The sequence below is a fragment of the Paenibacillus sp. MMO-177 genome (assembly GCF_037147795.1).
Lineage (GTDB): Bacteria > Bacillota > Bacilli > Paenibacillales > Paenibacillaceae > Pristimantibacillus.
Window position 1 is genome coordinate 1 of record NZ_JBBCUR010000005.1, and the last position, 56,677, is coordinate 56,677.

A 56,677-nucleotide genomic window follows, 5' to 3' on the forward strand; every position below is an offset into this window, starting at 1 on the left:
TTCAGATTCCGCCTCACGGCGGACACCCTTGCTCTTGGCTAACGGTAGGCGTTCGCCAGCCCCCGTTCGGGACTTTCACCCTAGAGATGACGCCCATGCTGGGCGTACACAGACAACAGGGCTGTCCCGCTTCGGGACAGCCCTGTATCTTTTCAACTATTACGTACCAGAACATCAAGCAAGCTTTTGGGCTTGTAAGTTTTTCCGGTAAGACGAGTAATACCAGCCTAACATCGCAATCGCAATGATCGGGCATACGAACAGCAGCTGATAAACATGGCTATAAGCATGCTCCAGCGTAATGCCGCTCATCTTATGGAGCAATAATCCGCAAAGCGCCACCGACAAGGAACCTCCGAAAAATTGAATAAGCTGCATCATCCCCATGCCGGAGCCAATCAAATGCCGCGGCAAAATGCTGGAGGTCTGGTTATTAAGCGAAGCCAGCGTTGCCGAAAATGCCGGCGAGAACAGCAGATAACCGCACATGATGACAAAAGGCGAGCTTCCGAGAGCCGTCATAAATAATGCCATTACGGCCGTCAAGACCGCCGTACCGATAAACAGGAACCGGACATTGCCGTACCGGTCCAGCCAGCGGCCGACGAATGGCGTGAGCATAGCCGAAAGTATCGCACCCGGAGCAATCAGAAAGCCAATCAGCATCTCCGATTTATGGAAAAGATTCGCAAGGACAAGCGGCATCAGGAACAGGTTGCCCAGGTTAATGATAAGCAGGCAGAAGCCTACCACAAGCAGCCGTATATAACCGGGCTGTCGGAATACTTCCGGATTCACGAAGGTTCCGCTGCCCTTCGCCTTCCGGATATGGAGCACATGAATCACGACCGTAATGATGCTTGCCAGAAGCCAGATGACGGACTGCTGCGTGACCGCAATCAGCAAGGAAGTCGCATTTATTACGGTCCAGGCGGCACCCCAATAGTCAAAACTGCCCGGCTGCGGATTTTCCTTGGGCAGCAGCTTCAGCAAGACAGGCAAAATAACCAGCACCAGGCAAGTGACTACAAACAAGCCGTTCCACCCAAAATATTCGCTAATGACGCCGCCTACAATCGGCCCCAGGCCAAACGCCATAGCGCTGCCGGCCGCAATCATCGAGATAGCCCGGCCTCTTCGTTCAACCGGGATATAGCGGCTGGCTAAAACAAGCCCTAGTCCGGCCATCGTACCCGCTCCTGCCGATTGAAGAATCCGCGCGGTGAGCAGAAGAGCGAAATTATGAGCGAAGATTCCAAGCACCGAAGAAAGGCCTAATATAAGCAGCCCTATCGCTACCAGCCTGCGTATTGGAGCAATGTCCGATAACCGGCTGTAAATCACCGTTGATAAGGCATATCCAATCGAATAGCTGGATACGATCCATGAGCCAAGATCCGAAGTGATTCCCAGATCATTAATAATACTTGGTACCGAGACGTTAAACATGGTCGTATTCATGACCACGACAAACAAGCCCAGCATCCACACGGGCATTACAATTCTGTCATTCAAGCTGTCCACCTTGTTTCCCTACGAAGTTACTTTACTTTGTTCAGTATAACACAAAAAAAGGCGTCGCAAGGTTTCTCCCCCTTCGGGCAAATAAACAATGAACACGATATCGCTATAAAGCTAAAGCATTAGGCATAGCCATTTCCCCATTTACAATTTATAGTTAAAATAAAATGTAATCGATTCCATATAGCGATGAGGAGGAGTGCTATGCCAAAGCCGTTCCTTGCGGAAAAGGAAGAATTCATTCACCATACATCTGCTGTACAACTCAATGGATTACCGTTTGAAGAAATGAAGCATTTGTTTGATCATCTTACGAATTGCCTCTCAGAAGCCATAGAAGAAGTGAAGAATTTGGAGAAGCAGTACCTTAACATAATCGCCAGCGTTACCTTCGGACCTTCAAAGCCAAATGTACATCAGCTGTATTTCTCTTATAAGGAAGCGTTAAAGGCTTTGGAAGAGCAATTTAACCAGGGTTCTAAATTGTATCGGAAACTAAGCTTAAACCCGCAGCGTACGACAAAGCGGAAGGTTCAGCAAGCATTGGAAGCAATCGAAGCCTCCTATGCCGATCATGGAATGACTTTGGCGGGAGTCGCCAAGGCTTTGTTCGTCTCCAGCACCTATCTCTCCACGTTATTCAAACAGGAGCTTGGTGTTAATTTCCTTGACTATGTCCATCAATACCGGATCGAGAAAGCCAAAGCTTTGCTGCAGGCGGGCGATATGAAAATCCATTCCATTGCCAAGGAAGTCGGCTATTACGACGAGGCCCATTTTACGAGAACGTTCAAGAAATGGACCGGCATGCTGCCTTCGCAATACAAAAAAGACTTTTAGAAGAGACAGGGCTGCCCCGGAAGCCGTTGAATCGACTTTCGAGACAGCCCTATTATTCTTATACGTTCGTTAACTGATGGCTCTGGCGATAAGCGAGCGGTGTCATCCCCATCTTCTTCTTGAATACCTGGAACAGGTAGTTCGTATTCGTAAAGCCATGGTTGACCGCAATGGACTCTACCGTATTCGAGGTCTCAACCAGCTCTTCGCAAATTCGCTGCAGCCGGAAATCTTCCAAATAGCTGCTGAAGGAGCTGACCCCGTACCGGTGAAAGACGCGCTGAAGCTGCCTTGTGCTGATCTGGATCCGATCCGCAACCTCCTGCAGAGTTAACGGTCTTGCGTAATTATCGTAAATGTATTGCTGAGCCATCTCGAAGCGATGCGCCTGAATATCCCGCGATGGAAGCATCTGCTGGCCATCCCGGTCAACGGTCGCTTTGGCGGCGCGCAGCAAAATTTGAATCAAAGACTGACGGATCGTCGTATAAGCCCCAAGTTCGCCGGACCGCCAGGCCATATAAGCCTGGAGGAAGCATGACATGGCATCATGCTGATCCATAAACGGGCGAAGCGGAAAATCGGTCAGCGCCTGCATGCAGGCTTCCGACTCTTTATTTTCCCATTCCGAGCCCCATTCTTCCCGATCCTCTTCGTCCGGAAGACGCGTGATATCCACATGCAGACACAGCTCTTCCATGCCTGACCTGTTGTCCGCCGTTTGCTGGTGCACAACGCCCGGACCTGTCAAATAAAACATGCCGCTGTTCAGCTTGTAAATATGGTCAATCAGGGTGACCGTGCCTTTGCCGCGCGGCACGAAATGGAATTCAAACTCCGAATGCTTGTGGAATTTGATCAAATGCCCGGGTTTAAAGGTGGTCAAATGCCATTTGAGCACCCTGATCCCGTAACGTCCCCATCTGAAATGCAAATCAAGCCGTTCGAGCGCATCCATCTTTTCTTTCATAATGGCATAAGGATACGGTCTTGCGCTTACCTTGCTGTCGGGCTCCACCATCTGCTCCCGTTCATCCATGCCAGTCATCGTGTTAGCGGATTTCTTCAATACGTACAGCCCGCTTTTCTGCAACCGAGCGGTTAGATGCTTCCATGAGCGCCGTCAGATCCTGCGCCATGCGGATGTTTTCTGCTGCAACGGTATTATTTTGGATATGGTCAGCCCATTGCTCGAATGCCTTAATGCGGCCGCTTGCCTTATCCGCTTCAGTCCATTCCGATTCCCCGTTCTTATTGCTGCGTACAAGAACGCGGTCATTCGGCGTGCCGTAGAGCAGCGAGCCTTCGGTGCCGTGAATCTCGATCGTGAATGGCGAATGGGCATTTACAAAGCCCGCTTCCACGATACCGATAGCGCCGCCGGCCGTCGTCAGAATGGATACCGCGTTATCCTCCACGTCTTTGCCGGTTACGTAACCGTACGAAGCTTGAACCTGAACCGGCATTTCGCCAAGGAACAGTCTAGTCAGATACATCGGATGGCAGCCCAGGTCGATCAGAGCGCCGCCGCCGCATTGCTCGAGGTTGTAGAAATGCTCCGGAAGCCAGTTCGCGGTTGCGCCGTTATGGGACAAGCGGACGCGCGTCAAGGTAACTTGGCCCAGAATGCCGGATTCCAGCACGTTCTGAATGGAAGCCGTATACCAGTCGTTTAGTCTTGGCAGCGATACGGTCAATTTAACGCCCGCTTCTTCCACTGCCGCCAGAATCTCGTTCACTTCTTTCGTTGTAAGCGCCAACACTTTTTCCGTGAAAATATGCTTGCCGGCTTGCGCGGCTTTCACCATAACCTCGCGGTGAATATTGGAAGGCGCGTCCACGATTACTCCGTCAATATCCTCGCGTGCAAGAAGTTCATCCAGATTAGCGAAGAAAGGAACGCCCAGCTTGGAAGCCGCTTCTTCGCCTCTAGCCGGAATTTCATCCCATACCGCTACGATTTCCGTATCCGGATGCGCTTGCGCCTCTCTCGTGTAATCCCATGCGTGAACATGCCAATAGCTTAACATTGCGACTCTAATCATATAACTTCCACTCCTCAGACCGATTATTTGGAATAACTTCATATTTACGACTTATTTCTAAGTTAGCATACCATTTACCAAAGTAAAACTAGAACATAAAGACATTCTGACTATAATTATACGACACGGATAAGAACTTTTTTATAGCCTTATTGACTCTAAATATCGGTCAAACCTATAGTAAGGGCATAAACAACTTTTTATATAAATCCATTTAAACGGAGGCTGGACATGAGTAAATTACTGAAGGTTGGTATCATCGGCTGCGGCGGTATCGCGAATGGCAAGCATCTTCCTGCACTCAGCAAGAACAAGAATGTTGAAATCGTTGCCTTTTGCGACGTTGTCGTAGAACGAGCTGAAGAAGCGGCTCAAAAATACGGTGCTGAAGGGTCGAAAGTATATGCGGATTACCGCGAGCTGATTGCCGATCCGTCGATCGACGTTGTACATGTATTAACGCCTAATGACTCGCACTCCTATATTACGATAGATTCCCTTGAAGCCGGCAAGCATGTTATGTGCGAGAAGCCGATGGCTAAGACAGCTGCGGAAGCAAGAGCTATGCTGGATGCCGCGAAACGCACGGGCAAAAAGCTGACCATCGGCTACAACAACCGTTTCCGTCCGGACAGCCAAGTCCTCAAAAAGATTTGCGAGCAAGGCGAGCTGGGCGAAATCTACTACGCGCGCGCACATGCAATCCGCCGCCGCGCGGTTCCGACATGGGGCGTATTCCTCGACGAAGAGAAACAAGGCGGCGGACCGCTTATCGATATCGGCACTCACGCGCTTGACCTGACGCTGTGGATGATGGACAACTACAAGCCGGTTTCCGTAACAGGCTCCGTATTCCATAAGCTCGGCTCGAAAGAAAATGCCGCTAACGCTTGGGGCCCTTGGGATCCTGCGAAATTTACGGTAGAAGATTCCGCCGTAGGCTTCATCAAGATGGAGAACGGCGCAACGATCACGCTTGAAGCTAGCTGGGCGCTGAATACGCTGGACATCGACGAAGCAAAATGTACGCTTTGCGGTACGGAAGGCGGAGCGGACATGAAGAACGGCCTTCGAATCAACGGCGAAGAGAACAGCCGCTTGTTCGTCAAGGAAATCGACCTTTCCGCTGGCGGCGTAGCGTTCTATGACGGCGCTTCTGAGCGCGATATCGACGTGGAATGCGCGGCTTGGATCAACGCGATCCAAAACGATACGGATCTGGTTGTTAAAGCAGAGCAAGCTCTGGTTGTAACCGAGATTTTGGAAGCGATTTACGAATCTGCCCGCACTGGCGAGACGGTATACCTCAATCGCGAAAAAGTAGCGAAATAAAATAAAAGCGGCTGTGTCTGGTTTATCCAGCACAGCCGCTTTTGTTTATTTCGCTTCTTCATGCGGCAATTAGATCCGCTTAAGCTTATCCGGGTTGCGGACGATAAATATCCGGTGAAGAAGGCCGTCGCGCTGCTCAAGAAACACGACCGAATCGACGACTCCTTCGTGCCGGAATACGAAGGCAGGCTCCCCGTTTAACAGCTGCAGTTCTACCGTCATCTGGCTTGTAAACTGGGACTTGCGGAATATGCCCAGCAGGAACTGCGCCACGCGCTCTCTTGTTTCGATTGGCCGGACAGCAGCCGACGCTTTGCCTCCTCCGTCGGATACAAGCACGGCATCTTCCGCCAGCATGGACAGCACAGTGTCCACCTCGCCTTCCGATAAAGCCGCTACAAACCGGTTTATCCACGTCTGCTCGATCATGCCGCCAAACTGCAGCTCTTCTTCCGTTATTCCCATCTTTGCTCTGGACCGGCTCATCAGCTTGCGGCAGTTTTGCTCGCTTTTCCCTGTCAATTCGGCAATAGCGGGATAATCGAACCCAAGCGCTTCCCGCAGAACAAATACGGCCCGTTCGGAAGGCGACAGCCTTTCGAGCAGCGCCATCATGGCGTAGGACAGCAGGTCATGCCGGACCACTTCCTCCAGACCGTCATCGCAATATTGTGCAATCGGCTCAGGCAGCCACGGACCGACATATTGCTCCCGGCGTACCCTTGCCGAACGAAGATGATCCAGGCAGCGATTCGTTATCATTTTGCACAAATACGCTTTGGGCTCGTGCAGCTTCGCCGGGTTTATATTCTGCACCTTGAGGAACACGTCCTGAACCGCATCCTCCGCATCGGCCGCAGAGCCGGTTAACTGATAAGCAAGGCTGAACAACAAGCCTTTATAACGTTCATACAGCTCAATCATATGACGTCTCCTTATGATTTCAGCATACTCGCGTGATCCCAGACGTAACGTTTGATTTTATAAGATAAACTTCCCGAAATGATTATATCAAGCCCCCATTTACGCGTCCATGTTATTCCCCGTCCGGGACCAAGTCCTATCGCAAAGCCTTCCATTACCTGCTTGTGGCGGGGAGCCTGACTGCCGTTTTTATCCGCCGCAATGATCTTGCCTATTCGCTGTGCCTGCGGAATCGCCTCTTTGCAGGTCATTCGGGCGGCTTCTCCATTATCAGGATCGATGATATACGCGCAGTCCCCGATGGCGTATACGCCCCCGGCATCCTTGACGCGATAGCATTCGTCCACGATAAGCCTGCCGTCATTCGTTACCGGCAGCCCGAAGCTGCGGATGGCCGGATTCGGAACAAGACCCAGCGTCCATACCGTAAGGCCAACCGGCAGAGCCCTGCCGCTTGAGAGCAATAGACTGCCGTTCTCCTCGCGTACCGCCTTGCTGCGATGATGCACGGATACGCCGCATTTCGCCAGCTCCTCCTCCAGCTTGCGGCTTGCCTTCACTGACCCTTCCTGAAACAAACGGTCCTGGGCATTCAGCAGATGGACCTGGATTTCATCGGGGTTAAGCCCCTGCCTGGCTGCTTCTTCTCTCATCGCATACGCTAATTCCGATGCCGTCTCAATGCCGGTAATTCCAGCTCCGGCCACGGCTGCCGTGAGCAGGCGACGGCGTTCCTCCGCGTTGTTTTCCACCCTTGCAGCCTGCATATTATAGCCCCACGCTTCCCTGATTCGGACAGCCGACTCTATTCCCGTAAGAGCAATGCCTCCAATTGCGGATTCCGTCCCGCGTGCTACGCTGCCAACCGCGACAACAAGCGTGTCGTACGCAAGCCTCACGAATTCGCCTTCCGCATCCTCATATTCGAGTACCTTTGCTGCCGCGTCTACATGCCTTGCTTTTCCCTGCACGTGTTCGGCCGTTTCCGGCAAAATTTGCCGCCACGGCACCGTGATCGGGTCAGCCCCCACAGCCGGCTTGAACAAGAGCACCTTGCGCAGATGATGGGGATTCGGATCCAGTAAAAGAAGACGAAGCTTACGTCCTTCCACGTGGACTCCATACTGCTTCCAGACCGCTTTTACCGCATGAATTCCCGCATACCCGCCGCCAACGACAACAACCGTCCATTCTGTCATAGCTGATCTCTCCTCTTTATGCTTTTGCAAATAGAACGGGGAGAGGATTTAATTTGTGACATCCGTAATTACAATTTTCAAAAATAGTTGGAGCAAGCTGAACCGATTTTAGCCGGGTGGCTTGTTTTTTTGCCCGATTGGAAACATTATAGAGATAAGCAAACTTTGGAAAGGAGGTCACCTCTTGAAAAAAATCGTCCTGATCCGCCATGGGCAAAGCGTATGGAATGTCGAGAACCGGTTCACGGGCTGGACTGATGTAGACCTGTCAACGCAAGGTCTGGATGAAGCCCGGGAAGCCGGAGAAATCCTGAAAAAACACGGCTACGTCTTCGATGCCGCCTATACCTCCGTCTTGAAACGCGCTATCCGAACCTTATGGATTATCCTTCACGAGATGGATCTCTTATGGATACCGGAGCAGAAAAGCTGGATGCTGAACGAACGGCATTACGGCGCCCTGCAAGGGCTGAACAAGGCGGAAACCGCCGAAAAGTACGGAGAGGAGCAGGTGCATCTATGGCGCAGATCGGTTGATGTCCGTCCTCCGGCACTCGACACCACCGATCCGCGATACTCAGCTGCCGACCCTCGTTACATCGGACTCAAGGAAGGCGAGTTTCCGTTAACGGAAAACCTGGAAGACACCGAGGCAAGGGTTCTGAAATATTGGAATGCCGAAATCGCTCCCGCTGTTTCCTCCGGAAAACAGGTTATTATAGCCGCCCACGGGAACACGCTGCGGGCATTGGTAAAATATTTGGACCAAATTCCGCCGGACGGCATCGCGGACTTGAACATTCCGACAGGCATTCCGCTTGTCTATGAGCTGGATGATGAGCTGAAGCCGATCCGCCACTACTATCTCGGCTGGGAAGGCCCGTATCCGAACGGCCAGATTCCAACTCATATAATGCGTGTGACAAAATAAAGCGTTGCATTCCCGTTGTGCATCTTCTACAATAGAATCCAATATTGCGTATAACCTCGGCAATACGGGCCGGGGGTTTCTACCGGGAACCGTAAACTCCCGATTACCAGCATGCTTATTTCAGCATCGGCGGTAATCGGGAGTTTTTTATTTTTAACAAAGAAGGAGAGAATAGCTGGCATGAATACAAAAGACAAACTCGCCAAACGAATCGACGCGGCAGCCAAACGCGCTGCGGCAGATCTTATTATCCGGAACGGAAAAATCGTAAATGTGTTTACGGGCAACATCATTTCCGGCGATATCGCAATCACGGACGGAGTTATCGCGGGGATCGGCCAGTATACGGAGGGCCTGGAGGTGATTGATGCCAATGGGCAATGGATCGTTCCCGGCCTGATTGATGGCCATGTGCATATCGAGAGCTCGATGCTGACGCCGCGCGAGTTCGCGAAGGTTGTTCTGCAGCATGGGGTTACCGCCGTTGTGACCGACCCGCATGAAATGGCCAATGTAATGGGCAGCAAAGGAATTCAATATATGCTTGACCAATCCGAAGGACTTCCCCTCGACATTTACGTCAATCTGCCGTCCTGCGTACCCTCTACCCCGTTCGAAACAAGCGGCGCAACGCTAGAAGCGGAAGAGCTTCGCCCGTTCTACGCGCATCCCAAAGTACTTGGCCTTGCTGAGGTGATGGACTTCCCCGCCCTTGCCGCAGGCAATCCCGGCATGATCAGCAAACTTGCTGATGCCAATGAGCTTGGTGCGCATATCGACGGCCACGCCGCCGGCATTAACCGGGAACAGCTCAACCTCTATATGGCCGCGGGCATCCGCACGGATCATGAAGCTATTGATGCGGAAGAAGCAAAGCACCGTCTTGAGCTTGGCATGTATCTGATGATCCGCGAAGGTACCGTCGCCAAGGACCTGGAAGCGCTGCTGCCTGCCGTTAACGCCATGAACAGCCGGAGATGCCTGTTTGTGACCGACGATAAACTTATTGACGATCTGCTGAAGGAAGGAAGCGTCGACCACAGTATCCGTCTTGCCGTGAGCAAAGGGCTTGACCCGGTTACCGCCATCCAGATGGCGACCCTCAACGCCGCGGAATGCTTTGGTCTGCGCCGGCAGGGCGCGATTGCTCCCGGCTATAAGGCCGATCTTGTGATCGTTGATGATCTGGAGAAGCTCGCGATCCGGCAGGTATTTAAGGAAGGCGCATGCGTATTTCGAAACGGGGAGCTCAGGGAGGAAGTTTTTTCCTCGAGTGCGCAAGCTTCGCCGGAAGTTATGCGTTCCTCCGACATAACAACCGGAATGAAGCCGCTTAAGCCGGATGCTCTTGAGTTTTCGCTCAAGTCCGATATCTGCAATGTTATCGGGATCATTCCGAACTCTCTTGTGACCCGGCATTTGAAGGAACAGGTTTCAATAGATCGGGAGCTGCGGTTCCTTCCTTCTGCCGAACGCGACCAGCTTAAGCTTGCCGTCGTTGAACGTCATCACCGGACCGGCAACATCGGGCTGGCTGTTGTCAAAGGCTTCGGCTTCCGCAAAGGCGCGATCGTATCTTCGGTAGCCCATGATTCGCACAATATTATCTGCGCCGGAGTAACCGACGAAGACATGCTGCTTGCTATCCGTCATGTGGCTGCGATGAACGGCGGGCTGGCTGTCGTCGCGGACGGTGAAGTTCTTGCTTCCTTATCCCTGCCTGTCGGCGGCCTTTTGTCCGAACAAAGCTATAACGAAGTGAATCAACAAATGCTCGGCCTCTATGCGGCGCTTCGAACGATTGGCGCACCGGATACCTTCAACCCGTTTCTGACGTTATCCTTTCTGGCACTTCCGGTCATCCCGGAGCTCAAAATAACGGACAAAGGCTTGTTCGAATTCGCGTCAAACCGTCATATCGGAGTTGAAGCCGGATAGCGACACGTCTCCTCTGCTTGCTATAATAAGGTAAGGCTACTAGCCTGCAGCACAGTCCTTATTTGTGAATATTCATTTTAAGAGGAGCGAAAATAGATGACTCGTTGGGTAGATCAATATATCCGGAATGAACAAGAACAAGCCCGGGTAATGCAAGTAGATAAATTGGCGGCTAGCTTCGCGGAAAGAGCATCCCGGCACGACCGTGAAGGTTCGTTTCCTTTTGATAATTTTGCGGATTTGCGCGAGGCGGGCTATTTGAAGCTTACGGTTCCCAAAGTATACGGCGGAGAAGAAATCTCCCTCTATGAGATGGTGATGCTGCAGGAAAGACTGGCATACGGCGACGGTTCTACCGCGCTTGCGGTTGGCTGGCATATGGGACAGATGCTGCACCTGCGCACGTCCCGAAAATGGCAGGAGCCTGTCTTCGCCGACTTATGCGCGGCCGTTGTCAAAGACGGGGCGATGATCAACACCTTCGCCAGCGAAGCAGCCTCCGGCAGTCCAAGCCGGGGCGGCAAGCCTGAAACAACCGCAACCGCCATACCGGGAGGATGGCTTATATCCGGGCGCAAAACCTTTAGTACGTTGTCCCCCATCCTCGACCGGTTTGTAGTAACCGCTTATATTCCGGCCGAGGACAGCGTTAGCGATTTCATGGTGAGCCGGGGCGAACAGGTCTCCATTATCGAAACGTGGGATACGCTTGGGATGCGCGCAACCGGAAGCCACGATGTTGTGCTTGATCAAGTCTTTGTTCCCGAAGGCCACCGGCTTACCGGGAAAGGGACGGATGACGGAGGCGGCTGGCTGCTGCATATTCCGGCCTGCTATCTTGGCATTGCGCTTGCCGCAAGAGATTATGCCCTGTCGTTCGCTAATTCCTACAAGCCCGGCCAGATGGATAAGCCGATCTCGACTATTCCTTCCGTCCAGCATTCGATCGGCCAGATGGAGCTTGAGCTTCGCACCGCCCATACGATGCTCTATTCGATCGCGGAACGCTGGGACCGGGAGACGGAAAACAGGCCAGCTTTGAAAGCTGACCTTGGTCTCGCGAAATACGTGGCAACCAATAATGCCATCAAAATTGTTGATCTGGCCATGCGAATCGTTGGCGGCACCAGCTTATCCCGCCAGCAGCCGCTCGAGCGTTATTACCGCGATGTCCGCGCCGGACTGCATAATCCGCCGATGGACAATGTGGTCATTCAAAATCTGGCTGCGACGGCTTTAAGCGAATTTGAATAAGATTCCCCAAGAGGCGCTAGAACAAATCGGCTTTGCCGTGTTTGAGCGCCTCTTTGTTTCCTTTGATGAAATATTCATGATCCCCGAAACGGCTCATCGCCTGCCGGTCAGGCAGCCATACCCATTCATCGATTTCCGTCTGGCACCGGTGCGCGCGGAACGCCGCAAGCTTCTCTTTTTTATAGCGGCTTACGTCAATCCGGGCAATCTCCTCTTTGGTATAACCGTAAGCTTCCGGATAGGCCAGCGAATCCCCGAACGAAATGAAATACAAGGCTTTCGCAAGTTCAGTGCGGGCAAGCGCTTCAATCGTAGCTTTGCCAATCGCGCAATGATCCGGATGACCGCCCCATTTCTCGTGAAAGTTAAGAATAACATCGGGATCAACCTCTCTTATTAATCCGGCAATACGGTCAGCCAATTGATCCGGCTCGGCGAACTCCACCGTTTTATCGCGAATACCGAAGAAATGCAGATGCTTGATCCCCAGGCATTCGCACGCTTCCCGGAGCTCCTGCTCGCGCGCCGCGGCCATCGTCTCGCGGTTCAAATAAGGCGGATTACCCATTCGCCTGCCCATCTCGCCTCTTGTTGCGCTGACTAGCGTAATCTCCACGCCGCTGTCGGCATACTTCGCTAACGTACCGCCGCAAATAAAAGACTCGTCATCCGGATGGGCAAATACGGCGAGAAGCTTTCTTGGTTCTGTACTCATTCCGCAAACGGCTCCCTTCCGAGATGCAGCGCAACATTCATTCGTCCTCTGTCATCGTAGCCGGCCAGCAGCAGCCGTCCCTCTGCATCAAACTCGTAATGCGTGAGCGCTTCCATTCGCAGCCAGCCGATTTGATCAAAGCGCAAAGCGATCCGGAACGGCCCCTCTCCGGCTGCAAAAGCCTGCGTCAGCTTCATCTTGAAGTTCCGCACAAAAACGTAGGATGTTGCTTCGCTATGGACGTAAATCTCTTCCCCGGTAAACGTTCGCAGCAAATCCTCTACTTCTAATGGATATATCGGATTCATGATTGCATCTCCTCGGACTCTTCCTTCGATTCCCGCTTCAGCCTTTCCAGACAAGCTTGGCATACGCAGGCTTTTCCCATTAATTCAGAAGGAATCTGTTCAAACACCTTTTGCGGAAAAACCTCTTTGCTGCACCAGCATTCCCCGGCCGGCAGTCCTTGCAAATTTCCGCACTGATTGTTCCTTTTGCAGATCGGACATTCGTTTGCCATCATTTTGTTTCCCTCTCCTTATGAGAAAACCTCTATCGCAAAAAGACTATCCGCACGTCACTCCCCTAGACGGAGCTGCGGATAGTCGGGATTCCCATCATTAGCCTTGCGGCTTCGGCTCCGTGCTGATCTGCCATTTGATGCCGAATTTGTCTTCTACCCGGCCAAACAGCGTACCCCAAAACTGCTTCTCCAGCGGCATGATCACCCGTCCGCCTTCCGACAGATTGGCGAAGGCTTGCTGCGCTTCATCGTCCGTTTTGAATTCGAGGTTCAGGTCAAAGCTCGCACTGCGTCCAGGAGGCTCGTGCATCGTATCGGCAATATAGAAGGTAACGCCTGCAGCTTGAAAAACCATATGTATGATCTTATCCTTCATCGATTCGTCCGTCCCCGGAGCTTGCCCGTACGTCATTTGATCGATGATTTCACCGCCAAGGGCCTGCACGTAAAATCCGGCTTGCGCTTTCGCGTCCTCGGAGTAAAAATACGGTGTCAGCTTTGCCATTTGACTATACACGTCCTTTGTCGTAAATGATCTTGCCCACTTATTCTAACCCACAAATAATTGTTTTTCGAGCAGGTATTACTGAAAAACGTCAAAAACCGCGCAGGCTCTAGACCTGCACGGTTTTTGGACATTTCCATTCGTTTTTTACAACGCCCTCACGGGCTCCTTCTCGCTAAGGGTTCTGAGATAGTTGGCGATAACCCTGGCCAGCTGCTCCGGAGCTTCGACCAGACTCATATGCGCGACGCCTTCGAACGTATTCTCCTGAATATGCGGATATTCATAGGTTGTTTTAGGCGTTTCTTTTTCATTGACGGAGAAGGTATCATCCGGAGATACAACCTCATCCTCCGCGCCCGCTACCAGCAGAATCGGGTAACAGGCTTCATGCAGCATGGCACTGCGGTCCGGCCTCATCATCATGCCTTCAAGCGTATGAATAGCTCCCTTTGCAGACATTTTGAGTCCGGCCTCTTTAACCTTTTCCACCTCATCAGGCATATCTTGCCTCTTGGATTCCTTGAACAGCTTCGGAATCAGCTCGTGTACGTAAGGCTCGATCCCTTCCTTCTGAATAAAGGCGATATCCTGGTACCTTTTCCTCTTCACTTCTTCCGTATCCGGAAGAGCGGTGGAATGAATCAGTCCGAAACCGGCCAGCTTGTCAGGGTATTTATCGGCAAGGGCGAGCGTAACATAGCCGCCGAGAGAATGACCGAATACAACGGTTTTATCAATTCCAAGCTTTTCGAGCAATGCATTTATATCATCGGCCATCACTTCCATCGTATACACATTGTCTGGTGCGGATGTCTCGCCATGGCCCCGCAGCTGCGGCATAATGACACGGTAGTGATCGGTCAGCAGCGGACAAACATTATGCCAATAATGGGACGATCCGCAGAAACCGTGAAGCAGAATAATCGCTTTCTCGTTTTCCTGGCCACATTCTTCATATACCATATCGATGCCATTGACATGTACCTTATGCTTATCCATCGATCCCACATCCTTTTCGATTTGAAATGCTATCATGTCATTACTTAACCAGCTATCGTTTCGTTGAAACAATATTATCAGATAATTCTGAACTTATTTTTTCCGCAAATAAAAAACAGCTCTGGGAGTATCGCTCCCAGAGCTGTTCTTGGCATTGTTATTTCGATACCGTCTTGTTGTACGTATCGATTTTTTCCGTAATTTGCTTTGCTGCATTATCAAGCGCAGCCTTTGCATCCTTCTTGCCCGTGAGCACTTCCTCAATCGCACCTTCCACGGTCTGACGCGCATCAGGGAATACGCCCATTACGGCGCCTTGGCTTGCGGTGCTTGGCTTAGAAGCATGGAGCTGGTCAACGGCCGTCTGGAACTGCGGATACTTCGCCAGGTTATCCTTTACGATCTGCTCGTCATAAGCTTTTGTCGTAATCGGGAAGTAACCGGTGTTGATATGCCATTCCGCTTGAACGGCCGGCTCTGCCAGGTACTTGATGAATTCCCAAGCGGCCTTCTGCTCTTCAGCCGGCTTGTTGTTCAGAATCCAGTTGCTTGCGCCGCCGATCACAACGCCGCCTTCGGAGGAAGCATCAGGCTTCGGCAGAAACGCCGTGCCCACTTCGAACTTGCCAGCCGCGCTGTCAACAATGCCGCGCAGCGAAGCCGTCGAATCCAGCGTCATCGCGATTTGGCCGGCTAAGAACGCTTTTTTCGTGTCGTCGGTTTTGCGTCCAAGATTCAGGACGGACTTATTGTCGACCATGCCTTTCCACCAGTTCAGCGTCTTAACCGCCGCATCCTGGTTCACGAGCGATTCCGTAGCGGCGCTCTCGCGGCCGTTGCCGTTATTGACCAGATCCTTGCCTTGATTAGCGAGCAGCTGCTCCATGAACCAGCCGTAGATCGCAAAGGACGCGCCGGTTACTCCGTTACCCGTCAGCTTCTTGGCATCGTCGGCTACCTCTTGGAAAGTCGCAGGCGGCTTGTTAGGATCAAGACCGGCTTTTTCGAACAGGTCCTTGTTATAGTAAAGAATCGGATTGGAAGTATTGAAAGGCATGGAATATTGCTTGCCGTCAAAGGTGTAATACTTGAGGATATTCGGCTCCAGCGAAGACAAGTCGTATTTCTCCTCGTCGATGAACTGCTGCACCGGCGTAACGGCGCCGGAATCGATCATGAATTTCGAACCGATCTCGTACACCTGGATTAGGGAAGGACCGGACTTCGAATCCATGGAGGCTTTTAGCTTGTTCAAGCTCTCGTCGTAGGTGCCCTGGAAGACGCCTTCTACCTTGATATCGGGATGCGAAGCGTTGAAATCGCTGACCAGCTTGTCCGCAGCTTTGCCAAGCTCGCCGCTCATGGAATGCCACCAGACCACTTTGACAGGCTCTTTGGCAGGATCCGCGGAAGCTCCGCCAGCGTTTGCCGCGGTGCCCGTATTGGAAGCCGAAACGGTTGGCGACGGTTCATTTCCTCCGTTGTTCGGATTCGATGCGCAAGCTGATAAAGGCAGCACGAGCATAGCCGCCACAGGCAATACCATTTTCCAATTGCGTTTAACCATGGTTTCTTTTCTCTCCCTTAAAATAAATGTTTTCTATATGGCAAGTCCTGTAGGACAAGTACCCCGATAAAAAATGAGAAGCTCAGCCCTTAACCGCACCGGCCGTAATCCCCCGGACAAGCGGCTTCAGGCCCAGAGCCAGCAGAACAAACGACGGCACCAGAACAAGCGCCACTCCGCATAACACCAGATTCCAGCTTGTCAGCTCCTCGAACTGGAGCATCGCGATTCCGATCTGGACCGTCCTCATTGCGTCGCTGCTTGTCACGAGCAGCGGCCACAAGTATTGATTCCACCCGTTCAGGAACACGTACACCGCAAGCGATGCGGCAGCCGGGCCGGATAACGGCAGCACGATGGACATAAAGTGGCGGAAATGCCCGCAGCCGTCGATACGCGCCGCTTCATAAAGCTCGCGCGGCAGCTGCATGAAAAACTGGCGAAGCAGGAACACGCCAAACGCCGAAGCCGCAAACGGCACGATAAGTCCTTGGAACGAATCAAGCCATCCCCAGCTTTTGACCGTCAAATAATTGGGGATAATCGTCACTTCCCACGGAATCATCATGGTACTGATAAATAGAGCGAACCATAACCGGCTGCCGGCGAACCGTATGTAGACAAATGCGTAAGCGGCCAGAGCCGCCGTCAGCACCTGAAGAACCATAATCGCGACGGCCAGAACAAAGCTGTTGATGATAAAGCCGAAAATCGGCACGGTATCAATGGCATTCTTCAGCTCCCCCGTGTAAAGGCCGGAGGGAAGAATCTTGGGCGGATATTGGCTTGCTTCGTCCGGCGTCATAAAGATTTGGGCGAGCAAGTATAGCAGCGGTCCCAGCACTAGCAGCGACAGCAGAATGAGCAGGCCGTAAAGGCTGAATAAACGGAATGGGCTGCGCGGATGGCTGAAAGCTTTCACTGGTAATGCACCTTCTTTCCGAGGACAAGGAATTGTACGGCCGTCAGCAGGAGCATCAGGATGAACAATACGATGGCCAGCGCGCTGCCGGTTCCGAACTGGTAGTTAATAAAAGCTTCCCGGTAGATGGAGTATACAAGCACATCCGTCGAACCTGCCGGACCGCCCCGGGTAAGGATATTGATTTGTCCAAACGATTGGAAGGCGCTCATGATCGACACAACCGCAAGGAAGAAAAGCGTTGGGGACAGCAGCGGAAGCTTGATCGAGAAGAACGTTCTCCACATCGAGGCGCCATCAATCCGGGAGCTGTCCATGACGTCATTGTCCAGCCCCTGAATCGCTGCCAGCAGCAGAACAAAAGGAAAACCGGAGCTCATCCATACGGTCATCAGCGAGACGGAACCAAGCGCCGCGCCGGGATCGGTCAGCCATTGGACTTGTCCGAAGCCAATTTGTTCAAGCAGGTAGTTGAGCATGCCAAGAGACGGATGATACAGAATCATCCACAGTATGGACGCCGTTCCGACGGAAAGAGCAAGCGGAATCGAGAAAATGAAGCGGAACAGCTTGCTCCCTCTTCCTGCCGAATGGACAAGACTGGCGCATAGCAAGCCGAGGATCAGTCCGGCAGGCACGGTCATCAGGGTGAATTTGACCGTAATCCAAAGGCTGTTCCAGAAAGCGGACGATTCCATCATCCGCGAATAATTGTCCCAGCCGGCATAGGCGGCGACCCTGCCGCGGGGGTCGGTAAGTTGAAAGCTCAGATAGACTGAACGTATCATCGGGTAAAAGAAAAACAAAATGAATATAACGACGCTCGGCGCCAGAAACAGGTAACCGAGCAGCTGTTCCCGCATCTTTCTCAGCATGCCTGCGGTAATGCGGCTGCCGGTTGAAGCTGCGGATGCCGGAGACAAGACCGACTTGGATTTGTCTGAATAGAGTGACGAGTTCATGTGTGACTACAACCGCCCTTTCAAGAGATTGTCTTGCCTGATTTGGCTTGGCAAGTCCAAGGATAACGACCATTTGTAAGTCCTATGTCAGCGTTTTATTAAGATTAAGAAATGTGACAACGCTTACTTGAAAATAAACGATGCCTTTCTAAAGATTTTCTTTAGATTTATAATCAGATTGGGACAGGCTAACCGTCGCGACCTATAATGAAGGCGAACTAAAGGGGCGATCAATGGGATCTGATTGGAGCCCGACTGGGAGGAATAAGAGAATGTCGATGGAAAAAGAAAATCATGCAGTCAGACCGATTGTAATTGGCCATAGGGGCGCAGCCGGAGAAGCACCCGAGAATACGCTTGCGAGCTTTAGCCTTGCTGCCGAGCAAGGCAGCCATATGGTAGAACTGGATATTCACTTGTCCGAGGACGGCAAGCTTATTGTCTGCCATGACGATACGCTGGACCGGACCACAAACGGCTCCGGAGCGATCCGCTCGCTGCATTCGGAGGTCATCCGCAAAGCGGATGCGGGAAGCTGGTTCTCCCCTTCGTTTGCCGGGGAGAAAGTTCCGTTCCTCGAGGAAGTCTATGATTTGCTTCCTAAGCACATCGAAATTAATGTAGAAGTCAAGGATTCCGCAGGCGCCCTTCTCGATCAGGTACTGCTGGATTATCTCCGAGGCGAAGGCCGTCTGGAGCGCACCGTTGTCTCTTCCTTCGACCATAAGCTGCTTCTAAGGCTGAAGCATGCTGAGCCGGAGCTCCGCATCGGATTGCTCTATGCCGCCGATCTCATCCATCATGCCTCGTACGCCGCGCTGCTGGAGACGGAGGTATGGTCGCTTCATCCCCATCATGGCCATATCGGAGCCCAGGATACCGAAGACGCAATCGCCGCGGGACTACAAATCTATCCTTACACGGCTAATCATCCTGCCGAATGGGACAAACTGATTTCCATCGGCGTAACGGGCATCATTACCGATTTTCCGGGTCTCTTGAACGAACATCTTAATCGTCTTTAATCGCTTGGCATGTCAAATAGCCTGCAGGATAATTCCCTGCAGGCTGTTTTTTATTTAACTATTAATGAAGTAAAATACTTGGCAGATTTTTTGCGGAAGAAGATGTTTCACCTTCCCGTATCGTGGTTAAGTACCTATCAAGCAAGACAAGCAAGGCAGACAAAACAAGCAAGCAAACCAATCGAAAGAAAGGTGATTCATATGTTAGGATGGGCTCTACTCTTCTTCATCTTCGCAATCGTCGCCGGCCTGTTCGGGTTTCTGGGCATCGCCTCCGCACTCGCTGGCATTGCGAAAATCCTGTTTGTGGTCTTCATTGTCCTCTTTATCGCATCCCTGATACTGGGACGAAGACGAGCATAACCAACATGCACCGGAAACACTGATTAAAAATCGAGGAGGAATTACAATGACAACTCAAACCATGACGACAAGAGTACACACGGTCAACAACATGCTGGAGGTACAAGAGCAGGTTCACCGCTTCGAACGCGACGGCTATGCGAGAGAGAACATCTTTGTACTGACTCACGATAAGGACCGCACGGAACGCATTGCCAAAAATACCGATGCCGAGCAAATCAGCGTATCCGCCGAAGGCGTCGGAACGGCTATCGCCAACATCTTCCGCTCTACCGGCGATGAGCTTCGCGCCAAGATGAGATCGCTAGGGATCTCGAAGCAATACGCGGAGCATCTGGAGAAAGAGATGGACAGGGATAAAATTCTGGTTATCGCCTGGGGCGGCAAGGAATACAAGGATGACGAATACGACTCCTCCGTCTACTATTATCCGGAATATCGTTTATAACCGAACATTTCCAAAATCAAAAGACCTACTCCTACGGGTAGGTCTTTGATCTATGGTATAGTGTTAAAAGAATAGGAACAGAGAAAGGAGTGCTCCCGGATGAGTATTATCATTGTTGACGATAACGCGACCAACCAGCTTATCATACAGACCATCCTGAATAAGGCCGGTTATCGGAATCTATTAACGGCCTCGTCAGCCCATGAGCTTTACGATATGCTTGGCACAGGAGGCTCCGCAGCTGCAGCAGACCTGGACGTCGAACTGATTCTGATGGATATGATGATGCCGGACATCGACGGTATTGAAGCATGCCGAACGGTGTTGCGGGATTGCCGTTACAAAGACATTCCCATCATATTCGTAACCGCGGTTGGCGATTCGAACAAAATGGCCGAAGCCCTCGATGCCGGAGCCAGCGATTACGTCATGAAGCCGATCAACCGGATGGAGCTGCTTGCCCGTATCCGTTCGGCGATGCGGCTGAAGCAAGAGATAGACCGTCACAAAGAACGCGACAAAAATATGAGATATAATCTGGAGCTGGCCAAGCAGGTACAGCTTAGCGTGCTCAGCACGGAGATTGACGATGAGAATGTGCGGATTAATGCGGCCTACCAGCCTTCTTCGGAGCTGGCGGGCGATTTCTACAACTGGTACAGGATTGACAAGAACCGTTATGGCGTAATCCTTCTGGATATGATGGGCCATGGCATTTCCTCTTCCCTTGTCTGCATGTACATCTCGTCCGTGCTTCGGGATACGATAACGCGCATGAACGATATGGAACAGGTGATGCATGAGCTTAACCGATATATGAATCAGCTGCATATCAAGGATGAACTGATGAACTACTATTTTACCGCCATTTATTTGGTGCTTGATGTGGAGAACAAGACGATCGAATACGTCAATGCCGGCCATCCCCCTGGAATCGCGTTCCTGGACGGCAAGCCCGCCCTTCTTGAACCTTGCTGCAGCGCTATTGGTTTATTTAATAAGCTCAAGGTAAGCAAAGGCCGTCTTCAATATGAGAAGGATGCCGGAATCGTCTTGTATACGGACGGATTAACCGACGGTATAGCTGCGATAACGGGTGAAGAACCCTCCTACGATACGTTAATCGATTTGATGAGAAATAATGAACAATTAGATCCATCCGGGCTGGTGGCTGCCATGATTCCGCAGGATAGCGGCACCGTGCAAAAGGACGATATCTGCCTTGTAACCTTGTATACGAAATAATTTTTACTTTAAACTGTTTCACCTCCCCCATGCCCGGGTAATTCAGTAATAAGACGAATGAATAAGGCTGGAGGGATAACGCATGAAGAATGCATTTATAGCATGTTACCTTGCAGGAGGGATCATCGGCATCGTGCCGCTTGCTTACATGTCTCTTCCTCATCCCGTTCATGAACAGCAGACAACGGCCGCAACATCAGCAACCGAGTGGGCGACCGTCTCGCATGCGGACTACACGGTATCCGACTTCAGGCTGCAATCCGTCAACGGGCTATCTCTTTACGATGATAAAATAACCGTAGAGCGTATGCTAGGCGATCCGGTCCAAGTCACCCGCGACGAATGGTTAACCGAAATGGAAACCTACGAATATCCAAACATGGACATCGTATTCCGTGACGGCATCATGGATGAAATCAAGGTTAGCGGCAGCGCAAGCACCGTCTGGATCGATGACGAAGAAATTCCGGTCTCGATCGAAGCGTTAACCCGGGCGCTCGGCAAGCCTGATTATAAAGCGGAGGACGGTATTGTATACGAACGGCAGGAGAATGTCCTGAAGCTTTTTATTAATTACGATACCGGGACTCTTGAATCTATCGCTTATTACCATACCTCCTCTATCTAACGGAGGACTATCTGAATTTAATGATCGGAGTGGATGAAATGAAGTCTCAGCAATTCCAGATTGAGCAAAAAGAAACAAACGAAAGCTATATTTTATCGCTTGGCGGCGAGCTCGACTTATCGGTCGTCACTCAGCTTAGAGCCGCGTTGGAACCGCTTATGGAGCGGACCGACCGCGCTCTTGTTCTTAATCTTCGCGATTTGAAATATATCGACAGCACGGGAATCGGCATTATCGTATCCGTGCTTAAATACCGTGACGGCATTAAAGCGCCTTTCTCCGTCCAAGACATTCCGCCTTCGATTCAACGGCTGTTTGATTTGACGGGCATATCCGGTTATTTATCGGAAGGGACACAGGGATAATCATGATACGATTACAAATTCCCTCCAATGCCGATTATATCGATATCGTAAGAGTATGCCTCTACGGTATTGCGTCCAAGCTGAATTTTTCCTATGAAGACATCGAAGATATGAAGGTCGCGGTATCCGAGGCTTGTACGAATGCTGTGCTGCATGGAAGCTCCGGGAAGGGAGACGGCAGCCTCATTGACGTTACCTTCCAGCCCTCCGAGGCGGGAATCACGATTGTGGTCAAAAATGACGGCCCTCCCTTCGAGCATTCCGAAATCGGTTCAGGCAGCCCTCCCCTGCAAGGGATCGAAATCAGCGAGCTGCCGGTTGGCGGCCTGGGCATTTATCTGATGGAGGCTCTTATGGATGAGGTATCGGTGCAATCTAGCGATAACGGTACCGAAGTGATTCTTACGAAATATGTCAGTGAATAAGAAAGACCGGCGAATGCTCGCCGGTCTTTTTTGCAGCATTAGGCACTGCCCACAATCGGAAATAGATCCTTGTTTCGGTCATACAACTGTTTGTATACCTCGTACTGCTTTTCGTAAATCTCTTTATGTTCAAGCATTGGCCGGATTGGCTCTTCATGAATATGCACGACGGCGGCTACTGCCTCCTCAAGATTGGCATACAACCCGATGCCTACGCCGGCCAGCATCGCAGCTCCCACGCAAGCCTGCTCTTTCATAGTGCTCGCATGTACTTCGCTGCCCAATACGTCCGCTAAAATCTGCTTCCACAGCTGGCTTTTGGCGCCTCCGCCGATTCGCCAAGCTCCTCCCGGGAGAACCAGCGATTGACCTCTTTGGTTTGCTCCGTAGAACGCTGGTCGCACCAGATGATAGCCGGTCTAATCACGTTATGATGACGATCAAGAACAACTAGGCCATGCATCTGTCCCGATAGACCAATTCCTTTAATCCGGCTCGGCTCAATGTCCGCCTGCTTGAGCGCAAGCGCTGAAGTCCGGCAAACGAGATCCCACCAGACTTCCGGATCCTGCTCCGCATGTCCGGACTCCGGGATGCTGATATCGTATTCCAGCTGCGAGAAGCCCAGAACGCTGCCCTCTGCATTCATGAGCAAAGACTTCACACTTGAAGTCCCGATATCGATTCCAAGCAATACGCTCATTCTTTCGAACTCCCTTAATCCTTTTTCACAAACAACCGCTCGCCGTCGGCAAGCTCCTCATAATGCTGCTTCCACGGGGCTATCAAATATTCCATACTGCCAAGTCCCAATATCCCCGACTCGGTCAAGCTGTCATGAAACAGCCGGTGGACGCGGTCCTGCAGCTCGGGATTAAAGTAAATCATGACATTGCGGCATAGAATGACATGAAATTCATTAAACGTGCTGTCCGTTGCCAGATTATGCTGGGCGAACATCATATGCTGCGCCAGAGAACGGTCGAATATCGCATAATCCCGGTCAGTCGTATAATAAGCCGAGAATTCCTTTGTTCCGCCTGCCTGCAAATAGTTTTTGGTAAAAGCCTGCATCCGCTTCAGCGGAAACTTCCCTTCCTTCGCCTGCTCGATGGCACGCTCGCTCATATCGGTCGCATAAATTCTCGCCTTCCCGAGCAGTCCTTCTTCCTGCAGCAGTATAGCCATGGAATACACTTCTTCGCCCGTTGAACAGCCCGCATGCCAAATCCGGATTTCCGGCAGTTTGCCAAGCAGCGGAACAACCCGTTCGCGAAATGCCCGGAAGAAGCTTGGATCCCGGTACATCTCCGTAACTTTAATAGAGAAATCATTGGTCAGCTTTTGGACGTAATCCGGCTCATGCAGAACCTTATTCAGCAGTCCGGTAACCGTAGGCACGCCATCCATACACATCCGGTTTCGTATGCGCCGCCGGAGCGAGGACCTCAAGTAATGACGGAAATCATAACCGTAAGCACGGAACAGTCCTTCTATCAGCAGCTCGATTTCAATATCTTCCCATTCGTTGGCCGGCAGTTCATCGAGCGTATGATCCGGTAATTCAAAGTGCTGCAGATCGTCCATTAATTCCCCACCTGTTTCGTCAGCCATACTTGCATAAGCGAATACAGCTGATCCATTTGTAATGGCTTGCTGATATAATCCGAAGCACCGGCTTCCAGACATTTATCCCGGTCCGATTTCATCGCCTTGGCCGTTAACGCGATAATCGGCATCGCCTGAAGCTCCTGCTGCTTGCGCATCTCTCGCATCGTTTCAAAGCCATCCATCAGCGGCATCATAATATCCATGAGCACAAGATCGAAATCTTTATTTTCCTTTAAAATCTCCATGCACGCTCTGCCGTTGCCAGCTACGGTTACCTGCATCTTCTTGTTCTCGAGCGCATTAACGAGCGCAAATACATTTCGCGCATCGTCTTCTACCAGCAGTACTTTTTTCCCGGCAAACACATTGTTGCAGGTCTCCTCTTCCACAGCATGCTGCTCGGATTGCTGTTTCTCCTGCACCGGCACCGTCTCGGTCAGCTCGATGGCCGCCGACGCTTCCTGCTGGGCCAGTTGAATGGTATCCGCCATTTCTTGACTGAGGATGGGCAGATATACGGTAAAACAGCTTCCTTCGCCAAGGGTACTGTCGAGCCGGATGTATCCGCCAAGCAGCTTCACAAACTCGTTACAAATCGACAGTCCTAGTCCCGTACCGCCATAAATCCGGTTCGTCTTGCCGTCTACCTGCTGGAACGCTTCAAAGATCAGCTTCTGCTTGTCCTTTGGAATACCGATTCCCGTATCCTTCACGGAGATGGCAAGCATTCCGTCATCCGTATGGTCAAATCCCAATTGTACGGAGCCATTCTCCGTAAACTTGAAGGCGTTGGATAGCAGATTTCTCAAAATTTGCTGCAGGCGCTGCCCGTCCGTATACCATACGGCAGGAAGGTTCTCGGCCATGTCTATGGCAAAGCCAATTCCTCTTTTTTCCGCAATCGGGTTAAAGGTCAGCTTCATAAGCTCCGGAATTTCCGTCAGATTAACCTCGTCCACGGTCAAAATCACTTTACCCGCCTCAATTTTCGACAGATCCAGAATATCGTCGATCAGCTTGAGCAAATCGGTACCCGAAGTATGAATAACTTTGGCGTAACCTTCCTCGTCTTCATTTAACGTGCGATTTTCGTTCTCTGCCAGCAGCTGGGATAAGATCAGAATGCTATTGAGCGGCGTACGAAGCTCATGCGACATATTCGCGAGGAAATTGGATTTGTACTGCGAGCTTTTCTCCAGCTGCTCGGAATAATCCTCTAACTCTTCCTTCGCTTTCTCGAGCTCTTTCGTCTTCTGCTCGGCAACCAGATATTGCTCCTCCAGATGCTCGGTTGTCATCCGCATCTCTTCCTGCTGCATCTGGAGCTCTTCGGTCAGGACTTGGGATTCGCTGAGCAGACGTTCGACTTCCATGCGTCCGGCTACATTGTTAACCGCGATGCCGAAGTCTTTTTCGACCTCCTCCATCAGCTTCAGATGCTGAGAGGTGAAAGACTCTAACGAAGCGAATTCGATTACGGCCTCCAACCGGTCCTCGTATTCAACCGGTATGATTAATATGCTTCTCGGCTCCAGCTCGACAAGCCCGGTTGAAATCAGAGGCGCGTGGTCCTTCGTTTGATTGATGAGAAAAACGCGTTTTTCAAGCGCGCATTGCCCTGCCAATCCTTCGCCGAACCGGATATGGGACTTGCCTGCATCTTCGCCTGTGCTGGCATAAGAAGCCAGCTTCTCCAACCGCTGCTGATCGCCTGCCCCTCGACGGATATAGAATACGCCATAAGAGGCATTCACCATCGGAGCTACCTTTGTCAGAAAGGTGCGGGCCAGAACCTGCAGATCGTTAATGCCCTGCGTCATGGTTGCGACTTCCGCAACCTTGGATTGAATCCAGTTTTTGGCCTCAAGGCTTGCAAGCAGCTCGTTGGTTGCATCCCCAAGCTCCTTGATCTCGTCCCTCGTATTGACTTTGATCCGGGTAGCCAAATTGCCGCCGGAAGAGGCAATTTCCTTAATGGTCTCAACAACCTGCTTAATCGTTTTTACAATAGAGCCGGATACAAAGGAAACGATCATAAACGAAATAATCGTTGCGGCCAGCAGCAGCAGGTAGATCCCAATGGTGAGGATCCGGTTTTTATTTTCCAGGTCTATGATGTGCAGCTTTGTGGCCTGAACCTCCTGATTTCCGATCGCATCGAATTTGGAACGGAGGTTGTCCATCTGCTGTTTGCCGACGTCATTCTGGAAGAAGGCGATAATATCAGCCTCTCTTCCATCCTTTTTCATCGCAATTGTTGGCTCCGCCGCTTTGTTGATCCATTCCTGAATGGTCAGCTTAATCTCTTCTAGTTGTTTTTGCGTGCTTGGATTATCGGAAACAAAAGCGTACAAGCTGCTATAATTGCTTTCCCATTGAGACTTTCCTTTATCGTATGGATCCAGATAGCTTTCTTCACCCGTAATGATATAACCGCGCTGGGCCGTCTCCATGCTTATCGCATCGTATTGAATGGAAGCAATCAGGTTATGAACCTCCACGTCCCGGGTTGTTATCGTCTCGACTTCTTTTTGCAGTGCCTCTATGCGGTCCGTCACCGTTACAATCGAAGCCCCTAAACAGATAAGAATGAGGAAATACCCGATTGCAATCTTGGTTCTGATATTGAATTTGAGTGCTCGCAGCATAGAAATCTCCTTCTCTCTTAATCTCTTAAATCAAGTATACCATTATATTTACAATTAGACGGCTGTTTCATTTACATATTTCTAGGGTATTTAAAGAAAAAAAGAGGATGTGATTGTAATGGATATTTTCATTCAGATCGTTATTGCCGTCATTACGGTTGCTTTCGTCATCCTGATGTTTTTCCTTATTCAGACCATTAAAGCGTTAACCGCAACCTTAAACGAAGTGCGAAATACGGTCGGGGAGCTTCGAACCGATGTCTCCCAGATTAGCGGCGACGTGAAGGAAATGATTCACAATACCAATGAAATGACCTTTGACGTCCGCACGAAGCTCCGCTCGCTGGACGTCGTATTCGCCACCGTGCATGACATCGGCCAGACCTTGCACAGCTTTACCGGCGTAATGAAGGAAACGGCCGCGGGTCTAGTTACTACAGTCAAAAACAAGGCCAAGCGGGAAGTTTATGATAGCGGAACCGCCCGGCCAAGCAGCGGAAAGCTAACGGGCGCGATAGCGGACGGCATCATCTCCACCTTGAGGATTTGGAGAAAACTCAAACAACATTAAGCTATAATAGGATTAGCGGAGAGGAACGGGAACAATGATGAAACCATGGACTAGCTTAACTATACCGGCGAAAGCCGAATATATTGATATCGTGCGGCTGACCCTGTCGGGGCTTGCCGCCAAGGAAGGCTTTTCTTATGAAGAAATAGAAGATATGAAGGTAGCCGTTACAGAAGCGTGCAGCAACGTTGTTCTGCATGCCTATAACGGAGGGGATTTCGGGGTTATCGAGGTCACCTTTGAAGCGGAGGAGGACTCCTTTCAAATACGGGTCAAGGATTCCGGGAGCAGCTTTCACTACGAGCCAACCGTTATTGCCCATGCTCCCTTGCATCATAAGCCGTTAATCGACGCGAATGTGGGCGGTCTCGGTCTTTTTCTGATGCAGGCTCTGATGGACCAGGTGGAGGTCCGCTCGGAATTAGGCACAGAGGTGATTCTAACCAAGCGACTTGGTAGGAAAGAGGAGATGGCATGAAATCACAATCATCCTGCCTGAATCAGAATCAAATTGCTGATCTGCTTCAAAGATATAAGGAAATGAGCTGCAATGATGCCGCAACGGCATTGTTGCAGCATTTTGAATCATTGGTCCGGATGGCCGTGTCGAAAATATCGAGAAACCGCCCCGATCTTTATGAGGACCTGTATCAGGTCGGCCAAATGTCCATGCTGCGGCTGTTCAAGCAGTATGACAGCGACAAAGGCGTCCCGTTCGAAGGGTATGCCATGAAAAGCGTAATAGGCCAGCTGAAAAACTATTTGCGCGACAAGTCCTGGTACATACAGGTGCCTCGAAACATGAAGGAAAAAGGCCTGCTCGTCCAAAAAGCCATCGATGAGCTGACGACCAAGCTCGAACGCTCTCCCAAGATGGACGAGATTGCCGATTATCTGGGCTTATCGGTGGAGGAGACCATTGAGGTCTTGTCTTCCCGCGAATCCTATCAATATGTCTCGCTCGATACCCCGCTTTCCAGCGAGGGCGACAGTGCGACGATTGGCGATGTCATTAGCGATAACAGCGATAAATACAGCCTTGTCGATAACCGGCTCGCTCTTAGCGAGGCCATGGCACAGCTTAAGGATGAAGAACGCAAGGTACTCGTTCTCGTCTATCAGCATGGTCAATCCCAACGGGAAATAGCCGATCAGCTTGGCGTATCCCAAATGAGCGTATCCCGCTTCCAGAAGCGCGCGCTTGATAAATTAAGACAGCTTCTTCACCCGCCGCAAAGCGAAGGGGGCTAATAGTCATAAAGTAAAAAACCGAAAGAATGCCGATGCATTTAAGAAAAAGAAAATCTAGGGCATTTTCTTCACACATGACAAAGCAGCCTGTTTCCCATATCGGATGCTTTGTCACGTGGTGAAGCTATAGTTCCGACGTTAGTTCAGGCTATTTAACCAGATGTGAGAATTAAGGGCATACGCTTCATTTCATAGATTTTTTGGAGAGTTTGGACATGCTTCCTCTTCTCGTCATCAGCCTCTGCGATATCCGGTTCATCCGCGATCAGACTTGCGAGATCCTCGCCCAGATAACCCCATCCACTGGTATCCCAATCGATAAGCGCGATATTCCCATCAGCATAGATAAGATTCGTTACCCAGAAGTCCCTGTGACAGGGTCACCTTAATTTTTTTTAATTAACAAGAGATTTACCCAATAGTTGTTCCAATACATCCAACAGTTTTAAATTCTGACCGAAATAACTTACAACCAGTTTATCTTTTATATATAAATGCGGTATTCCGGTAAAATCTATTACTGGACTTGTGTATAGAGGTATTTTTTCTTCAACTGATTTTTCTACGTCCTCTGGGATTTCAATGTAAATCCGCTCACTTTCATCCACCAACAAAATCGTGTTCTTCTTTGTATTCAAATTTGGCATTTCTTTATTTACTTCTTTCGTAATATCTTTCACTTTAAGATCATGGCCCTTAAGTTCCCTTATAAACTTTGCTATGTTTGAGTTGTCAACATTAAAGACTGTTAGGCTGATAAGCATAATAATCCCAATTACAGCAGACGCAAAAATGCCTTTTTTCACTTTACCCTCCTTTGAGCGGCGAGAACTTTCCAGGTTCGCGAGATCACTAATTGAACTATCAACTATCGTTCCCCGAGGGAGCTTAATAGTATTGGTATTCAAGACAAACTGTATTTATTAAGCTATCTAAGAAACCAATCCTCTGTTCAACTGAATCTACATGCGTTTGGTGATGGTGTCCACGTTGGAATTTGTAGTCCAGTCGTACGTATGTTGAAAACCAAATGCTTTCAATTTCTCAGGTCCTCGCCGCACGTTTTCTATGTTTTTTTAGACTGACTATCTAAACATGCAGTTATATATTAGCACATATTGGAAGTATCCTGCCCTATCGTTGAACAAAGGCAGCAATATCCTTCGGTAAAAAGCGTCAGCTAAGAATTACGGTCTTGTTCAGATCACGTTTGGGCGCGTGTCGCGTATTCTATCGAGAAAGGATTTTGATTCACGGAGGCAACCACAGTGGGATATTACGTAACGGTAGAGCCAGGCGTAAAGCTCTACGTAGAGGACATCAACCCGGGAGGAAGCAAGACGATCGTGTTTCTTCATGGCTGGCCGCTCAGCCATGACCAGTTCGAGTATCAGTTCGATGTACTGCCGAGCGCAGGGTTTCGCTGCATCGGTATCGACTGGCGCGGCTTCGGTAAGTCAGATCGTCCCTATGACGGTTATACTTTAGAGCGGCTTGCGGACGATATCCGCACAGTTGTTGACACGCTACAGTTGAAAGATTTCGTGCTCGTCGGACATTCGACCGGAGGCGCAATAGCTATCAAATACGTGGTGCGTTACAATGGCGGAGACGTATCCAAGCTCGTGTTAATAGACGCGGCAGCGCCTAGGGGCTTCACCAAAGAGACTGCAGCGCAGCTGCTGAAACAAACGTTGAACGACCGGGCAAATATGATCCGCGGCGTAACTGACATTTTCTTTTTCCAGTACATTACAAAACCATTCTCAGACTGGTTCAACCAGATGGGCATGCAAGCTGCCGGCTGGTCAACGGCCGCGATCATCATCATGCTGCGCGACTTCGATCTGAATGCCGACCTGCCAAGCATCAAAGTGCCGACACTGATCGTACATGGCATACACGACAAGGTTATTCCATTCAGCCAGGCAGAAGAGATGCATCGAAAAATCCCCCATTCACGGCTCGTGCCGTTCATGTACAGCGGCCACGGTTCGTTCTACGAAGAACGCGACAAGTTCAATGAGTTACTTCGGAAATTCACTGTAATGAATTAATGAATAAAACGGCAGCTGACCAGTCAGCTGCCGTCGTATTTTCTTAAGCTATCGTTTCCTGATCGAAATACAATACCTACTTGCAAACAATCATGGAGAGCTGAATTCTGTAAATGAATGTGAATCTTCATCGGGATTGTATCTCCCCCACGTATACCAGGCAGACTGCGACGAAGTTGATTGAAACGCTGCGTTCCCTGGCACTACGACCAATGCCTTTTATGTCCAGAATTTCTTCACATGGGGGATTTGCTCCAAGAGCTCATCCAGCCTTGTCTCAAGCTTCAACTTGCCTTTAATTCTCCTCCCCTAGTATCGTTCGATTTTCATCAAGCCGCACTTTATAAGATTCCCCCCATGCTTTCATCGACATAATGACCGGTTCCAAAGTCCTTCCGAAATCAGTAAGGGAGTATTCTACTCTTGGCGGAACCTCTTTATATATTTCTCGATGAATGATGCCATCATGTTCAAGCTCTCTTAACTGCAATGTGAGCATAAACTGCGTAATTCCCGGATTGAGGCGCCTGAATTCATTGAATCTTTTCGTTCCGTCCAGGAGCTGATAGAGAATAATCCCCTTCCACTTTCCACCAATAACATCCAGCGTTGTTTCAACCGGACATGCTTGCATATCCGGACTCACGCCATATTTATTTCTTCGGTCACCCATCAGCTTATCACCCCAAAGGTTTGATTTTTAATACTATATCATAAAAATATGCGTACTTACTTAAAGTAATCGAATTGACTTACAATGCAACTGTACAACATTTCCCATTTGAGAGGATTGATATCCATGAATACTCACCAAAAAATGAAAGCGGTCGGTGCTTACCGATACCTCCCAATATCCAATCCGGATAGCCTTATTGATCTGCATTTGGATAAACCGGAACCTACAGGCCGCGATTTGCTTGTAAATGTAAAAGCAATCTCTGTCAACCCTGCAGACGTAGGTGTTCGCGAAAAACATAACTACGAAGCCGAATCACCGAAAATTCTTGGTTGGGATGCTGCTGGAATCGTGGAACAAGTTGGTCCTGACTGTCAATTATTTAAACCTGGGGACAAGATCTATTATGCGGGCAGTGTGGCTCGATCAGGCAGTAATAGTGAATTTCATTTGGTTGATGAACGGATTGCAGGAAATATGCCAAGAAGTTTGGATTTCGCCGCCGCCGCCGCATTACCGCTTACTTCGATAACTGCATGGGAGGGCCTATTTGATCGTTTAGGAGTTAGCCTAAACGCAAATGAAAACAAAAGTATACTTATTATCGGTGCAGCTGGAGGAGTAGGATCGATTGCCATTCAACTTGCCAAATTAGCAGGTTTGACTGTCATCGGTACTGCTTCGCGACCAGAGTCAACTCAATGGGTCAAAAGTCTAGGTGCGGATTTTATAATAAACCACAACACCCCTTTTCAACCTCAGCTCAAGGAATTTGGTATAGACAACGTAGATTATATCTTTTGCTTGAATGATACTGTACAACATCTAGCGGATATGGCGGAGGTCATTACCCCCCAAGGTATAATTTGTTGTATCGTTCCTGCAGATAAGGCTACCTGGGCAGGAAGCTTGAAGATGGACTTGCTATTTTCTAAAAGTATAACGTTTGTATGGGAGTTGATGTTTACACGGTCCTTGTTTCATACCAACGACATGATTAAACAACACGAATTGCTGAATAACCTGGCGGACTTAATCGATGATGGAAAATTAAAAACTACGTTAAATGAACGACTAGAACCCATTAATGCAGCAAACCTACGTTTAGCACATGAGAAGTTGGAAACTGGACGTTCCATTGGAAAAATTGTTTTAGAAAACTTCTGATACTACAAAGAAAAGGTACGTTTCCTTTTTTTCCGCCCTAAATCTACAGCCTTCACTCGCCAATATACTACCACATATTGGAACTTAATGGCCCTTTCTTAATTAAAAAGAAGCAGCTGCGGATAGCCGGCTGCTTCTTCGTACGTTGAACTAATGTTCTCCATAGCTTAATGAACTAGCATCGAATTCGTTAACGTTAAAACGTAATACTATTACCTTATTTCAACGCAATTTCAAACTTCGCTCCTGACTCGCCCGCGAACATAATGGTGCCATTCTTAGGAAGTACAGTTGCTTTGCCTGGTTTGACGATACCAAGACCGACGCATGCTCCGTTCTCGTCATACACGGCATATGAGCCCTTGGAAGTAGATGTTACCGTCATGGTCTTGCCGGCGGCACGATCCGGAATCGAGTACCACTTGGCATAACCGCTTGCCTGAATGGTCGTTGAAGAGTGTTTGCCCGTGTAGATCGGCTTCAAAGCATCTTCGCTTACTAAAAGGCTTCCCCCATAACGAAGGTACTCAACGCCATCTTGCTCGTAGAAATCAAGCGGCGTAACGTCTCTGCTGCCTGTCGTAGGAATCTGATGGTCAGCGACAGCTGTATTCAGACCCGTAATTCTCTGGTCTATAACGTAACCAGGTGCTTCCTTAAACAATTGAACTTGTATGGAGCCGAGGCTCAATAAGGCGACGGAAGTATATTTCTCGTTAATGACATAATAACGTTTACCGTCCCGTTCCTTCCATGCATGAAGTACCTCTTCAGAGACATCGTTAGGTTTGAGCTTCTCGGCAGCATATACCGATAAGGCTAGCTGTCCGAGTCCCGGTAACGATAGATATTGACGAGTCCACAAGTAGGTACGGCCGTTGTTCTCCTTGACGATATTAATTTTCACGTTTCCGTCCGCGCTCATAAATGAGCCATCTGCGGAATACGTGTATTTCTCTGCCGGATAATTTGGAACTTGAGGCGTCGCGATCGACAACTCCCCGCCCTTTGCAATGTTAACAGTAAGTAATTGATTCGTTGCACCATACACCCCTGCAGAATCCAGCAATTCCGCTGGCATGTCAGCTTTAACAGGTGCTCCGTATGACTTATCGGCCTTAATTTCATCTATGGTCCCTTTTTCCTTCAAGGCATGGAGCAGAATCTGGTTGGCCAGCAGCTGATTGGTTGTGCTGGAGCCTCCTGATGACAACACGGCCGCAGCCATGTTTTCTCCGGGAAGAACGACTAGCGACGCGTGATACAGAATCGTATCTCCGCCCTTGGTCAGTGCCTGGATGCCATATTCGCCGAACGGGAACATGTTGACGCTGTCCCAGCCCAAGCCATAATTGACCACGGTATCCGCATCCTTCGGCCAGAGGCCCTTCTTATACTCGGCTTGCGCCATCGCATTTACCGAGCCTGATGATAGTATGCCTGCAGCTTGCCCGGTAAAAATCTGAGAGAATCGAGCTAAATCTTCCGCCGTGGAATAGATTCCTCCCGTTCCAATAGCGTTGACCGTTTCTCTTGGAAGTTGAGTTTGGGAATTAGGGAAATAAAGTGCAGCAAACTGGGATGTATTTAGGTGATCCAGAGGTGTTTTCGTATTCATCATCCCCAGAGGTTCGGTAAAATTCTGATGGATGTAGGACGTAAAATCGGTACCGCTTACTCTTTCAACTAAAATTTCTGCTAGAGAAAAGCAGTCATTGCAATAGACCGAATAGGCGCCAGGCTCAGCTTTTAATTGCTGTTCAGCCAGTTGCTTAAGAAGCGTATCGTGCGCGTAAGTATCGTTATCCGAGAATAAGAATGCATTCGTCAGTGATGACCCGTTAAAACCGGCAGAGTGATTCAGCAGCATACGGGGAGTTATTTGCTTGTATCGGTCGTCCTTCATTGTAAAATCGGAGACGTATTCCGCGACGGGTCGATCCAGATTAATCTTTCCTGCGTCCACCAGCTTCATCACGGCTGCCGCCGTGAACATTTTGCTTGTCGAGCCGATGCCGTACATCGTTCCAGCAGTTAATGGCTTCTTTCCAGCAGCATCGTTAATGCCGGATTGACCAGAGACAACGATCTTCCCTTGATCGATCAGCGCGTATTGGACGCTTGTTGTCCCGTATTGGCCCGTTAGGAGCGAAGCTTTCTCGGATGCGGTCTTCCGGGTATCCTCATAAGAAAGTAGCCCCTTGCCCGGATCGGCTGCCACTACGCCCACCGGCGCCAGCATCGACAACATCAATGTCACTATAGCCAGCATTAGAAACAATCTTCTAGTTCTCATAATACCTCCTAAAAAGAATTATCACACAAATGGCTATGTTCAGGTCATTTGTGATGATTCTTACTACGTAAGCATGAGCTTATAATCGTAGTCACAGGTATTACGTTAAACCTTCTCAAAAGTTCCTTTAATTTGGAATAAATTCTTGTAATTTCAAATCCAGTTGGGCAAGCAGCGGTCCATTTACCCTTTTATCCTATCGTGTAGGGGGAGTATAATGCCATTTCCAAGCAATGCGCAATTTGTCCCGCTAACACTCAGCGGCGCGCCCGTAACGGATCCTGTACGATACGTTTCGCCCGACCAACTCTTTATAGTGGTCTGAAACTTTATTTTACTGTCTAACCCTTTACTTTTCAGTCTAATCCTTTTTTTGAGACAACCTCTATTCTAGTCAACTTTAATAAAATGCAGAACTTCATTTATTTACTTAAGTTACAACACACTGAGAATCTATATTTTCTACGGAGAAAAATCTTTTCCTTCAGAGTCGAACATAAAAAATAGCGTTGCAAGTTGCAACGCTATTTTTTATGTTTTTCTAATTAGCCGACGACTTCATCTTGTCTTTCATATCGTCTTTGGCGGAGCTGAAGGCATCCATGACATGCTCATTGGATTTCTTCGCCCTATCCGTCAAATCCGACGCTTCTTCCCTTACGCTGGACAGAACGTCCTTCGTTTTATCCCTCGCCGTGGAAGCAAGTTCCTGAGTACGCTGGCTGAGTGCCTGGAACTTATTCGAGATATCCTCCCTCAGCTGCACACCTGTTTTCGGCGCTAGCAGAAGCGCCCCGACAGCACCAACCGCTGTCCCTACAATTGTACCTACCAGCAGACCGCTACCTGTGTTTTCCTTTGGCATAGTTATCTCTCCTTTATTCCGTTCTCGTATTCGAAACCGTATTCGATCTCGTATTATCTATTACACCATTGCGGGTCTTTTGAAACAGCAAAGTATGTGCGCATTCTTTTAATAAAAATCATTGCATCTTTTTATGTTTATGTCATATACTGTTTATACAATAATCAGTGTACGATGTACACAGAAATGAGGCGCTTTGTGAAATCAATGGCGATTGAAGTATCGGGGCTCCGTAAAAGCTTCGGCAAACAAACCGTATTAAGCGGACTTGACCTGTCCGTACCGGCTGGAACCGTATTTGCCCTGCTGGGTCCTAACGGAGCCGGCAAAACAACTCTGATTCATATTTTATCTACCTTGATTGCACCCGACGGCGGAAAGGTTTTAGTTGGAGGCTGCAATGTCCAGACCGAGCAGGAGCTGGTCAAGCAGCATATCAGTCTCACCGGCCAGTTCGCGGCTGTGGACGAGGTCTTGTCCGCCGAAGAAAATTTGCGCATGATCGGCAGGCTGTCTGGACTTTCTTCGGCACAGTCCCGAACGCGTACGGAAGAGCTGTTACGGGCATTTGATCTTGCTCACGCCGCAAAGAAACGGGTAAAAACCTATTCGGGAGGCATGCGCCGAAGACTGGATCTTGCCATCAGCCTTGTGGTCGACCGCCCCGTTATCTTTCTGGATGAACCAACTACCGGTCTGGATACCGTCAGCCGGCGGGCATTGTGGGATATTATTAGCGAACTGGCGAGTCAAGGCAGAACGATCTTTCTGACTACGCAATATTTGGAGGAAGCCGATCAGCTGGCCGATCAGATTGCCGTCATAAATGGCGGCCGGATCGTGGCATCCGGCAGTGCGGAACAATTAAAGGCACGTGTCGGAGGAGAAGTCATTGAATTATTAAACGGCCATGATGAAGTCATTCATACGGTACCAACAACAGGCAGCATTCACGATATAAGCCGTACGCTGAACGATCTTGTTCATTCGGTTCCGCCCGGGACACGGGTCCATATCCGCAGACCTAGCATGGACGATGTTTTTGTCGCGTTAACAACAAACGGGAAAGAGGTGCAACACGTATGATCGCTTCAACGAAACCTGTAAAACCGGCATCCATGCTGACAACCAACCTTGTCTTCATCGGCCGGAGTCTGCGGCACAGCCTGCGTAATACGGAAGCTCTGATTATGGCGATTATGCTTCCCGTGATGCTGATGCTTCTCTTTACGTACGTCTTTGGAGGAGCAATCGATTCCAGCGGTGATTATGTGAATTACGTTGTTCCCGGCATTATTTTGCTCTGCGCGGGATTTGGCTCTTCAAGCACCGCCGTTGACGTATCCAATGATATGACCAATGGCATTATCGACCGGTTCCGGACGATGCCGATCAAGAGTTTAAGCGTTGTGACCGGTCATGTCGCGGCTAGTCTCGCCCGCAATTTGTTTGCAACTGCCGTTGTTATTGGAGTCGCTTTGCTTGTAGGCTTCCGGCCAAACGCCGGCTTTATCGAATGGGTGCTGGCGATTGCCGTCATTACCCTGTTTATATTGACCTTCACCTGGTTATTCGCAGCTATCGGCCTGGTAGCGGGAAGTCCGGCGGCAGAAAGCGGATACGGCTTTGCGCTTCTGTTCCTCCCTTATCTGTCCAGCGCCTTTGTGCCAACGGATACGATGCCTTCGTGGCTGCAAGGCGTAGCCAACCATCAGCCGATTACGCCGGTGATCGAGACGATACGGGGATTGCTGACGGGTACGCCGCTGGATAACAGTGCTTGGTGGGCAGTTGGCTGGTGCCTGCTGATCTTGGCGCTTGCGTTCATCTGGAGCATCTCCTCCTTCCGCAAAAAAGCCGGACGCCGTTAATCCGATTTCCTGAAACAGAAAAGCCAGCCATCTGATGAGTTGTCATCAAATGGCTGGCTTTTTCATCTAACCTTTGGATGCAAGATAATGCTCGATCCCGTCCAGAATCCGCTCCAAGCCAAAATCGAAATCATTGCCGATCGGATTATCCGCGGGATTCTCCTCCGTGTATACGCCTGATGCAATAAGCGGCTGCAGGTCTGGATAACGATCCTGCTTCACGAGAATCTTAAGCGCCTTCGTATAATCGAGGCCGCTGAAGGAGCCCGGACTTGCCCCTCCTTCAATCGCCCGAACCATGTCTCTTTGAATCTGACCGGTGGAACGCGCGTAATTGCTCAGCAGCAGAACGGTAGACATTTTCTCATAATCATTAAGCGGAAGCTTCCGCATCGGCCGCAAGGCCAAATCCACAAACAGCAGATTATGAGGAGTTAGGGGTACGCCGGATACCGGGATATCCGCATACCAGGGATGCTTTAGAAAGACGTGTATGCAATCCCGCACATACTGCCGCATCCCCTCGCGCCAATCCGCCTCTTCTTCCTCCGGCCGATCCGGAAGCTTGCAAACAGACTCCTGCATGAGCAGCAGCAGATCATCTTTGCTTTGCACATAACGGTACAGCGACATCGCCGTAAAACCCAATGATGCCGCAACCCGGCTCATCGAGACAGCATGCAGACCTTCCTTATCCGCAAGTTCAACTGCAGCCGCTACAATCTGATCAATGGACAGCTCGCGCTTTGGTCCCCTCTGCGGCTCCTTTACCAGCCCCCATGCCAATGCAACCCCGCGCGGCAGGCTTTTTAATACGTCTTCCTCATCCCCATGCTCCATACCATTATCCTCCATACCGGCCTTGCCGTAATTGTGTACTTGATAAACAGTATATCATACATTGAGTCGGAGCAAAAAAAACAGCCCCTCTGTAAAGGAGCTGTTTCTTCTAATCCATGCCATGCTCTTCGCGGATCTTATACAATCCCCGGAGCAATAATTCCGCGGGGTCTCGGTTAATCAAAAGATGCGTATACAAGAGATGCAGAGAGAAAGCGCAAACATTATTGCCGTCGGAAATCGCCGGGAAACCCGTTTCGAATACAGGTCCTTTCAGCTCTTCGTTCCAGGCAAGGCCTGCATGTACCTTCTCCTCGGGGAATTCGTCTTCAACAGACTTGATGCAATGCGGGATGAGAACTTTATCGATTAAAGCTTTGGCATCATCTTCGCTTGCAGGAGGCTGCGGAAGCGGCTTACCCCCTTCGGTCTTCATCAATTCGTAGAAGAACGAAGCCATCCATTCTGTCGCCTCTTCGTTGCCCGCTTGGAAATTCGCGATTAACTCACGAAGGAAAAAGCCGCAAACGTAATCGCTGCCGGATTCATCCTTTACTTTGTAAACAAACACGGGACCATAAAGCTCTTGGTTCAATACTTGCCCTTGAACATCTTCGAAATGCTGTCTCAAAGCGACAAAGCCGTTATGCTGGACCGCCTTGACAAGCTCAGCGAATTGCTTCGCTTCTTCCTCTGAATTGCCTTGGATCTCTTCGTTTGTCGTCTCATTATTCATTATTCGCTTCACCCGTAATCATCATATCATTCCAACAAATCATCAGTCTAGTCCAAAAGAAAAACCGCCCCTCAAAGAGACGGTTCGTCAATCTTCTTTACTCTACGCCATACTTCTGGCGAAGCTTGGCCAATTGGACAAGAATCGTATCCGAAGGATCGCGGTTCAATTGCATCATCTTATAAAGATAATGAATCGGGAATACGCATTTCTCTTCCGGAACATCCTTGAAGCCGAGCTCAAGAACAGGCGTAAGGTTCTCATCAAGCCCTCTGTTGCCCGTAATCGCAAGCGGCGCAAATTCCTCGCTGACCGCGCTCAGGCAATGCGGGAACAATACATGATCGATAAACTCTTCTTCCTTCTGTTCGCTTTCTGGAGGAGCGGGCAGCTCTTTGCCGCCTTTGTTCGTCTTCATGAGCTCGTAGAAGAAGGAAGCCATCCATTCGCCCGCCTCACGGCCGCCATCCTGGAACTGTTCCGCCAGCTCGCGCAGGAAAAAGCCGCAGTCATACGTTTTCTTGAAGTCATTCGTCACGCGGTAAATAAAGATCTGTCCAAACTTCTCATCGTTCACTATAAGACCTTCCACATGAGGGAAGAACGGTCTGAGAGTCGCGAGTCCTTTCTGGAAGATCGTCTTCATAAGCGCGTCCCAGACTTCGGTATTATCGGTATTTTCGTTATTATTCGCATTCGTAACATCATTATTCATATTGTTATTCACCCTCAAGCATCATACCATCCGGCGCTTCGCACCGTCCAGTGCTATACTTTTACAGCCTAGCCTTTGCTTACGAAAAACGGCAGCTTCTCGATACCAGCCAGGCGTAAATATACAAACAGCTGGCCTTTATGATGAATCTCGTGGTCTTTGGCATTTTGCAGCAGAGCGAGGCCCGGAAGCGAGTTGCCAAAGAAATCGATTGGCGCCGCGAGCCGTTCCGGCGTAAGGGAACGAAGAACGTCTTCCGTCTGTTCCGTTGCTGTTGCCACGGCAGTCTTCAGTTCCTCGATTGTTGTTGGCGCAGCCGGCTTTGCCCCTGGCGTATAAACGCCGTTTTGTACCGTCTTCGCGAACATATCCATCGCCCCGGTAATATGCAGGACAAGCTCTGCAAGCGACATTCCTTTCTCCCAAGGCTTGTAGGACAGCTGTTCTGTTGTCACGTCCGCCAGCATGTCGTGAAGGACGTTGCGGTGGCTTTTCCAGCCTGCAATAAACTCATTGATGTTCGTCATCTCATGATCTCTCCTCTGAATCAACTTTAACAGTATTCATTATAAGGGCTGTAAACGTCATTTTCATCTTTTACGTAAGGCTTCGTTCAGCTTCCTTCATCTAATACATCCTCATTTCGCGAGGAAAATCTCACTCTTGCTATTGAGGATTACATTCATCCGGACAAGGTTAACAACTCTCAAAAAAATTTACATTGCGTTAACATGAATAACGTTTTGCGTTTACGTAGCCCAACTACAATAACTCATGTAAGCAAAACAAAAACAAAAGTTTGGAAGGGGAACCTAACTCAAATGAAAAAGTCTCTGATCGTCACTATGGCTCTCACATTGTCGCTTTCGCTCGCAGCTTGCGGCAACAATGCAAACAATGGTGCAAAGAATGGTAATGCTGCTGCTACAAACAATGCAACAACAAATAACACAGCTTCGCTATCCGGTTCGATTCTGGCAGCAGGCTCTACAGCACTTCAGCCGCTGGTTGACCAAGTATCCAAAGAGTTCATGGACAAAAACTCCGGCGTATCGATTCAAGTTCAAGGCGGCGGCAGCGGTACTGGTCTGACGCAAGTATCTGAAGGCCAAGCCCAAATCGGCAACTCCGACGTATTTGCTGAAGAGAAGCTGGATGCCGACAAAGCAGCTGAGCTGGTTGACCATCAAGTAGCCGTTGTCGCTATGGCTGCCGTAACGAACAAAGACGTTGGCGTTGACAGCCTGACTAAGCAACAACTGGTTGACATCTTCACTGGTAAAGTAACGAACTGGAAAGACGTTGGCGGTAAAGACGAGAAAATTCAAATCGTTAACCGTCCTTCGAGCTCCGGTACTCGCGCTACCTTCGAGAAATTCGCTCTTGGCACTAAAACAGAAGACCTTCAAGGTTCGATCCAAGAAGATGCTTCCGGTACAGTTAAGAAGCTCGTAAGCGAAACTCCTGGCGCTATCGGTTACCTGGCTCTGTCTTACCTGGACGATTCGGTCACCGCTGTTAAGTACGAAGGCGTAGAAGCAAATGTAGACAACGTGGCTAACGGTTCTTACCCGGTATGGGCTTACGAGCACATGTATACAAAAGGCGATCCTGACGCGGCTACTAAAGCTTTCCTCGACTACATGGTATCCGAAGATGTTCAAGGCGACCAAGGCGATGTAGTAGAAATGGGCTACATTCCAGTAAGCAAAATGCAAGTTAAACGCGATGCTCAAGGTAACGTAACGAAATAATAAATTCCCAATAAATAAAGGCATAGTCAAGAGGCGGGCCAGCTCGTCTCTTGACTGCGTGCCTATATGTTAACTAGTAAAGGGTGGTCACGATGAAGAAGTCTAATGATCGGGAAGTAGCCACGCCGCATCTTGCGGAAGAATGGGTTGGCAAAGTATATACATTCATCTGCATCTTGTTTCTTATCATCACCATTTTTTCGATGGTTTACTTCGTCGCTTCAAAAGGACTTAGCACCTTTATCGTAAACGGCGTAAATGTAAAGGATTTGTTAACAGGACTCAAATGGAAACCGGATGGCGAACCGCCGCTGTTTGGCGCATTGCCGTTTATTTTTGGTTCGTTCAGCACATCGATTCTTGCCGCCATCATTGCTGCTCCGCTCGGATTCTGCGCGGCGGTATTTATGATTGAGCTTTCTCCGAAGTTTGGCCGCACATTTATGCAGCCGGTTATCGAACTGCTTGCAGGCATTCCTTCCGTCGTATACGGATTTGTTGGTTTAAGCGTCATCGTTCCTTTATTCCGCAGCCTGTTCCCAGGCCAAGGCGTCGGGATTGCAGCAGGCGCGCTTGTACTTGCCTTTATGATTTTACCTACAATTACGACTATAGCAACGGATGCGCTGGCTTCCCTGCCCGCGGGCCTGAAGGAAGGCTCTTACGCGCTTGGCGCAACCCGTTGGCAAACGATATATCGCATTGTCCTGCCTACCACGCTTCCCGCGCAAATGACGGGGATCGTGCTTGGTATCGCGAGAGCATTTGGCGAAGCCCTTGCCGTTCAGATGGTCATCGGCAACGCGCCGCATATCCCGCATTCCTTATTCGAATCGACTTCAACGCTGACCAGCGCCATTACGCTCAGCATGGGCAATACGGCGATGGGCTCCGTTCAAAATAACGCTTTGTGGTCGCTTGCGCTTATTCTGATGCTCATGACCTTTGTATTCGTCTTTATCATTCGTTGGCTGGAAGGAAGGAAGAAGCTATGAGCGCCAAAACGGTAGATAAAATCGCAACCGGCATTATTATTTTCATCACGAGCTTAATTGCTCTCGCCCTGATCGGACTTTTGGGCTACATTTTGTTCCGTGGACTTGGCCATATCAGCTGGCACTTCCTCACTTCCCCGCCGGAAACGATCCGCAAAGGCGGAGGTATCGGTCCACAGCTGTTCAACTCGCTGTTCCTGCTTGTTCTTACGATGATCATTACCGTTCCGCTTGGTATCGGCGCGGGTATCTATATGAGCGAATACGCGAAAGCCGGCAAAATCACTTCCGCTATTCGTCTGGTAGTCGAAGTATTGTCTTCCTTCCCTTCGATTATTGTTGGTTTGTTCGGCCTTCTTGTTATCGTTAACAAATTCAACCTGGGCTTCTCCCTGTTGTCCGGCGCGATCGCGCTGACGATCTTCAACCTTCCGCTTATGGTGCGGATTACCGAGCAAGGTCTTCGCAGCGTGCCGCTTCAGCAGAAGGAAGCAAGCCTTGCGCTTGGTATTTCCAAATGGAAAACGATTCGTTCGGTTCAACTTCCGATTGCCCTGCCAATCGTGCTTTCCGGTTCGATTCTGGCTGCCGGCCGAATCTTCGGCGAAGCGGCAGCGCTTTTGTTCACCGCAGGCATGAGCAGCCCGCGTCTTGATTTTTCCGACTGGAACCCGCTCCATAACGCTTCGCCTCTTAACCCTATGCGTCCGGCCGAGACTCTCGCCGTTCACATCTGGAAGGTTAACTCGGAGGGTCTTGCTCCGGATGCTACGCAAATCGCGGCTGGCGCTTCGGCCGTGCTGGTCATTACGGTTCTGCTTTTCAACCTTGGCGCTAGAGCGCTTGGACGTTACATGCATAATAAATTCACAGCTTCGAAATAGGAAGGAGTAGAGAGCATGACAGAAATCGCATTAGCCGCCAAACAATTAAATGTACATTACGGAGAAAAGCATGCCGTTCATGACGTCTCGCTTGATTTCGCCGAAAAAGAAGTCACTGCCTTAATCGGTCCTTCCGGCTGCGGCAAATCTACCTTCCTCAGAAGCTTGAACCGGATGAACGACCTGATCCCGTCCTGCCGGGTTACCGGGGATATTTGGTTGAAAGAGCAGAAGATCAGCGGCACGGATACGGATGTTATAGCGCTCCGGAAGAAAATCGGCATGGTATGGCAGCGTCCTAATCCGTTCCATAAATCCATTTACGAGAATATCGCTTTTGGCCCGCGTTATCACGGCATTAAGAACAAGAAACAACTTGATGAGCTTGTGGAGCAATCCCTGCGGAAAGCCGCGATCTGGGAAGAGACCAAAGACCGTCTTCACAAATCGGCTTTGGCTTTATCCGGCGGTCAACAACAGCGTCTCTGTATCGCGCGAACGATTGCCGTTAGACCGGATGTCATTCTGATGGACGAACCCGCTTCCGCGCTTGATCCGATCTCGACCTCCAAGATCGAAGAGCTGATTTCCGAGCTGAAGCAAGATTACAGCATCGTAATCGTTACCCACAACATGCATCAGGCAGCGCGCGTATCCGACAAAACCGCCTTCTTCCTGAACGGTCATGTGGTTGAATACGATAAAACGGAGACGATCTTCACCAATCCTACGCATCAACGGACAAATGACTATATTACGGGCCGTTTCGGTTAATGAAACGGGAGATAACATAAGGGCTAGACGAACCGGTCAGGTTCATCTAGCCCTTATTTGTTATGGTTAATAGCCAAGCGTACTCTTCGTAGAATCCGCACGACTATTTTTAAAGGCTGATGTGTTTTTGCCGGCTTTTGCGAATGGAGACAGCAGCCGACGCGAGGGCAAGCAAGAGGACCAGACCTGCGGCTAACGGATTGTAGAGGACGGTCCCCTGCCAATTGACGACCAGCCCGCCAACGCTGGCTCCGGCGGCGATGCCGACCTGAGTGACGGAAATATTCAGGCTGATAATCAGATTCGATGCTTGCGGAGCACGCTCGATGAAGTAAGTCTGCGTCGCAGGTCCTAAAGTAAACATCGACATGATCCATAGCGACAACAAGGCGATGGCAACCGGGAAGGAATGGACGGCTAACGGCAGCAGCAACAGGGCAATAACATGGATCGCGACTCCAATCAGTATTAACTTGGCGCTTCCCCATTTGTCTACGGCAGAGCCTCCGATTCTGGAGCCAATCGCGCCGGCCAGCCCGAACAACAGCATCATAAGGCCGATTTCCGCGGAGCTTCTATGAAGAATGTCGCCAAGGAAGGAAGCAATATACGTAAACATCACCGAGTTGCCCGCTTCTCTGAACAACACAAGCAGCAAGGCGTAGAAGATCACCGGATTAGCCAGCAGACCCATTTGCTGCTTGAATGGAACCGGAGCATCCCCCTCGATTTGAGGAAGCAACAGAGCAAGACCAATAAGGATCGCAACGCCTCCTATGCCAAGGAACAAAAAGATGGTCTGCCAGCTGTACGTATTCGTCAAAGCAACGCCTAGAGGAACCCCCAAAATCATTGCGCTGCTGAATCCGAGGATTATCGTTCCGATCGCGCTGCCGATTTTTTCAACCGGCACCATCTTGGCCGCAGCGCTAAACGCTGCCACGATAAAGACGCCGGAGCTAACCCCAAGCAGCATCCGCGCTGCCATTAAAACCATGAAGTTCGTGCTTGCAATGGACAGGAAATTACCGGCTATAAATACGACTATGGCGAAGAGCAGAAGTCTTTTTCGCGGTATTCGGGCGGATAAAGCGATAATAACCGGCGTGCCAATCGCAAAGGCCAAAGAATAAACCGTTATCAACTGACCGGCCAAGCTCACCGATATATTCATTTGATCGGCTAGCACATTCAAGATTCCGGCAATGACAAGCTCCGAGGTGGCTGTGAAAAATACCGCAATCATCAAGACGTAAATCACAACACGGTTCATAACGACACTTCCTTTTCCAAAACGATTTGTTAATTCGGATTATAACGAAGCTGCTTACTTTAAGTAAGAACGCAATTTATTTTGGCATAATCCATCCTTTTGGAGTAACTAACCGTTCGGTAAGTGGCAACATAGACAAAAAAAACCGCAAGAGCCTATAGCTCTTACGGTTAGAATTTTGCAATAGCGCTACGAACGGCTAAGCCGGGGATTAGGGGAATCGCCCCATTTTTGCACCCATTTCTCCATCTCTCTAAGCGCAGCCTGAAAATCTCTGCCCTTCTCGGTCAGGGAATACTCGACCGTCACCGGCACAGTCGGAAATACCTTGCGCATGACAAGGCCGTTGTTCTCCAGATGACGTACCGTATTCGTTAACGATTGGGTCTTCACGATGGAGACGTTCCGTTGAAGCTGATTAAATCTTAACGGTCCGTTCATCAGCTCCTCCAGTACAAGAAACGCCCATTTCGCCCCCAATATTTGAAGCACCTCGCAAATGCTTGAGCCTTTCTCTTCACCGCTGATTGCCTCATTGGTTCCATCCATGCCGCACACCTCCTTTCCCGACTCAGCTGCCGACTGTATCAATCGGAGTATCTTGCCCGTTAATCTTAACCTGTATTTTACTTGCCTCTTTATGTTTATTAAGCTTATAGATGGACAATGGCTTGATTCGTTTATCCTGCGGATCGGAAGTTTCCTGCACATCCAATTGAATCGTTAATACATCCTCCCGAATCTCTGCACGAATACCCGCAAGGAACTTCAACTTTTCCCCAAAACGATCTTTTTCAATCGATCCTCTCCATTTGCAATGGAATTCGCCTCACTACGCTGACTTTACCACAATTACCCACCCCTGCCTATAAAAAATAGCCGCGTAAAAAATAGCACGGTTATCTATGCGCGCAGTAGGGCGTTTATTTTGTCGCATCATTAAAAGAGGCTGTGCCAAATGACGGCACAGCCTCACTTATTTTATTGGGCGAACTGCGCATGCAGCTCGTCAAACAATGCTTTCAGGTTTGAAGCGGCATTGTCCGAGAACATAAGCTTCAGATTATCATCGGACGCTTTTGCCGACTCTGAAGAATATTCGTACATCTTCTCTTCGTAGGCTTGAATGGCCTGATTGATATCCACATGACCGGCAATGGCAAGCGCAAGCTCGGCTGCGTCGCGCATGGCGAGGTTTACGCCTTCGCCCGCAAACGGGGACATCAGATGCGCAGCGTCTCCAATAAGCGTAATCCCCGGCTTATGCTCCCATTTCAGTCCAACGGGCAGCATATAAATCCGTCTTGGCAGAACAAGATCTTCCGACTTGTGAATATAGTTCTGAAGCGGCTCCGCCCAATCATTGAAATACGCCAGCAGCTGCCGCTTGGCCTCCTTCGGCTGATCAAACGGGATGCCGCAGGTGTTCAGCCAGTTCTGCTCGGCCGTAAAGGTCAGGTATATTTTAATTTTACCGTCCCCATTTAGCTGTGCAAGTATTCCTTTGTTTTCATCAAGCGCGAATACTTTGCCTCTTGCGTTAAAAGCCGCCTGATCCGGATGCGCCTTTGCATCCACATGCAGCTCTACCATCGTTAATCCGGAATACGAGGCTTTAGCCTCGGTCAGCAGCGGGCGAAGCTTGGAAAAAGCGCCATCCGCGCCTATGACCAGGTCAGCCGTCACATTCTCGCCGTTGTCAAAATGAAGCTCATGCCGACCGCCTTCCAGCGCAACGGCTTCCGTCAGCTTGTAACCGTATCTTATCGTATCGGGCTGCAATGCATTTAGCAGAAGATCGCATAACACGCCGCGGTCAATCTCCGGGCGATCGCCTTGTTCTCCGTCCTCCGCTGTGTCGTCCATATAGATCTTGCCGGTTTTATCGAAGAGGCGGAAATCTTCTCCCTCATAGCGGGCAATCGCCTGAAACTGCTCCAGCAGCCCCGCTTCCTTTAGCGCCATCTGTCCGGAATCCTCATGTATGTCGAGAGAGCCGCCGCGCTGGGCATTTCCATCCTGAGCTTCCCGCTCATAGACCGTTGCGGCAATGCCATGTTTCTGCAGAATGAGAGCCAGCGTAAGCCCGCCAGGGCCGCCGCCGATAATCGCGATTTTTTTCTCTGTATGATTCGTTGTCATAAAGACCATCTCCTATATCCATGTTTGTTGTTTGTTCCTTACACAGATATAATAACGCTGCGACTTAAACTGAATTTAAACGGTAATTTTCCCTGATAGAATGACAAAAAGAGATGGCAATTATGCCATCTCTCCGATTAAGCAAGTCTTATGTCCGGCGCATATAAGCGCGAACCGTAATGGGTGCAAATACCGCAACGATAGCCAGGGCGCCCACCAACGACCAGACCATATCCGAACCAACCGTGCCGGAATTGGTCAACTCGCGGACGGCCGAAACAACGTGGGAAACCGGGTTAATGTTTACGAACCACTGCAGCCAATTCGGCATCGTATCTGCCGGTACGAATGCATTGGACATAAACGTTAACGGGAATAATACGAGCATCGAAACCCCCTGCACGCTGGAAGCCGTACGGGAGATAACGCCAAAGAACGCAAAGATCCAGCTCATCGCCCAGGAGACGAAAATAACGAGCAAAGCGGCAAGAACAACGCTGCCGATACCGCCGTCAGGACGGTAACCCATAATGAAGCCCATGGAAAACGTAAGCACGGTAGCAATCGTATACCGGATCGTATCGGCGAGCAACGCTCCCGCAAGAGGGGCTATCCGGGCAATCGGCAACGACTTGAACCGGTCGAAGACGCCTTTGTCCATATCCTCCCGGAGCTGAACGCCGGTTACGATGGACGTGGTAATTACCGTCTGAACAAGAATACCTGGGATAATTACCGGCAAGTAGCTTTGCACGTCGCCGGAAATCGCGCCGCCAAAAATATAAGTAAACATCAAGGTGAAAATGATCGGCTGCAGGGTTACGTCAAATAGCTGCTCCGGGGTCCGGCGGATTTTCAAAATCCCCCGGTATGCCATGGTAAGCGAATGGCGCAAGGATTGAATAAAGCTGGTATGGTTTTTCAGATGACCAGTTTTTACGGTTGAACTCATACGTTTACAGCCTCCGCTCTTTTTGTTTCGGTTCCCGTTTCTTTTGCTTTCTCTTCAACGCCATGACCAGTGATGGTCAGGAACACTTCATCAAGAGTTGGCTTCTGAACGCTGACTTCGGATAAAGTAATCCCTTTCTCGCGAAGCGCGATTAACAGATCCGTAACCAGGTCGGCATTGGCCATTGGGGCCGTAATTTTGGCAGCTTCGCTTGTTAAGGTTGCTTGAACCTGAAGCACATGCTCCACTGTCTGGCGAGCAATTTCAATATCGGATTGATCTAGAACTCTGAGCTGCAACGAAGAAGTCCCTACCGATTGCTTCAATTCGTCTACGGTGCCTTCAGCTACGACATGACCGCGGTCGATAACGGCAATCCGGTCAGCCAGCTGGTCCGCTTCATCCAGGTATTGAGTCGTAAGCAGGACCGTAGAACCCGTGTTCACCAAACGGCGGATCGTATCCCACATTTGAGCGCGGGTACGCGGATCAAGACCAGTCGTCGGCTCATCCAGGAAGATAAGAGGAGGCTGCGCGATAAGGCTGGCAGCGAGGTCCAGCCGGCGTCTCATGCCGCCGGAGAAGTTCTTAAGCGGGCGCTTAGCCGCCTCCATCAATCCAAACTCTTCCAGAAGATCGGCGGCTTTTTTCCGTGCTTCCGCACGTCCCAGTCCAAGCAGACGGGAGAAAATAATCAAATTCTCGGTTGCGCTGAGCGACTCGTCAACCGATGCGTATTGTCCGGTAACGCCAATTAATTGGCGGACGATCTGAGATTCCTTCTGCACATCGTGGCCAAAAATCCGGGCCGAGCCCGCATCCGGACGCAGCAGCGTCGCCAGCATGCGGATCGTTGTTGTTTTGCCTGCCCCGTTTGGACCAAGCACGCCGTAAATGGTGCCTGCCTTCACGTTCAAGTTGACGCCGTCCACCGCTTTGTTATCTCCAAACACTTTGACTAGACCGTCCGCCTCAACCGCCCAGTCGCCGTTATTTGGCTTCTTCCCATTCTTATATTCCATTCCTGTTTCCTCCCAAGAATTGTTGATGTCATCATCTTACCGTTCATTTTTAAACTGAATTTAAACAATCGTTCCAGTTTGAATCAATGTTTCAATCTTAAGCTAATCCCTTTACTGGTAAATCAGTCTGCGGATGTATTCGCGTATAGCCCGCAGCAGGAAAAAAGAAAAAACCGCCCGAGTTCACGGGCGGTTTACCGCTTAGTTCGACAAGCCGGCGGACCGGAGCGTCTTCATCATTAACACCGTTGCCTGCTCTTTGGTGACGGTTGTTTGCGGAGCAAGACGATGCGCGGATACGCCTTTCATAATTCCGCGTTCGACGAGAAGAGTAAGTGAAGGTACCGCGTAGCCCGACACCTTTGAGCGGTCCGCGAAGTGGTTCAGTACGGCGGAATCCGCTTGGGCTGATACCCCGGCATAAGCCAATGCTTTCGCGAGAATAACCGCCGTTTCTTCGCGAGTGATTGCTGCCGTTGGATCAAAGAGACCGTTGCCTTTGCCGTTTACCAGACCCGCCTTCTTCGCCGCCGCGATATCCGCGGCAAAAGCTGAATTTGCGGCTACATCCTTAAAGGCCGTACCTGCGCTTGAATAGTCAGGCAGGATACCTAACGCTTTTACGATAAGAGATGTAACTTCCCCACGATTCAGATCGCGCGCTCCGTTAAACTTGCCGTCAGCGTCTGCGCTCACGATCAGCTTGGAAGCTGCCTGCCATACCTCCTGCTGAGCCCAGGCAGCCAGCGTATCCGCAAAGGATACTGTCGTCTTCAGCAGACCGTAAACGCTATTGCCTTTCCTCTTTAATTCCGCGGTTACCGTGCCATCGGCATTGTCCGTGAACAATATAGGAACCGGGCGAAGCTCATTCGACTCAGGCAAATAAACGACACCGGCTGTTAGAGCTTTGTTGATCTCCGAGCCTTTTACGGTAAAGCTATGCGATAAGTAATAATTACCGAAATCCGTTATTTCCTTAAATGCGCCATCCGCCTGTTTACCCTCTATCTTGAAGGACAGCGGAGCCGTCACAAGCGGGATACCGCTCTGCTGCAGCAGCTTTGTATCCAAGGTCTCCATCGAGATCCGGATATCCGTGCCCGCAGGCAAAGCCGCTGCCGGAATCGAGAACGCCGCGCCCCTCCAGCGGATAACAATAACCGAATCACTGCCTTTAGCCGCGATTGCCGCCGTAATTTCTTTTGGTAAAGCAACCTCAAGCTGCTTGCCATCGCCCTCCACAATAATCGGGAACGTTGTGGACTCAGCCGAAGCGATTTCTTTCAGCGCGACATCGCTTGGCAGGCTGACTATTAGCTTATCGCCGTCTTTTGCAACCTGCGTATGCAAGCCTTCCTGCCCTTTCACCGGCTCTGGCGGTGTTGTCTTCACCGGTGCTGTCTTGGTTGTCAGCGGATTGCTGAAGGCCGATACGTTTACGAGCTTACTGTTGTCTTTCTGAATCGCCAGAACTTCAATTGCGTAATTTGTGTCAGGAGTAAGACCCGTCAACTCAAACTCCGTACCCGACGTAGTCCCCGCCAACACCTTCCCTAGGTAAACCTCGTAAGCCGTCGCATGTTCGGAAGCATTCCATTTGACCTTAATGCTTCCGCTGCTAATGGATGCGGCTTGCAGGCCGGTTGGCGCGGACAGCGCATCGGGATCGGATACGCCTGTAATAGGAAGATCCTTTGCAAGCCTTGTCGTTAACGTCCGGTTGCGGTCCCCGCTAATATCCCAGCTCATGACGCCGGGCAAATCAAGAGATTTCGCGAGCGAAGCAATATACATCATAGAGGACTCGTCATTGTAGGTAAGGAATACGCCTTTGTCCGCATTGTACAAATAGGAAACCTTGGCTTCATTATTCCATTCATGCTTGTAACCCTCATCATTCAAGTAATTCTCTTGTATGTCGGTAAAATCGAAAATACCGTTTTCCCAGGTACCGAATGGCGTTCCGCCCGTGCAGGTCTGATATTGACCGCCTGGTTGGCAGCCAACCCAGCCCTTGCCGTAGAACGGAATGCCTATATTCACTTTGTAGTTCGGCACGCCTCCGTTCAGCTCGGCAAGCACGGCGCCAAGCACGTTGTTGCGCTTCGCATAATCCTTCGGATGGTTCTTATCGTAATAAAGCGGGGAGTTATGGTGTGCGAGCGTATCCCAGTTTCCGCTGTAGTCGTAAGTCATAATGTTGATAAAATCAAGATCGTCCGAGGATTCGCCCAAATTCGAATTGACCACAAAACTATCCCCTTGGCCAGAGGCAATTGTCTGCAAATAATATTTGCCGTCTTCCGAGCCTGCCGCATCCAGCGCTTCCCTTACGGCTTGCGTCATCAGCCCGAAGTTTTCCTTATCCAGCGGGCTACGGGAATTATCTTCCTCGCCGCCTTCAACCGGGTATTCCCAGTCGATATCGACGCCGTCGAGCTTATAGGCGCGGAGAAATTTTACAACCGAATTGGCGAAGGCACGCCGGGTTTCTTCCGTGCCGGCCATATTCGAGAAGTTATTCGACCAAGACCAGCCTCCGACGGAAATCATCAGCTTCAGATGCGGGTTCGCGTCCCGAATAGCTGCCCATTCCTCGAAGAGCGCCAAGTCCACCGACGGATCCCCTACAATCATTTCGCCGTCATAGACATAATCGGTTTGCGTTGGAACAGCGGCATTCTGGCAAGCTTTCGCCCCTGATCCAAAACCTCTCCAGCAAAGATCCGCAAATGCAAGATTCACGTGGGTAATTTGCGATACATCCACGTCGGACGGATGATAGTTCCGTCCCGTACTGCTCGGAGACCAAAGCGTATAATACGTGACGATATTGTAACCGGCTCCCGGAACAACCGTAATCGGCGAGCTGTCCGCCGAGCGCCAAACCTCGTTTTTCGCTACAACCTTGAAGCCGTAGCTCGTTCCTTCTTGAAGACCGGAAGCCACATAACGGTTCTCGAGACTGGAACCGATAAGCTGGCCATTCGCGTATATATCGTAACCGGTGGCACCAGGAGTCTCCGCCCAGCCAAGCGCAGCCGTCGTTCGGGTCGAGGTAACCGCCTGCAAGCCGTTTGGCGCGGCCAGCCCGCCCCATATTACCGTTACGGCGTTGCTGCTTGCCGATACCTTCGGCAGGTTCTGTGCTCCAACCTCGAACTTATACGCGGTACCGGCTGTATTGCCTCCTTCGGGAAGAGTATAAGTTACCGTATTGGAACCGTCCCATATGCCCTGCTTCCAGGCGCCGTTAACATACAGATCGTAGCCGTTTGCGCCGGGGCTTCCGGTCCATTTCAAGGTGATGCTGTTATCGGTAATCGCGGCGGTGCGGAGATGTCCCGGAGGAGCAAGCGGCGGCTCGGGATATTCGCTTGTATCGGGAGCTGTCGTAAACTCGATGACATTGCTTTTAAATTCGCGGGACGGCCTGTCGGCATACCAAGTTATATAGACCCGGTAAGTCGTTTCCGGCGTTAGTCCGCCGATCTCCCGCTTGCTTCGGTCTCCCCAAGTCATCCAAGCATCGGTATCCGCGTTCCAGATGTCGATATCATTGTTATTTGTCTCGTCGCCGATCAGGTCCCATGCAATTGCAGCCGTATTATGCGTAATAAGATCAGCGCCATTCTCGTCTTGGGCAATTCGCAGATTAGCCGGTCCGCTATGCGGAGCATCAACGGCTTGCCCTTCCTCCGCGTGAGCATTTGGAACATAAGCTAAAATTCCGGCAAGGATTGAAACGACTAATAACAAGGGGAGATTCCATAAAGATCTTCTCATCATCGATAAGTTCAATTATTTCACCTCTATTGGTTTTGAATTAGGATTGGATTTTAACCCAGGCTAGCTGCTAGACCCCGATGCAAGTCATTTTGCTGCATAACGTAAGCAAACTCCCATTCATCACCACCATGTATTTAGTGACATTAAGTTGTTAATTTCTAGTAAGTCTATCATGGAACAGGAAGCGGCTTAAGGTAAGGTGGAAAATTCCACTATGAAGGGATATTATAACGTTACAAGGTTTTAAAAGGGCGAAATTTCTTGGAAAATAAAAGAAGACGTTACTCCCCTGACACGAGAGAGTAACGTCTTCTTATCGTTTGCATCAATTCTATACCCCGAATAACGGATTTATTTCACCCATAACTCAAACAGCCCTTCCGTAACCCCAAGGTTGTACATATAATAAAGGCCGAACAGAAAACTCACCGTGCCCGCAGCTTGCATCAAACCACGGTTCAGCTTTACGCTCGTCTTGCTATACACAAACGGAATGCCCAGAATCGTTGTGAAAATAAGCATGCCCGTGATCGTTCCGACGCCAAATACCAAAATGTACAAAGCACATTCCCATACCGATTCTACCGTTGACAGGGTCAGGATAACCATCGCGGCGCTTCCGGCCAGACCATGGATAAATCCGATCACCGTTACTTTGATGAGGGAAGATTTGTCATGCCGATGAGAATGCTGATAAGCGCGTTTTACCGATACGACATTTTTGTAACCTAAATAAACGAGCATAACACCAACCAGAAACTCCAGCGACATTGCCCATACTTCCGGCAGCTCTCCCTTTAAGAGGACGAGCACCATTCCTACAATAAACAACGTGCTTGTATGCCCGATTCCCCAGAAGATCCCCGTTAACGTAGAACGCCAGAGCTTCTTTTGATTACTCACCATCGTCGAAACTGCGATAATATGGTCGGGTTCAATGGAATGCTTGATGCCAAGCACCAGACCTAGCAGCAAAACCGTGATTAAACTCCCCATCCAATACATCCTCCCAAAGGTTCCTGTCTCTCTTCGTCTATTTAACCATTTCGTTCCATCCGAACTCTATCATAAACCTGTTTAAGAGGGATGCCAAGCGTGCTTGCGATTTTTTTGCAATCCTCGTATTCCGGTGCCCATTGAACCACTTCTCCGTTATACAGGCCTTTCTTCACCGTAACCGGCCCCCATTCCGTGTGGACCGTTTCGAACACCCTCTCCAGCCGGTGAACGGTAAGCGGATAATACCGGATGCCCAGCGTAGTCGTCTCGCGGAACAGAATTGCTTTCATGGCCTCTAATTTGTCCTGCGCGCATAACAGCTGAAGCATCGTTCCCGGTCTGTTCTTCTTCATATAGATCGGCGTGTAGAATACATCATTGGCACCCGCCTCAAACAGCAAATCCATGACATACCCGAGCCATTCTCCCGAAATATCGTCCAGATTCACTTCGAGCTTGATCATTCCGCTGTCTTCATGCTCATATGCCGGCTGATTGAACATTCTCCCGACTCCTATCCCCTGCAGCTATTCGCCAATTACAACGCGCAAAACATTCGGATGTTCCGGGAACGTCTTGGTCCCGGCTCCATACCCGATTGCCTCTACCTTGAAGGAAGGCATTGGGCCAAAGCTTTCGGCAAGCACTGCCGCAAAAGCTGCGCCGGTAGGCGTCGTAAGCTCCGCGCGGATCGTCGACTGCTCGATCGGAATACCCTTCAGCATTTCGAGCGTTGCCGGCGCGGGCACCGGATAAATGCCGTGATCGATTCGGATTTTACCGACTCCAACCGGTACGGGCGCGCATTTCACCGTTGTAATCTGCAGCTGGTGAAGCAGAATCGCCGCGCCAACGATATCAACGATGGAATCAACCGCGCCTACCTCGTGAAAATGAACCCGTTCCAGCGGCAGTCCGTGAATCTTCCCTTCGGCCTCCCCAATCTTCTTGAAGATTCGGAGCGCGGTTTGCTTAACCGCGTCCGTCAAGGCGGACTTGCCGATTAGCTCGACAATGTCTTTATACGCCCGATGATCATGGTGGTGATGACCATGATCATGCGAATGGCTGTGGCCATGGTGATGATCATGATCGTGCGAATGATCGTGTGAGTGGCCGTGCCCATGGCTGTGCTCATGTTCGTGGTCATGTTGGTGATGATCATGATCGTGCGAGTGGCTGTGGCCATGCTCATGATGTTGATGGTCATGATGGTGCTCGTGTTCATGAGCATGTTCATGTTCATGATGATCATGGCAGTGCCCATGATTATCGTGCGCGTGTTCATGCTCATGGCTATGCTCATGATGATGATCATGTTCATGGCTGTGCCCATGACCTTCATGCTTCAGCTCCACATCAAACTTCAAAGCCTTGATGCCATTCTTCATCACATGCTTCCAAGTAAGCTCGTACTCGTCGCTGATCTGAAGCTTTTTCAGTTCTGCCTGCAAATGAGCGGCGTCTCCTCCCGCATCCAGAAGTGCGCCGATAAACATATCTCCGCTAATGCCGGAGAAGCAATCGATATATAAGGTTTTCATAGGCCGGCGACTCCTTTGTTTATAAGCTGGTGGATTAGCGCGGCGTTATAGCCGCCGCCAAATCCGTTGTCGATGTTGACTACGCTGATGCCGGAGGCGCATGAATTGAGCATGGTGAGAAGTGCCGACAGACCGCTAAAGTTAGCGCCATAGCCCACGCTTGTCGGCACAGCGATAACCGGATGGGCGACAAGGCCGCCTACAACGCTTGGCAGCGCCCCTTCCATTCCGGCTACCACAACGGAAACGGCCGCTTGCTGAATCTCTTCCGCATGATGCAGCAGGCGGTGAATGCCCGCAACCCCAACATCATAGAAGCGGCGTACGCGGCTTCCCAGAACCTCAGCCGTTACAGCCGCTTCTTCGGCAACGGCCAGATCCGACGTGCCTGCCGCTACAACCGCAACGTACCCGTTCAGCTTGCTCTCCTGTTTAGCCTCATGCTTCCAGAACAACAGTCTCGCTACAGGATCGTATTGATATTCGGAGCATACGGTCCGGATCTGATCCGCTTTTTCATGAGACACGCGGGTAATAAGCACCTCATGATGTTGCGCCTGCAA

General features: G+C 50.1%; 57 protein-coding genes, 2 pseudogenes and 1 riboswitch (1 of these 60 cut by a window edge). Of the genes and pseudogenes, 23 read left to right on the plus strand and 36 right to left on the minus strand.

What is annotated here, in order from left to right:
- Positions 1–174: 174 nt before the first annotated feature.
- Positions 175–1,524 (minus strand): MFS transporter, encoded by a 1,350-nt coding sequence (locus WFK81_RS18210; RefSeq protein ID WP_442956074.1) that lies wholly within the window; start codon positions 1,522–1,524, stop codon positions 175–177.
- 201 nt (positions 1,525–1,725) lie between these two features.
- Here WFK81_RS18210 and WFK81_RS18215 point away from each other — a divergent pair, with 201 nt between their 5' ends.
- On the plus strand, positions 1,726–2,361 hold the full coding sequence (locus WFK81_RS18215) for a helix-turn-helix domain-containing protein (RefSeq protein ID WP_336787820.1): 636 nt from the start codon (positions 1,726–1,728) through the stop codon (positions 2,359–2,361).
- A gap of 58 nt (positions 2,362–2,419) precedes the next feature.
- Here the strand turns inward: WFK81_RS18215 and WFK81_RS18220 are convergent, their stop codons facing one another.
- Entirely contained in the window at positions 2,420–3,430 is a 1,011-nt protein-coding gene (locus tag WFK81_RS18220) for an AraC family transcriptional regulator (RefSeq protein WP_336787821.1), read from the minus strand.
- The gene (locus WFK81_RS18225; protein WP_336787822.1) at positions 3,414–4,406 is read right to left on the minus strand and encodes a Gfo/Idh/MocA family protein; all 993 of its coding nucleotides are present in this window, start codon (positions 4,404–4,406) and stop codon (positions 3,414–3,416) included. The genes WFK81_RS18220 and WFK81_RS18225 overlap by 17 nt, the downstream gene beginning before the upstream one ends.
- A 231-nt stretch (positions 4,407–4,637) precedes the next feature.
- Between WFK81_RS18225 and WFK81_RS18230 the strand changes: the two genes are divergently transcribed.
- Positions 4,638–5,738, plus strand: a complete 1,101-nt coding sequence (locus WFK81_RS18230) for a Gfo/Idh/MocA family protein (RefSeq protein ID WP_336787823.1) — start codon at positions 4,638–4,640, stop codon at positions 5,736–5,738.
- Positions 5,739–5,807: 69 nt separating this feature from the next.
- Here WFK81_RS18230 and WFK81_RS18235 read toward each other — a convergent pair whose 3' ends face one another.
- Together WFK81_RS18235 and WFK81_RS18240 are read right to left on the minus strand one after the other, a co-directional pair.
- Entirely contained in the window at positions 5,808–6,662 is an 855-nt protein-coding gene (locus tag WFK81_RS18235) for an RNA polymerase sigma-70 factor (RefSeq protein ID WP_336787824.1), read from the minus strand.
- An 11-nt stretch (positions 6,663–6,673) separates the two neighbouring features.
- A complete protein-coding gene (locus WFK81_RS18240) occupies positions 6,674–7,861 on the minus strand; it encodes an NAD(P)/FAD-dependent oxidoreductase (protein WP_336787825.1) in 1,188 nt (395 codons plus the stop codon).
- Between the two features lie 184 nt (positions 7,862–8,045).
- Here WFK81_RS18240 and gpmA point away from each other — a divergent pair, with 184 nt between their 5' ends.
- The 3 genes from gpmA (at position 8,046) to WFK81_RS18255 (ending at position 11,984) form a co-directional block, all read left to right on the plus strand.
- Positions 8,046–8,792 carry a 2,3-diphosphoglycerate-dependent phosphoglycerate mutase gene (gpmA, locus tag WFK81_RS18245; RefSeq protein ID WP_336787826.1) on the plus strand — a complete coding sequence of 249 codons (747 nt, stop codon included), beginning with the start codon at positions 8,046–8,048 and terminating at the stop codon, positions 8,790–8,792.
- A 28-nt stretch (positions 8,793–8,820) separates the two neighbouring features.
- Positions 8,821–8,918, plus strand: a riboswitch (purine riboswitch).
- Between the two features lie 54 nt (positions 8,919–8,972).
- Complete coding sequence (gene ade / locus WFK81_RS18250) at positions 8,973–10,730, plus strand: adenine deaminase (protein ID WP_336787827.1); 1,758 nt, start codon at positions 8,973–8,975, stop codon at positions 10,728–10,730.
- Positions 10,731–10,826: 96 nt separating this feature from the next.
- Positions 10,827–11,984 carry an acyl-CoA dehydrogenase family protein gene (locus WFK81_RS18255; protein WP_336787828.1) on the plus strand — a complete coding sequence of 386 codons (1,158 nt, stop codon included), beginning with the start codon at positions 10,827–10,829 and terminating at the stop codon, positions 11,982–11,984.
- Between the two features lie 16 nt (positions 11,985–12,000).
- On the opposite strand, the gene WFK81_RS18260 is transcribed toward WFK81_RS18255, so the two are convergent.
- From WFK81_RS18260 to WFK81_RS18295, 8 genes are all read right to left on the minus strand, one after another.
- Positions 12,001–12,699, minus strand: coding sequence for a PIG-L family deacetylase (locus WFK81_RS18260; protein ID WP_336787829.1), 699 nt, complete (start codon positions 12,697–12,699; stop codon positions 12,001–12,003).
- Positions 12,696–13,007: a DUF1806 family protein gene (locus tag WFK81_RS18265; protein ID WP_336787830.1), complete on the minus strand. Its 312-nt coding sequence runs from the start codon at positions 13,005–13,007 to the stop codon at positions 12,696–12,698. Before WFK81_RS18265 ends, WFK81_RS18260 begins: the two co-directional genes overlap by 4 nt.
- A complete protein-coding gene (locus tag WFK81_RS18270; RefSeq protein ID WP_336787831.1) occupies positions 13,004–13,222 on the minus strand; it encodes a cysteine-rich CWC family protein in 219 nt (72 codons plus the stop codon). The genes WFK81_RS18265 and WFK81_RS18270 overlap by 4 nt, the downstream gene beginning before the upstream one ends.
- A 97-nt stretch (positions 13,223–13,319) precedes the next feature.
- Positions 13,320–13,727 carry a VOC family protein gene (locus tag WFK81_RS18275; protein ID WP_336787832.1) on the minus strand — a complete coding sequence of 136 codons (408 nt, stop codon included), beginning with the start codon at positions 13,725–13,727 and terminating at the stop codon, positions 13,320–13,322.
- A gap of 147 nt (positions 13,728–13,874) precedes the next feature.
- Positions 13,875–14,729, minus strand: coding sequence for an alpha/beta fold hydrolase (locus WFK81_RS18280; RefSeq protein ID WP_336787833.1), 855 nt, complete (start codon positions 14,727–14,729; stop codon positions 13,875–13,877).
- Between the two features lie 157 nt (positions 14,730–14,886).
- The gene (locus tag WFK81_RS18285; protein WP_442956075.1) at positions 14,887–16,296 is read right to left on the minus strand and encodes an ABC transporter substrate-binding protein; all 1,410 of its coding nucleotides are present in this window, start codon (positions 16,294–16,296) and stop codon (positions 14,887–14,889) included.
- An 82-nt stretch (positions 16,297–16,378) separates the two neighbouring features.
- On the minus strand, positions 16,379–17,218 hold the full coding sequence (locus WFK81_RS18290) for a carbohydrate ABC transporter permease (RefSeq protein ID WP_336787834.1): 840 nt from the start codon (positions 17,216–17,218) through the stop codon (positions 16,379–16,381).
- Entirely contained in the window at positions 17,215–18,180 is a 966-nt protein-coding gene (locus tag WFK81_RS18295) for a carbohydrate ABC transporter permease (RefSeq protein WP_336787835.1), read from the minus strand. The genes WFK81_RS18290 and WFK81_RS18295 overlap by 4 nt, the downstream gene beginning before the upstream one ends.
- Before the next feature lie 272 nt (positions 18,181–18,452).
- Here WFK81_RS18295 and WFK81_RS18300 point away from each other — a divergent pair, with 272 nt between their 5' ends.
- From WFK81_RS18300 to rsbW (WFK81_RS18330), 7 genes are all read left to right on the plus strand, one after another.
- Positions 18,453–19,205, plus strand: a complete 753-nt coding sequence (locus tag WFK81_RS18300) for a glycerophosphodiester phosphodiesterase (RefSeq protein ID WP_336787836.1) — start codon at positions 18,453–18,455, stop codon at positions 19,203–19,205.
- Between the two features lie 9 nt (positions 19,206–19,214).
- On the plus strand, positions 19,215–19,568 hold the full coding sequence (locus WFK81_RS18305; RefSeq protein ID WP_336787837.1) for a DUF1328 domain-containing protein: 354 nt from the start codon (positions 19,215–19,217) through the stop codon (positions 19,566–19,568).
- Positions 19,569–19,614: 46 nt separating this feature from the next.
- Positions 19,615–20,016, plus strand: coding sequence for a general stress protein (locus WFK81_RS18310; RefSeq protein ID WP_336787838.1), 402 nt, complete (start codon positions 19,615–19,617; stop codon positions 20,014–20,016).
- Between the two features lie 99 nt (positions 20,017–20,115).
- Positions 20,116–21,261, plus strand: coding sequence for a fused response regulator/phosphatase (locus tag WFK81_RS18315; RefSeq protein ID WP_336787839.1), 1,146 nt, complete (start codon positions 20,116–20,118; stop codon positions 21,259–21,261).
- Between the two features lie 82 nt (positions 21,262–21,343).
- The gene (locus WFK81_RS18320) at positions 21,344–21,889 is read left to right on the plus strand and encodes a hypothetical protein (RefSeq protein ID WP_336787840.1); all 546 of its coding nucleotides are present in this window, start codon (positions 21,344–21,346) and stop codon (positions 21,887–21,889) included.
- Positions 21,890–21,927: 38 nt separating this feature from the next.
- A complete protein-coding gene (locus WFK81_RS18325; protein WP_336787841.1) occupies positions 21,928–22,254 on the plus strand; it encodes an STAS domain-containing protein in 327 nt (108 codons plus the stop codon).
- A 2-nt stretch (positions 22,255–22,256) separates the two neighbouring features.
- Complete coding sequence (gene rsbW / locus WFK81_RS18330; RefSeq protein ID WP_336787842.1) at positions 22,257–22,679, plus strand: anti-sigma B factor RsbW; 423 nt, start codon at positions 22,257–22,259, stop codon at positions 22,677–22,679.
- A 38-nt stretch (positions 22,680–22,717) separates the two neighbouring features.
- On the opposite strand, the gene WFK81_RS18335 is transcribed toward rsbW (WFK81_RS18330), so the two are convergent.
- Genes WFK81_RS18335 through WFK81_RS18350 form a run of 4 tightly spaced genes read right to left on the minus strand, consistent with a single transcriptional unit; the run spans position 22,718 to position 26,938 of the window.
- A complete protein-coding gene (locus tag WFK81_RS18335) occupies positions 22,718–22,936 on the minus strand; it encodes a hypothetical protein (RefSeq protein ID WP_336787843.1) in 219 nt (72 codons plus the stop codon).
- A 35-nt stretch (positions 22,937–22,971) separates the two neighbouring features.
- On the minus strand, positions 22,972–23,382 hold the full coding sequence (locus tag WFK81_RS18340; RefSeq protein ID WP_336787844.1) for an FGGY family carbohydrate kinase: 411 nt from the start codon (positions 23,380–23,382) through the stop codon (positions 22,972–22,974).
- A gap of 14 nt (positions 23,383–23,396) precedes the next feature.
- Positions 23,397–24,266, minus strand: coding sequence for a CheR family methyltransferase (locus tag WFK81_RS18345; RefSeq protein WP_336787845.1), 870 nt, complete (start codon positions 24,264–24,266; stop codon positions 23,397–23,399).
- Positions 24,266–26,938: a CHASE3 domain-containing protein gene (locus WFK81_RS18350; RefSeq protein WP_336787846.1), complete on the minus strand. Its 2,673-nt coding sequence runs from the start codon at positions 26,936–26,938 to the stop codon at positions 24,266–24,268. The genes WFK81_RS18345 and WFK81_RS18350 overlap by 1 nt, the downstream gene beginning before the upstream one ends.
- Before the next feature lie 118 nt (positions 26,939–27,056).
- Here WFK81_RS18350 and WFK81_RS18355 point away from each other — a divergent pair, with 118 nt between their 5' ends.
- From WFK81_RS18355 to WFK81_RS18365, 3 genes are read left to right on the plus strand one after another with little or no spacing between them, the layout of a single operon-like run.
- Complete coding sequence (locus WFK81_RS18355; protein ID WP_336787847.1) at positions 27,057–27,509, plus strand: DUF948 domain-containing protein; 453 nt, start codon at positions 27,057–27,059, stop codon at positions 27,507–27,509.
- A 37-nt stretch (positions 27,510–27,546) separates the two neighbouring features.
- The gene (gene rsbW / locus WFK81_RS18360) at positions 27,547–27,987 is read left to right on the plus strand and encodes an anti-sigma B factor RsbW (protein ID WP_442956079.1); all 441 of its coding nucleotides are present in this window, start codon (positions 27,547–27,549) and stop codon (positions 27,985–27,987) included.
- Positions 27,984–28,760 (plus strand): sigma-70 family RNA polymerase sigma factor, encoded by a 777-nt coding sequence (locus tag WFK81_RS18365; RefSeq protein WP_336787849.1) that lies wholly within the window; start codon positions 27,984–27,986, stop codon positions 28,758–28,760. The genes rsbW (WFK81_RS18360) and WFK81_RS18365 overlap by 4 nt, the downstream gene beginning before the upstream one ends.
- 152 nt (positions 28,761–28,912) lie before the next feature.
- Here the strand turns inward: WFK81_RS18365 and WFK81_RS18370 are convergent.
- A pseudogene (locus WFK81_RS18370) lies at positions 28,913–29,137 on the minus strand (phosphotransferase); the annotation flags it as partial.
- 18 nt (positions 29,138–29,155) lie between these two features.
- Positions 29,156–29,566 carry a hypothetical protein gene (locus WFK81_RS18375; RefSeq protein ID WP_336787850.1) on the minus strand — a complete coding sequence of 137 codons (411 nt, stop codon included), beginning with the start codon at positions 29,564–29,566 and terminating at the stop codon, positions 29,156–29,158.
- A 462-nt stretch (positions 29,567–30,028) separates the two neighbouring features.
- Between WFK81_RS18375 and WFK81_RS18380 the strand changes: the two genes are divergently transcribed.
- Entirely contained in the window at positions 30,029–30,817 is a 789-nt protein-coding gene (locus WFK81_RS18380; RefSeq protein ID WP_336787851.1) for an alpha/beta fold hydrolase, read from the plus strand.
- 295 nt (positions 30,818–31,112) lie between these two features.
- On the opposite strand, the gene WFK81_RS18385 is transcribed toward WFK81_RS18380, so the two are convergent.
- Complete coding sequence (locus WFK81_RS18385) at positions 31,113–31,490, minus strand: winged helix-turn-helix transcriptional regulator (RefSeq protein WP_336787852.1); 378 nt, start codon at positions 31,488–31,490, stop codon at positions 31,113–31,115.
- A gap of 126 nt (positions 31,491–31,616) precedes the next feature.
- Here WFK81_RS18385 and WFK81_RS18390 point away from each other — a divergent pair, with 126 nt between their 5' ends.
- Entirely contained in the window at positions 31,617–32,660 is a 1,044-nt protein-coding gene (locus WFK81_RS18390; protein ID WP_336787853.1) for a zinc-binding alcohol dehydrogenase family protein, read from the plus strand.
- Positions 32,661–32,877: 217 nt separating this feature from the next.
- On the opposite strand, the gene WFK81_RS18395 is transcribed toward WFK81_RS18390, so the two are convergent.
- Positions 32,878–34,956 (minus strand): serine hydrolase domain-containing protein, encoded by a 2,079-nt coding sequence (locus tag WFK81_RS18395; RefSeq protein WP_336787854.1) that lies wholly within the window; start codon positions 34,954–34,956, stop codon positions 32,878–32,880.
- 541 nt (positions 34,957–35,497) lie between these two features.
- On the minus strand, positions 35,498–35,821 hold the full coding sequence (locus WFK81_RS18400) for a YtxH domain-containing protein (protein WP_336787855.1): 324 nt from the start codon (positions 35,819–35,821) through the stop codon (positions 35,498–35,500).
- 198 nt (positions 35,822–36,019) lie between these two features.
- Here WFK81_RS18400 and WFK81_RS18405 point away from each other — a divergent pair, with 198 nt between their 5' ends.
- Both WFK81_RS18405 and WFK81_RS18410 read left to right on the plus strand, forming a co-directional pair.
- Positions 36,020–36,907, plus strand: a complete 888-nt coding sequence (locus tag WFK81_RS18405; protein ID WP_336787856.1) for an ATP-binding cassette domain-containing protein — start codon at positions 36,020–36,022, stop codon at positions 36,905–36,907.
- The gene (locus WFK81_RS18410) at positions 36,904–37,692 is read left to right on the plus strand and encodes an ABC transporter permease (RefSeq protein WP_336787857.1); all 789 of its coding nucleotides are present in this window, start codon (positions 36,904–36,906) and stop codon (positions 37,690–37,692) included. Before WFK81_RS18405 ends, WFK81_RS18410 begins: the two co-directional genes overlap by 4 nt.
- A 66-nt stretch (positions 37,693–37,758) precedes the next feature.
- Here WFK81_RS18410 and WFK81_RS18415 read toward each other — a convergent pair whose 3' ends face one another.
- The 4 genes from WFK81_RS18415 to WFK81_RS18430 all read right to left on the minus strand — a co-directional run bounded on the left by WFK81_RS18415 (position 37,759) and on the right by WFK81_RS18430 (position 40,510).
- Positions 37,759–38,532 (minus strand): TetR/AcrR family transcriptional regulator, encoded by a 774-nt coding sequence (locus WFK81_RS18415; protein ID WP_336787858.1) that lies wholly within the window; start codon positions 38,530–38,532, stop codon positions 37,759–37,761.
- A 109-nt stretch (positions 38,533–38,641) separates the two neighbouring features.
- Positions 38,642–39,268 carry a hypothetical protein gene (locus WFK81_RS18420; RefSeq protein ID WP_127495988.1) on the minus strand — a complete coding sequence of 209 codons (627 nt, stop codon included), beginning with the start codon at positions 39,266–39,268 and terminating at the stop codon, positions 38,642–38,644.
- A 97-nt stretch (positions 39,269–39,365) separates the two neighbouring features.
- Positions 39,366–39,983, minus strand: a complete 618-nt coding sequence (locus WFK81_RS18425; RefSeq protein ID WP_336787859.1) for a hypothetical protein — start codon at positions 39,981–39,983, stop codon at positions 39,366–39,368.
- 68 nt (positions 39,984–40,051) lie between these two features.
- On the minus strand, positions 40,052–40,510 hold the full coding sequence (locus WFK81_RS18430) for a DinB family protein (protein WP_336787860.1): 459 nt from the start codon (positions 40,508–40,510) through the stop codon (positions 40,052–40,054).
- Between the two features lie 294 nt (positions 40,511–40,804).
- Between WFK81_RS18430 and WFK81_RS18435 the strand changes: the two genes are divergently transcribed.
- From WFK81_RS18435 to pstB, 4 genes are all read left to right on the plus strand, one after another.
- Complete coding sequence (locus WFK81_RS18435) at positions 40,805–41,737, plus strand: phosphate ABC transporter substrate-binding protein (protein ID WP_336787861.1); 933 nt, start codon at positions 40,805–40,807, stop codon at positions 41,735–41,737.
- Between the two features lie 92 nt (positions 41,738–41,829).
- Positions 41,830–42,732, plus strand: a complete 903-nt coding sequence (gene pstC / locus WFK81_RS18440; RefSeq protein ID WP_336787862.1) for a phosphate ABC transporter permease subunit PstC — start codon at positions 41,830–41,832, stop codon at positions 42,730–42,732.
- Positions 42,729–43,616, plus strand: coding sequence for a phosphate ABC transporter permease PstA (gene pstA, locus WFK81_RS18445; protein ID WP_336787863.1), 888 nt, complete (start codon positions 42,729–42,731; stop codon positions 43,614–43,616). Before pstC ends, pstA begins: the two co-directional genes overlap by 4 nt.
- A gap of 15 nt (positions 43,617–43,631) precedes the next feature.
- Entirely contained in the window at positions 43,632–44,390 is a 759-nt protein-coding gene (pstB, locus tag WFK81_RS18450) for a phosphate ABC transporter ATP-binding protein PstB (protein WP_336787864.1), read from the plus strand.
- Positions 44,391–44,499: 109 nt separating this feature from the next.
- On the opposite strand, the gene WFK81_RS18455 is transcribed toward pstB, so the two are convergent.
- From WFK81_RS18455 to larB, 10 genes and pseudogenes are all read right to left on the minus strand, one after another.
- On the minus strand, positions 44,500–45,663 hold the full coding sequence (locus WFK81_RS18455; protein WP_336787865.1) for an MFS transporter: 1,164 nt from the start codon (positions 45,661–45,663) through the stop codon (positions 44,500–44,502).
- Between the two features lie 189 nt (positions 45,664–45,852).
- Complete coding sequence (locus tag WFK81_RS18460; protein WP_336787866.1) at positions 45,853–46,212, minus strand: winged helix-turn-helix transcriptional regulator; 360 nt, start codon at positions 46,210–46,212, stop codon at positions 45,853–45,855.
- Positions 46,213–46,234: 22 nt separating this feature from the next.
- Entirely contained in the window at positions 46,235–46,435 is a 201-nt protein-coding gene (locus WFK81_RS18465) for a hypothetical protein (RefSeq protein WP_336787867.1), read from the minus strand.
- A 209-nt stretch (positions 46,436–46,644) separates the two neighbouring features.
- Entirely contained in the window at positions 46,645–47,805 is a 1,161-nt protein-coding gene (locus WFK81_RS18470; protein ID WP_336787868.1) for an FAD-dependent oxidoreductase, read from the minus strand.
- 148 nt (positions 47,806–47,953) lie between these two features.
- Entirely contained in the window at positions 47,954–48,757 is an 804-nt protein-coding gene (locus WFK81_RS18475; RefSeq protein WP_336787869.1) for an ABC transporter permease, read from the minus strand.
- Positions 48,754–49,779 (minus strand): ATP-binding cassette domain-containing protein, encoded by a 1,026-nt coding sequence (locus tag WFK81_RS18480; RefSeq protein ID WP_336787870.1) that lies wholly within the window; start codon positions 49,777–49,779, stop codon positions 48,754–48,756. Before WFK81_RS18480 ends, WFK81_RS18475 begins: the two co-directional genes overlap by 4 nt.
- A gap of 201 nt (positions 49,780–49,980) precedes the next feature.
- On the minus strand, positions 49,981–53,571 hold the full coding sequence (locus WFK81_RS18485) for a glycosyl hydrolase family 18 protein (RefSeq protein WP_336787871.1): 3,591 nt from the start codon (positions 53,569–53,571) through the stop codon (positions 49,981–49,983).
- A gap of 351 nt (positions 53,572–53,922) precedes the next feature.
- Positions 53,923–54,567: a HupE/UreJ family protein gene (locus WFK81_RS18490; RefSeq protein ID WP_336771165.1), complete on the minus strand. Its 645-nt coding sequence runs from the start codon at positions 54,565–54,567 to the stop codon at positions 53,923–53,925.
- Between the two features lie 41 nt (positions 54,568–54,608).
- Positions 54,609–56,114 (minus strand): annotated as a pseudogene (larC, locus tag WFK81_RS18495) (nickel pincer cofactor biosynthesis protein LarC).
- Positions 56,111–56,677, minus strand: partial view of a nickel pincer cofactor biosynthesis protein LarB gene (gene larB, locus WFK81_RS18500; protein ID WP_336787872.1) — the 3' portion only. It continues 192 nt past the right edge of the window; only the last 567 of its 759 coding nucleotides appear in the window; its start codon lies off the right edge, out of view; it ends in the stop codon at positions 56,111–56,113. Before larB ends, larC begins: the two are co-directional and overlap by 4 nt.

Excerpts from the sequence above, each read along its gene's own strand:
- WFK81_RS18475 (WP_336787869.1), bottom strand. The coding sequence starts at position 48,757 with ATGAGTTCAACCGTAAAAACTGGTCATCTGAAAAACCATACCAGCTTT.
- WFK81_RS18395 (WP_336787854.1), bottom strand. The coding sequence starts at position 34,956 with ATGAGAACTAGAAGATTGTTTCTAATGCTGGCTATAGTGACATTGATG.
- WFK81_RS18470 (WP_336787868.1), bottom strand. The coding sequence starts at position 47,805 with ATGACAACGAATCATACAGAGAAAAAAATCGCGATTATCGGCGGCGGC.
- WFK81_RS18435 (WP_336787861.1), top strand. The coding sequence starts at position 40,805 with ATGAAAAAGTCTCTGATCGTCACTATGGCTCTCACATTGTCGCTTTCG.
- WFK81_RS18275 (WP_336787832.1), bottom strand. The coding sequence starts at position 13,727 with ATGGCAAAGCTGACACCGTATTTTTACTCCGAGGACGCGAAAGCGCAA.
- WFK81_RS18390 (WP_336787853.1), top strand. The coding sequence starts at position 31,617 with ATGAATACTCACCAAAAAATGAAAGCGGTCGGTGCTTACCGATACCTC.
- WFK81_RS18315 (WP_336787839.1), top strand. The coding sequence starts at position 20,116 with ATGAGTATTATCATTGTTGACGATAACGCGACCAACCAGCTTATCATA.
- WFK81_RS18480 (WP_336787870.1), bottom strand. The coding sequence starts at position 49,779 with ATGGAATATAAGAATGGGAAGAAGCCAAATAACGGCGACTGGGCGGTT.
- pstC (WP_336787862.1), top strand. The coding sequence starts at position 41,830 with ATGAAGAAGTCTAATGATCGGGAAGTAGCCACGCCGCATCTTGCGGAA.
- WFK81_RS18255 (WP_336787828.1), top strand. The coding sequence starts at position 10,827 with ATGACTCGTTGGGTAGATCAATATATCCGGAATGAACAAGAACAAGCC.
- WFK81_RS18320 (WP_336787840.1), top strand. The coding sequence starts at position 21,344 with ATGAAGAATGCATTTATAGCATGTTACCTTGCAGGAGGGATCATCGGC.
- WFK81_RS18345 (WP_336787845.1), bottom strand. The coding sequence starts at position 24,266 with ATGGACGATCTGCAGCACTTTGAATTACCGGATCATACGCTCGATGAA.
- WFK81_RS18310 (WP_336787838.1), top strand. The coding sequence starts at position 19,615 with ATGACAACTCAAACCATGACGACAAGAGTACACACGGTCAACAACATG.
- WFK81_RS18425 (WP_336787859.1), bottom strand. The coding sequence starts at position 39,983 with ATGAATAATGATGTTACGAATGCGAATAATAACGAAAATACCGATAAT.
- WFK81_RS18400 (WP_336787855.1), bottom strand. The coding sequence starts at position 35,821 with ATGCCAAAGGAAAACACAGGTAGCGGTCTGCTGGTAGGTACAATTGTA.
- WFK81_RS18415 (WP_336787858.1), bottom strand. The coding sequence starts at position 38,532 with ATGGAGCATGGGGATGAGGAAGACGTATTAAAAAGCCTGCCGCGCGGG.
- ade (WP_336787827.1), top strand. The coding sequence starts at position 8,973 with ATGAATACAAAAGACAAACTCGCCAAACGAATCGACGCGGCAGCCAAA.
- WFK81_RS18225 (WP_336787822.1), bottom strand. The coding sequence starts at position 4,406 with ATGATTAGAGTCGCAATGTTAAGCTATTGGCATGTTCACGCATGGGAT.
- rsbW (WP_336787842.1), top strand. The coding sequence starts at position 22,257 with ATGATACGATTACAAATTCCCTCCAATGCCGATTATATCGATATCGTA.
- rsbW (WP_442956079.1), top strand. The coding sequence starts at position 27,547 with ATGAAACCATGGACTAGCTTAACTATACCGGCGAAAGCCGAATATATT.
- WFK81_RS18235 (WP_336787824.1), bottom strand. The coding sequence starts at position 6,662 with ATGATTGAGCTGTATGAACGTTATAAAGGCTTGTTGTTCAGCCTTGCT.
- WFK81_RS18325 (WP_336787841.1), top strand. The coding sequence starts at position 21,928 with ATGAAGTCTCAGCAATTCCAGATTGAGCAAAAAGAAACAAACGAAAGC.
- WFK81_RS18485 (WP_336787871.1), bottom strand. The coding sequence starts at position 53,571 with ATGATGAGAAGATCTTTATGGAATCTCCCCTTGTTATTAGTCGTTTCA.
- WFK81_RS18350 (WP_336787846.1), bottom strand. The coding sequence starts at position 26,938 with ATGCTGCGAGCACTCAAATTCAATATCAGAACCAAGATTGCAATCGGG.
- WFK81_RS18285 (WP_442956075.1), bottom strand. The coding sequence starts at position 16,296 with ATGGTTAAACGCAATTGGAAAATGGTATTGCCTGTGGCGGCTATGCTC.
- WFK81_RS18240 (WP_336787825.1), bottom strand. The coding sequence starts at position 7,861 with ATGACAGAATGGACGGTTGTTGTCGTTGGCGGCGGGTATGCGGGAATT.
- WFK81_RS18430 (WP_336787860.1), bottom strand. The coding sequence starts at position 40,510 with ATGACGAACATCAATGAGTTTATTGCAGGCTGGAAAAGCCACCGCAAC.
- pstB (WP_336787864.1), top strand. The coding sequence starts at position 43,632 with ATGACAGAAATCGCATTAGCCGCCAAACAATTAAATGTACATTACGGA.
- WFK81_RS18385 (WP_336787852.1), bottom strand. The coding sequence starts at position 31,490 with ATGGGTGACCGAAGAAATAAATATGGCGTGAGTCCGGATATGCAAGCA.
- WFK81_RS18335 (WP_336787843.1), bottom strand. The coding sequence starts at position 22,936 with ATGAAAGAGCAGGCTTGCGTGGGAGCTGCGATGCTGGCCGGCGTAGGC.
- WFK81_RS18260 (WP_336787829.1), bottom strand. The coding sequence starts at position 12,699 with ATGAGTACAGAACCAAGAAAGCTTCTCGCCGTATTTGCCCATCCGGAT.
- WFK81_RS18460 (WP_336787866.1), bottom strand. The coding sequence starts at position 46,212 with ATGGATGGAACCAATGAGGCAATCAGCGGTGAAGAGAAAGGCTCAAGC.
- WFK81_RS18455 (WP_336787865.1), bottom strand. The coding sequence starts at position 45,663 with ATGAACCGTGTTGTGATTTACGTCTTGATGATTGCGGTATTTTTCACA.
- WFK81_RS18340 (WP_336787844.1), bottom strand. The coding sequence starts at position 23,382 with ATGAGCGTATTGCTTGGAATCGATATCGGGACTTCAAGTGTGAAGTCT.
- WFK81_RS18265 (WP_336787830.1), bottom strand. The coding sequence starts at position 13,007 with ATGAATCCGATATATCCATTAGAAGTAGAGGATTTGCTGCGAACGTTT.
- WFK81_RS18270 (WP_336787831.1), bottom strand. The coding sequence starts at position 13,222 with ATGATGGCAAACGAATGTCCGATCTGCAAAAGGAACAATCAGTGCGGA.
- WFK81_RS18355 (WP_336787847.1), top strand. The coding sequence starts at position 27,057 with ATGGATATTTTCATTCAGATCGTTATTGCCGTCATTACGGTTGCTTTC.
- WFK81_RS18280 (WP_336787833.1), bottom strand. The coding sequence starts at position 14,729 with ATGGATAAGCATAAGGTACATGTCAATGGCATCGATATGGTATATGAA.
- WFK81_RS18305 (WP_336787837.1), top strand. The coding sequence starts at position 19,215 with ATGTCAAATAGCCTGCAGGATAATTCCCTGCAGGCTGTTTTTTATTTA.
- WFK81_RS18215 (WP_336787820.1), top strand. The coding sequence starts at position 1,726 with ATGCCAAAGCCGTTCCTTGCGGAAAAGGAAGAATTCATTCACCATACA.
- WFK81_RS18230 (WP_336787823.1), top strand. The coding sequence starts at position 4,638 with ATGAGTAAATTACTGAAGGTTGGTATCATCGGCTGCGGCGGTATCGCG.
- WFK81_RS18490 (WP_336771165.1), bottom strand. The coding sequence starts at position 54,567 with ATGGGGAGTTTAATCACGGTTTTGCTGCTAGGTCTGGTGCTTGGCATC.
- WFK81_RS18410 (WP_336787857.1), top strand. The coding sequence starts at position 36,904 with ATGATCGCTTCAACGAAACCTGTAAAACCGGCATCCATGCTGACAACC.
- WFK81_RS18300 (WP_336787836.1), top strand. The coding sequence starts at position 18,453 with ATGTCGATGGAAAAAGAAAATCATGCAGTCAGACCGATTGTAATTGGC.
- WFK81_RS18420 (WP_127495988.1), bottom strand. The coding sequence starts at position 39,268 with ATGAATAATGAGACGACAAACGAAGAGATCCAAGGCAATTCAGAGGAA.
- pstA (WP_336787863.1), top strand. The coding sequence starts at position 42,729 with ATGAGCGCCAAAACGGTAGATAAAATCGCAACCGGCATTATTATTTTC.
- WFK81_RS18295 (WP_336787835.1), bottom strand. The coding sequence starts at position 18,180 with ATGAACTCGTCACTCTATTCAGACAAATCCAAGTCGGTCTTGTCTCCG.
- WFK81_RS18365 (WP_336787849.1), top strand. The coding sequence starts at position 27,984 with ATGAAATCACAATCATCCTGCCTGAATCAGAATCAAATTGCTGATCTG.